This window comes from Sphingopyxis sp. PET50 (assembly GCF_025244705.1).
Taxonomy (GTDB): Bacteria; Pseudomonadota; Alphaproteobacteria; order Sphingomonadales; family Sphingomonadaceae; genus Sphingopyxis.
The window spans coordinates 620,814-677,083 of the sequence record NZ_CP104207.1 but is presented as its reverse complement, the minus strand read 5'-3'; the positions used below and the strand labels follow the sequence as shown (position 1 = coordinate 677,083).

47 protein-coding genes, 1 tRNA gene, 12 pseudogenes and 2 riboswitches (2 of these 62 cut by a window edge) are annotated in these 56,270 nt (G+C 66.6%); of the genes and pseudogenes, 18 read left to right on the top strand and 42 right to left on the bottom strand.

The features are described from left to right. Together rpoB and N0A20_RS03525 are read right to left on the bottom strand one after the other, a co-directional pair. Positions 1 to 4,068, bottom strand: a pseudogene (rpoB, locus tag N0A20_RS03530) (DNA-directed RNA polymerase subunit beta); it reaches 113 nt to the left of the window's first position. A gap of 226 nt (positions 4,069 to 4,294) precedes the next feature. Then, entirely contained in the window at positions 4,295 to 4,903 is a 609-nt protein-coding gene (locus N0A20_RS03525) for a TetR/AcrR family transcriptional regulator (protein ID WP_260582637.1), read from the bottom strand. A gap of 218 nt (positions 4,904 to 5,121) precedes the next feature. Between N0A20_RS03525 and N0A20_RS03520 the strand changes: the two genes are divergently transcribed. Continuing rightward, positions 5,122 to 6,123: a TonB-dependent receptor plug domain-containing protein gene (locus tag N0A20_RS03520; RefSeq protein ID WP_260582636.1), complete on the top strand. Its 1,002-nt coding sequence runs from the start codon at positions 5,122 to 5,124 to the stop codon at positions 6,121 to 6,123. After that, positions 6,101 to 7,474: a TonB-dependent receptor gene (locus N0A20_RS03515; RefSeq protein ID WP_260582635.1), complete on the top strand. Its 1,374-nt coding sequence runs from the start codon at positions 6,101 to 6,103 to the stop codon at positions 7,472 to 7,474. The genes N0A20_RS03520 and N0A20_RS03515 overlap by 23 nt, the downstream gene beginning before the upstream one ends. 222 nt (positions 7,475 to 7,696) lie before the next feature. On the opposite strand, the gene N0A20_RS03510 is transcribed toward N0A20_RS03515, so the two are convergent. From N0A20_RS03510 to N0A20_RS03490, 5 genes are all read right to left on the bottom strand, one after another. Next, on the bottom strand, positions 7,697 to 8,341 hold the full coding sequence (locus N0A20_RS03510) for a hypothetical protein (RefSeq protein ID WP_260582634.1): 645 nt from the start codon (positions 8,339 to 8,341) through the stop codon (positions 7,697 to 7,699). Beyond that, positions 8,338 to 8,784 (bottom strand): hypothetical protein, encoded by a 447-nt coding sequence (locus N0A20_RS03505; protein ID WP_260582633.1) that lies wholly within the window; start codon positions 8,782 to 8,784, stop codon positions 8,338 to 8,340. Before N0A20_RS03505 ends, N0A20_RS03510 begins: the two co-directional genes overlap by 4 nt. Positions 8,785 to 8,920: 136 nt before the next feature. After that, positions 8,921 to 10,702, bottom strand: a complete 1,782-nt coding sequence (locus N0A20_RS03500; protein ID WP_260582632.1) for a sensor domain-containing diguanylate cyclase — start codon at positions 10,700 to 10,702, stop codon at positions 8,921 to 8,923. A gap of 90 nt (positions 10,703 to 10,792) precedes the next feature. After that, positions 10,793 to 11,041 (bottom strand): hypothetical protein, encoded by a 249-nt coding sequence (locus N0A20_RS03495; RefSeq protein WP_260582631.1) that lies wholly within the window; start codon positions 11,039 to 11,041, stop codon positions 10,793 to 10,795. After that, positions 10,971 to 11,405 carry a TetR/AcrR family transcriptional regulator gene (locus tag N0A20_RS03490; RefSeq protein ID WP_260582630.1) on the bottom strand — a complete coding sequence of 145 codons (435 nt, stop codon included), beginning with the start codon at positions 11,403 to 11,405 and terminating at the stop codon, positions 10,971 to 10,973. The genes N0A20_RS03495 and N0A20_RS03490 overlap by 71 nt, the downstream gene beginning before the upstream one ends. Positions 11,406 to 11,490: 85 nt before the next feature. Here N0A20_RS03490 and N0A20_RS03485 point away from each other — a divergent pair, with 85 nt between their 5' ends. Both N0A20_RS03485 and N0A20_RS03480 read left to right on the top strand, forming a co-directional pair. Next, positions 11,491 to 12,933 carry a carotenoid oxygenase family protein gene (locus tag N0A20_RS03485; protein ID WP_260582629.1) on the top strand — a complete coding sequence of 481 codons (1,443 nt, stop codon included), beginning with the start codon at positions 11,491 to 11,493 and terminating at the stop codon, positions 12,931 to 12,933. 100 nt (positions 12,934 to 13,033) lie between these two features. Next, on the top strand, positions 13,034 to 13,366 hold the full coding sequence (locus tag N0A20_RS03480) for a beta/gamma crystallin family protein (RefSeq protein ID WP_260582628.1): 333 nt from the start codon (positions 13,034 to 13,036) through the stop codon (positions 13,364 to 13,366). Here the strand turns inward: N0A20_RS03480 and N0A20_RS03475 are convergent. Further along, a complete protein-coding gene (locus N0A20_RS03475; protein WP_260582627.1) occupies positions 13,298 to 14,185 on the bottom strand; it encodes an NTP transferase domain-containing protein in 888 nt (295 codons plus the stop codon). The genes N0A20_RS03480 and N0A20_RS03475 overlap by 69 nt on opposite strands. Beyond that, positions 14,182 to 15,210: a phosphoribosylglycinamide synthetase gene (locus tag N0A20_RS03470; protein ID WP_260582626.1), complete on the bottom strand. Its 1,029-nt coding sequence runs from the start codon at positions 15,208 to 15,210 to the stop codon at positions 14,182 to 14,184. Before N0A20_RS03470 ends, N0A20_RS03475 begins: the two co-directional genes overlap by 4 nt. 135 nt (positions 15,211 to 15,345) lie before the next feature. Between N0A20_RS03470 and N0A20_RS03465 the strand changes: the two genes are divergently transcribed. Beyond that, on the top strand, positions 15,346 to 16,581 hold the full coding sequence (locus N0A20_RS03465; RefSeq protein ID WP_260582625.1) for a hypothetical protein: 1,236 nt from the start codon (positions 15,346 to 15,348) through the stop codon (positions 16,579 to 16,581). A 79-nt stretch (positions 16,582 to 16,660) separates the two neighbouring features. Next, positions 16,661 to 16,864: a hypothetical protein gene (locus N0A20_RS03460; RefSeq protein WP_260582624.1), complete on the top strand. Its 204-nt coding sequence runs from the start codon at positions 16,661 to 16,663 to the stop codon at positions 16,862 to 16,864. Positions 16,865 to 17,358: 494 nt separating this feature from the next. Here the strand turns inward: N0A20_RS03460 and N0A20_RS03455 are convergent, their stop codons facing one another. From N0A20_RS03455 to rplJ, 3 genes and pseudogenes are all read right to left on the bottom strand, one after another. Continuing rightward, positions 17,359 to 18,045, bottom strand: coding sequence for a hypothetical protein (locus tag N0A20_RS03455; RefSeq protein WP_260582623.1), 687 nt, complete (start codon positions 18,043 to 18,045; stop codon positions 17,359 to 17,361). Positions 18,046 to 18,072: 27 nt separating this feature from the next. Next, a pseudogene (gene rplL / locus N0A20_RS03450) lies at positions 18,073 to 18,451 on the bottom strand (50S ribosomal protein L7/L12). Between the two features lie 59 nt (positions 18,452 to 18,510). Then, a complete protein-coding gene (gene rplJ / locus N0A20_RS03445; protein ID WP_260582622.1) occupies positions 18,511 to 19,026 on the bottom strand; it encodes a 50S ribosomal protein L10 in 516 nt (171 codons plus the stop codon). Positions 19,027 to 19,531: 505 nt separating this feature from the next. On the opposite strand from rplJ, the gene N0A20_RS03440 reads away from it, so the two are divergent. Beyond that, entirely contained in the window at positions 19,532 to 19,690 is a 159-nt protein-coding gene (locus N0A20_RS03440; protein ID WP_260582621.1) for a hypothetical protein, read from the top strand. A gap of 191 nt (positions 19,691 to 19,881) precedes the next feature. Then, positions 19,882 to 20,427 carry a PadR family transcriptional regulator gene (locus N0A20_RS03435; protein ID WP_260582620.1) on the top strand — a complete coding sequence of 182 codons (546 nt, stop codon included), beginning with the start codon at positions 19,882 to 19,884 and terminating at the stop codon, positions 20,425 to 20,427. A 55-nt stretch (positions 20,428 to 20,482) separates the two neighbouring features. Here N0A20_RS03435 and N0A20_RS03430 read toward each other — a convergent pair. Both N0A20_RS03430 and N0A20_RS03425 read right to left on the bottom strand, forming a co-directional pair. Next, positions 20,483 to 21,883: pseudogene (locus N0A20_RS03430) on the bottom strand (amino acid permease). A gap of 268 nt (positions 21,884 to 22,151) precedes the next feature. Beyond that, positions 22,152 to 22,440: pseudogene (locus N0A20_RS03425) on the bottom strand (4a-hydroxytetrahydrobiopterin dehydratase). Positions 22,441 to 22,492: 52 nt separating this feature from the next. On the opposite strand from N0A20_RS03425, the gene N0A20_RS03420 reads away from it, so the two are divergent. From N0A20_RS03420 to N0A20_RS03405, 4 genes and pseudogenes are all read left to right on the top strand, one after another. Next, positions 22,493 to 22,924, top strand: coding sequence for a metallopeptidase family protein (locus N0A20_RS03420; RefSeq protein ID WP_260582619.1), 432 nt, complete (start codon positions 22,493 to 22,495; stop codon positions 22,922 to 22,924). Beyond that, positions 22,921 to 23,509: pseudogene (ccmA, locus tag N0A20_RS03415) on the top strand (heme ABC exporter ATP-binding protein CcmA). The gene N0A20_RS03420 and the pseudogene ccmA overlap by 4 nt, the downstream one beginning before the upstream one ends. A gap of 114 nt (positions 23,510 to 23,623) precedes the next feature. Next, a complete protein-coding gene (locus N0A20_RS03410) occupies positions 23,624 to 24,271 on the top strand; it encodes a heme exporter protein CcmB (protein WP_260582618.1) in 648 nt (215 codons plus the stop codon). Further along, on the top strand, positions 24,268 to 24,678 hold the full coding sequence (locus tag N0A20_RS03405) for a VOC family protein (protein WP_260582617.1): 411 nt from the start codon (positions 24,268 to 24,270) through the stop codon (positions 24,676 to 24,678). Before N0A20_RS03410 ends, N0A20_RS03405 begins: the two co-directional genes overlap by 4 nt. A gap of 455 nt (positions 24,679 to 25,133) precedes the next feature. On the opposite strand, the pseudogene rplA reads toward N0A20_RS03405, so the two are convergent. The 9 genes and pseudogenes from rplA to N0A20_RS03360 all read right to left on the bottom strand — a co-directional run bounded on the left by rplA (position 25,134) and on the right by N0A20_RS03360 (position 30,263). Then, positions 25,134 to 25,834, bottom strand: a pseudogene (gene rplA, locus N0A20_RS03400) (50S ribosomal protein L1). Positions 25,835 to 25,838: 4 nt separating this feature from the next. Continuing rightward, positions 25,839 to 26,270, bottom strand: coding sequence for a 50S ribosomal protein L11 (gene rplK / locus N0A20_RS03395; protein WP_260582616.1), 432 nt, complete (start codon positions 26,268 to 26,270; stop codon positions 25,839 to 25,841). 318 nt (positions 26,271 to 26,588) lie between these two features. Then, the gene (locus N0A20_RS03390) at positions 26,589 to 27,080 is read right to left on the bottom strand and encodes an acyl-CoA thioesterase (protein WP_409574722.1); all 492 of its coding nucleotides are present in this window, start codon (positions 27,078 to 27,080) and stop codon (positions 26,589 to 26,591) included. 95 nt (positions 27,081 to 27,175) lie between these two features. Continuing rightward, positions 27,176 to 27,313: pseudogene (locus N0A20_RS20495) on the bottom strand (acyl-CoA thioesterase domain-containing protein); the annotation flags it as partial. Between the two features lie 373 nt (positions 27,314 to 27,686). Then, the gene (nusG, locus tag N0A20_RS03380) at positions 27,687 to 28,223 is read right to left on the bottom strand and encodes a transcription termination/antitermination protein NusG (RefSeq protein ID WP_077028837.1); all 537 of its coding nucleotides are present in this window, start codon (positions 28,221 to 28,223) and stop codon (positions 27,687 to 27,689) included. Between the two features lie 31 nt (positions 28,224 to 28,254). Then, positions 28,255 to 28,452, bottom strand: coding sequence for a preprotein translocase subunit SecE (secE, locus tag N0A20_RS03375; RefSeq protein ID WP_260583809.1), 198 nt, complete (start codon positions 28,450 to 28,452; stop codon positions 28,255 to 28,257). Between the two features lie 186 nt (positions 28,453 to 28,638). Beyond that, the gene (locus N0A20_RS03370; RefSeq protein ID WP_260582615.1) at positions 28,639 to 29,424 is read right to left on the bottom strand and encodes an MFS transporter; all 786 of its coding nucleotides are present in this window, start codon (positions 29,422 to 29,424) and stop codon (positions 28,639 to 28,641) included. Between the two features lie 79 nt (positions 29,425 to 29,503). Further along, positions 29,504 to 30,025: pseudogene (locus N0A20_RS20490) on the bottom strand (MFS transporter); the annotation flags it as partial. 162 nt (positions 30,026 to 30,187) lie between these two features. Then, positions 30,188 to 30,263 (bottom strand) — tRNA-Trp (locus N0A20_RS03360). A 96-nt stretch (positions 30,264 to 30,359) separates the two neighbouring features. Between N0A20_RS03360 and N0A20_RS03355 the strand changes: the two genes are divergently transcribed. The 4 genes from N0A20_RS03355 (at position 30,360) to N0A20_RS03340 (ending at position 33,988) form a co-directional block, all read left to right on the top strand. Further along, the gene (locus N0A20_RS03355) at positions 30,360 to 31,292 is read left to right on the top strand and encodes a DMT family transporter (RefSeq protein WP_260582613.1); all 933 of its coding nucleotides are present in this window, start codon (positions 30,360 to 30,362) and stop codon (positions 31,290 to 31,292) included. Next, a complete protein-coding gene (locus N0A20_RS03350; RefSeq protein WP_260582612.1) occupies positions 31,289 to 31,909 on the top strand; it encodes a glutathione S-transferase family protein in 621 nt (206 codons plus the stop codon). The genes N0A20_RS03355 and N0A20_RS03350 overlap by 4 nt, the downstream gene beginning before the upstream one ends. A 14-nt stretch (positions 31,910 to 31,923) precedes the next feature. Further along, entirely contained in the window at positions 31,924 to 32,622 is a 699-nt protein-coding gene (locus N0A20_RS03345; protein ID WP_260582611.1) for an SDR family NAD(P)-dependent oxidoreductase, read from the top strand. A 535-nt stretch (positions 32,623 to 33,157) separates the two neighbouring features. Further along, positions 33,158 to 33,988 (top strand): heme-binding protein, encoded by an 831-nt coding sequence (locus N0A20_RS03340; RefSeq protein WP_409574721.1) that lies wholly within the window; start codon positions 33,158 to 33,160, stop codon positions 33,986 to 33,988. Positions 33,989 to 34,097: 109 nt separating this feature from the next. Here N0A20_RS03340 and N0A20_RS03335 read toward each other — a convergent pair whose 3' ends face one another. Further along, a complete protein-coding gene (locus tag N0A20_RS03335) occupies positions 34,098 to 34,664 on the bottom strand; it encodes an AMP-binding enzyme (RefSeq protein WP_260582609.1) in 567 nt (188 codons plus the stop codon). Between the two features lie 10 nt (positions 34,665 to 34,674). Then, positions 34,675 to 35,658 (bottom strand): AMP-binding protein, encoded by a 984-nt coding sequence (locus N0A20_RS03330; RefSeq protein WP_260582608.1) that lies wholly within the window; start codon positions 35,656 to 35,658, stop codon positions 34,675 to 34,677. Positions 35,659 to 35,910: 252 nt separating this feature from the next. Between N0A20_RS03330 and N0A20_RS03325 the strand changes: the two genes are divergently transcribed. Then, positions 35,911 to 37,134, top strand: coding sequence for a hypothetical protein (locus N0A20_RS03325; RefSeq protein WP_260582607.1), 1,224 nt, complete (start codon positions 35,911 to 35,913; stop codon positions 37,132 to 37,134). Positions 37,135 to 37,204: 70 nt separating this feature from the next. Continuing rightward, complete coding sequence (locus N0A20_RS03320) at positions 37,205 to 38,461, top strand: hypothetical protein (protein ID WP_260582606.1); 1,257 nt, start codon at positions 37,205 to 37,207, stop codon at positions 38,459 to 38,461. Here N0A20_RS03320 and N0A20_RS03315 read toward each other — a convergent pair. From N0A20_RS03315 to murC, 17 genes and pseudogenes are all read right to left on the bottom strand, one after another. Continuing rightward, entirely contained in the window at positions 38,458 to 39,096 is a 639-nt protein-coding gene (locus N0A20_RS03315) for a class I SAM-dependent methyltransferase (protein ID WP_260582605.1), read from the bottom strand. The two genes, N0A20_RS03320 and N0A20_RS03315, sit on opposite strands and share 4 nt — an antisense overlap. Then, the gene (locus N0A20_RS03310; protein WP_260582604.1) at positions 39,093 to 39,542 is read right to left on the bottom strand and encodes an ABA4-like family protein; all 450 of its coding nucleotides are present in this window, start codon (positions 39,540 to 39,542) and stop codon (positions 39,093 to 39,095) included. The genes N0A20_RS03315 and N0A20_RS03310 overlap by 4 nt, the downstream gene beginning before the upstream one ends. Positions 39,543 to 39,576: 34 nt before the next feature. Further along, positions 39,577 to 39,915, bottom strand: coding sequence for a hypothetical protein (locus N0A20_RS03305; RefSeq protein WP_260582603.1), 339 nt, complete (start codon positions 39,913 to 39,915; stop codon positions 39,577 to 39,579). Then, a complete protein-coding gene (gene gcvPB, locus N0A20_RS03300) occupies positions 39,912 to 41,504 on the bottom strand; it encodes an aminomethyl-transferring glycine dehydrogenase subunit GcvPB (protein WP_260582602.1) in 1,593 nt (530 codons plus the stop codon). The genes N0A20_RS03305 and gcvPB overlap by 4 nt, the downstream gene beginning before the upstream one ends. Positions 41,505 to 41,615: 111 nt before the next feature. Further along, positions 41,616 to 42,976, bottom strand: a pseudogene (gene gcvPA / locus N0A20_RS03295) (aminomethyl-transferring glycine dehydrogenase subunit GcvPA). Positions 42,977 to 43,093: 117 nt separating this feature from the next. Next, on the bottom strand, positions 43,094 to 43,465 hold the full coding sequence (gcvH, locus tag N0A20_RS03290; protein WP_260582601.1) for a glycine cleavage system protein GcvH: 372 nt from the start codon (positions 43,463 to 43,465) through the stop codon (positions 43,094 to 43,096). 3 nt (positions 43,466 to 43,468) lie between these two features. Then, entirely contained in the window at positions 43,469 to 44,605 is a 1,137-nt protein-coding gene (gene gcvT / locus N0A20_RS03285; protein WP_260582600.1) for a glycine cleavage system aminomethyltransferase GcvT, read from the bottom strand. A 56-nt stretch (positions 44,606 to 44,661) separates the two neighbouring features. Next, positions 44,662 to 44,767: riboswitch (glycine riboswitch) on the bottom strand. Then, a riboswitch (glycine riboswitch) is annotated at positions 44,768 to 44,867 on the bottom strand. Between the two features lie 83 nt (positions 44,868 to 44,950). Next, positions 44,951 to 45,580, bottom strand: a complete 630-nt coding sequence (locus tag N0A20_RS03280; RefSeq protein ID WP_260582599.1) for an NAD-dependent dehydratase — start codon at positions 45,578 to 45,580, stop codon at positions 44,951 to 44,953. Between the two features lie 329 nt (positions 45,581 to 45,909). Next, complete coding sequence (locus tag N0A20_RS03275) at positions 45,910 to 47,082, bottom strand: deoxyguanosinetriphosphate triphosphohydrolase (protein ID WP_260582597.1); 1,173 nt, start codon at positions 47,080 to 47,082, stop codon at positions 45,910 to 45,912. Then, entirely contained in the window at positions 47,079 to 48,815 is a 1,737-nt protein-coding gene (locus N0A20_RS03270) for a tetratricopeptide repeat protein (protein WP_260582596.1), read from the bottom strand. Before N0A20_RS03270 ends, N0A20_RS03275 begins: the two co-directional genes overlap by 4 nt. Continuing rightward, positions 48,790 to 49,023, bottom strand: a complete 234-nt coding sequence (locus N0A20_RS03265) for a hypothetical protein (RefSeq protein ID WP_260582594.1) — start codon at positions 49,021 to 49,023, stop codon at positions 48,790 to 48,792. Before N0A20_RS03265 ends, N0A20_RS03270 begins: the two co-directional genes overlap by 26 nt. A gap of 60 nt (positions 49,024 to 49,083) precedes the next feature. Next, complete coding sequence (ftsZ, locus tag N0A20_RS03260; protein WP_260582592.1) at positions 49,084 to 50,532, bottom strand: cell division protein FtsZ; 1,449 nt, start codon at positions 50,530 to 50,532, stop codon at positions 49,084 to 49,086. 153 nt (positions 50,533 to 50,685) lie between these two features. Further along, positions 50,686 to 51,944 (bottom strand): annotated as a pseudogene (gene ftsA / locus N0A20_RS03255) (cell division protein FtsA). Between the two features lie 5 nt (positions 51,945 to 51,949). Next, positions 51,950 to 52,888: a cell division protein FtsQ/DivIB gene (locus tag N0A20_RS03250; RefSeq protein ID WP_260582590.1), complete on the bottom strand. Its 939-nt coding sequence runs from the start codon at positions 52,886 to 52,888 to the stop codon at positions 51,950 to 51,952. Further along, positions 52,885 to 53,808, bottom strand: coding sequence for a D-alanine--D-alanine ligase (locus N0A20_RS03245; protein WP_260582588.1), 924 nt, complete (start codon positions 53,806 to 53,808; stop codon positions 52,885 to 52,887). The genes N0A20_RS03250 and N0A20_RS03245 overlap by 4 nt, the downstream gene beginning before the upstream one ends. A gap of 106 nt (positions 53,809 to 53,914) precedes the next feature. Next, positions 53,915 to 54,787, bottom strand: a pseudogene (murB, locus tag N0A20_RS03240) (UDP-N-acetylmuramate dehydrogenase); the annotation flags it as partial. A 120-nt stretch (positions 54,788 to 54,907) separates the two neighbouring features. Next, positions 54,908 to 56,270, bottom strand: a pseudogene (gene murC / locus N0A20_RS03235) (UDP-N-acetylmuramate--L-alanine ligase) (its annotated part continues 58 nt past the right edge of the window); the annotation flags it as partial.

Here is a 56,270-nt window from a genome sequence, read left to right as displayed (position 1 = left end):
AGCTTTCGGGAATGCTCGGCCTCGAAAGTGTCGTCGCCCTTGACGATCGCCTCGTAGACCTTGGTGCGGCCGATCACGTCGTCCGACTTCACCGTCAGCATTTCCTGCAGCGTGTAGGCGGCGCCATAGGCCTGGAGCGCCCACACTTCCATTTCACCGAAGCGCTGACCGCCGAACTGCGCCTTGCCGCCCAGCGGCTGCTGGGTGACGAGGCTGTACGGCCCGATCGAGCGCGCGTGGATCTTGTCGTCGACCAGGTGATGAAGCTTCAGGATATACATATATCCCACCGTCACCTTGCGGTCGAAGCGATCGCCGGTGCGGCCGTCGTACAGATCGACCTGGCCCGACCGGTCGAGACCGGCGCGTTCCAGCATCGCCGACACGTCGCCTTCGCGCGCGCCGTCGAACACCGGCGTCGCGAAGGGCACGCCCACCGACAGATTTGCGGCAAGGTCGATGACCTCATCCGTAGTACGCGCCTTGATTTCGTCCGCATATTCATCGCCATAGGCGTGAAGCAGCGCTTCGCGCACCGACTCGGGCGGGGTTCCCGCCACGGGGTCGGGGTTCGCCATGCGCCAGTCCTCGAGCGCCGCCGTGATCTGGCGACCGAAGCCGCGCGATGCCCAGCCGAGGTGCGTTTCGAGAATCTGCCCGACGTTCATGCGCGACGGCACGCCCAGCGGGTTGAGCACGAAATCGACATGCGTGCCATCTTCCAGGAACGGCATGTCCTCGATCGGCAGGATGCGGCTGATGATGCCCTTGTTGCCGTGACGACCGGCCATCTTGTCGCCCGACTGCAGCTTGCGCTTCACCGCGACGAAAACCTTGACCATCTTGAGCACGCCCGGGGCGAGTTCGTCGCCGCGCTGCAGCTTTTCGACGCGGTCTTCGTACTTCGCGCTGATCCGCTTGATCGCGTCGTCATACTGCGCCTTGATCGCTTCGAGCGCGGCCTGGGCCTTGTCCTCGACAACGGCCAGCTTCCACCAGTCGCCGCGGTCGAGGTCGACCAGCATCTCCTCGGTGACGACATCGCCTTTCTTCAGGCCCTTGGGCACCGCGCTGGTCGTCTGGCCGATCAGCAGGTCCTTGAGGCTGGAGAAGGTCGCGCGGTTGAGGATCGCGCGCTCGTCGTCGGCGTCCTGCTTCAGGCGCTCGATTTCCTCGCGTTCGATCGCGATCGCGCGCTCGTCCTTGTCGATGCCGTGACGGTTGAAGACGCGGACTTCGACGACGGTGCCCGACACGCCGGGCGGCAGGCGAAGCGACGTGTCGCGCACGTCGCTGGCCTTTTCACCAAAGATCGCACGGAGCAGCTTTTCTTCCGGCGTCATCGGCGATTCCCCCTTGGGGGTGATCTTGCCGACCAGAATGTCGCCCGGGCCGACCTCGGCGCCGATGTAGACGATGCCCGCCTCGTCGAGGTTGCGGAGGGCCTCTTCGCCGACGTTCGGGATGTCGCGGGTGATGTCTTCCGGCCCGAGGCGCGTGTCGCGGGCGGTGACTTCGAATTCCTCGATGTGGATCGAGGTGAAGACGTCGTCCTTCACGATGCGTTCGCTGATGAGGATCGAGTCCTCATAATTGTAGCCGTTCCACGGCATGAACGCGACGAGCACATTCTTGCCGAGCGCCAGTTCGCCCAGTTCGGTCGACGGACCGTCGGCGATGATGTCGCCCGAACGAACGACGTCGCCCACCTTCACCAGCGGACGCTGGTTGATGCAGGTATTCTGGTTCGACCGCTGGAACTTCTGGAGGCGATAGATGTCGACGCCCGACTTGCCGGGTTCGACCATATCGGTCGCGCGGATGACGATACGCGTCGCATCGACCTGGTCGATGATGCCGCCACGGCGCGCCGCGATGGCCGCGCCCGAATCGCGCGCGACGGTGCCTTCCATGCCGGTGCCGACAACCGGGGCTTCGGCCCGGATCAGCGGCACGGCCTGACGCTGCATGTTCGAACCCATCAGCGCGCGGTTGGCGTCGTCGTTCTCGAGGAACGGGATCAGCGAGGCCGCGACCGAAACGAGCTGCTTCGGCGACACGTCCATCAGGGTGATCTGGTCGCGCGGCGCCATCAGGAACTCGCCCGCCTCACGCGCCGAGATCAGCTCGTCGACGAAGCTGCCGTCGGGGTTCAGGTCGGCGTTTGCCTGCGCGACCGTGTGCTTCGACTCTTCCATTGCCGAGAGATAGACGACCTCGTTCGTGACCTTGCCGTCGACGATGCGGCGGTACGGGGTCTCGATGAAGCCATATTTGTTGACGCGCGCGAAGGTCGCGAGGCTATTGATCAGGCCGATGTTCGGGCCTTCCGGCGTTTCGATCGGGCAGATGCGGCCATAGTGGGTCGGGTGAACGTCGCGGACCTCGAAGCCCGCGCGCTCGCGGGTCAGGCCGCCCGGCCCGAGCGCCGAGACGCGGCGCTTGTGGGTGACTTCGGACAGCGGGTTGGTCTGGTCCATGAACTGCGAAAGCTGCGACGAGCCGAAGAATTCGCGCACCGCGGCGACCGCGGGCTTCGCGTTGATCAGGTCGTTCGGCATCACCGTCGACACATCGACCGACGACATGCGCTCCTTCACCGCGCGCTCCATGCGCAGCAGGCCGACGCGATACTGGTTTTCCAGCAGTTCGCCGACCGAACGCACGCGGCGGTTGCCGAGATTGTCGATATCGTCGATCTCGCCCTTGCCGTCCTTCAGATTCACCAGTTCCTTGACCACGGCGAGGATGTCCTCGCTGCGCAGCGTGGTGACCGTGTCCTCGGCATCGAGGCCGAGGCGCATGTTGAGCTTGACGCGGCCCACGGCCGACAGGTCGTAGCGCTCGGCGTCGAAGAACAGGCCGCCGAACAGCGCTTCGGCGGTTTCGCGCGTCGGCGGTTCGCCGGGGCGCATGACGCGGTAGATGTCCGACAGCGCCTGATCGCGGTCCTCGGCCTTGTCGGCCTTCAGCGTGTTGCGGATCCACGGACCGGTGTTGTTGTGGTCGATGTCGAGCAGCACGAGCTTGTCGATGCCCGCCGCGTCGAGCTTTTCGAGATTGTCGGCGGTCACTTCGTCGCCGGCCTCGATATAAATCTCCCCGGTGGCTTCGTTGATCAGGTCATAGGCGCTGTAGCGGCCGAAGATTTCCTCGGTCGGGATCAGCAGCGTGTCGAGACCATCTTTGGCGGCCTTGTTGGCGAGGCGCGGGCTGATCTTGTGGTCGGCGGCGAAGACGACTTCGCCGGTCTTGGCGTCGACGACGTCGAACGCCGGCTTCGCACCGCGCCAGTTTTCGAGGATGAAGGGCACCTTCCAGCCATTCTCGGCGCGCTCGAAGACCATGCGGTCGTAGAAATGGTTGAGGATTTCCTCGCCCGTCATGCCCAGCGCATAGAGCAGGGTCGTGACCGGCAGCTTGCGCTTGCGGTCGATGCGGACGTTGACGATGTCCTTGGCGTCGAATTCGAAATCGAGCCACGAACCGCGGTACGGGATCACGCGCGCGGCGAACAGGAACTTGCCCGACGAGTGGGTCTTGCCGCGGTCATGGTCGAACAGCACACCCGGCGAACGGTGCATCTGCGACACGATGACGCGCTCGGTGCCGTTGACGAAGAAGGTGCCGTTCTCGGTCATGAGCGGCATGTCGCCCATATAGACGTCCTGCTCCTTGATATCGAGCACCGAACGGGTGTCGGTTTCGCTGTCGACCTCGAACACGATCAGGCGCAGCGTGACCTTCATCGGCGCCGCATAGGTGATGCCGCGCTGGCGGCATTCCTCGACGTCGTACTTGGGCTCTTCGAGTTCGTAATGGACGAAGTCGAGCTCGGCGGTGCCGGCGAAATCGCGGATCGGGAAGACGCTGCGCAGCGTCTTTTCGAGGCCCGAGACATAACCGATCGAGGGGTCCGAGCGCAGGAACTGCTCATAGGATTCGCGCTGCACCTCGATGAGGTTGGGCATTTCCACCGCTTCGTGGATGTTGCCGAACAGCTTGCGGATCTCGCTTGGTCGCGGTTGCTTCGAGGGCCTTGCCCACCGACTTCGCCTTGGTCGCCATAAGTGATTGTCTCGCCTGTCAAAAATCAAAATCGCGAGCGCATCGACGCGAAAAAAGCCGCAGGCAACCGTTGCCGGTTTACCGCAGCTTCCTAACGCCTGTCGAAATCCCCGCCGACCTATCCGTACAGCCCGATGCGCAAAGTCAGGCCCTATCTCGAACGGCGGGGTATGCCGGGGATATAGGATTGGCGTCCCATCTTGTCAACGCGGCGGCGCGAGGAATCTCAGCCGCCCAGCCCGTCGATCTTGCGCTCGATCCGCTCCAGCCGCGCGGCGATGTCGCCCGCATCGCTTCGCGCGCCGGGCAGGCCCAGCACCGGCATCACATAAATGGCGACGCGCCGCCGGATTTCCGCCGCATCGTCATAATCCTCGCCGCCGAGCACCAGCATCTGGTGCAGCAGCCATTCGGTCAGCCGATCGAGATCGTCGGGCGGCGTCCATGCGCCCGACGCCATCGCGCCTTCGAGCATCCGCCCCACCACGGCGCCGGTGATCGTCTTGTGCGCGGTCAGGAAGATCGAGAAATCGTCGTGAAGCAACCCGTCCTTCGCGACCTTGTGGATCCACGGCGTGTTGCAGATGCTCTCGATTCCGCCCGCGATCACCTGTTCGAGCCGGTCCTCGATCGGCCCCAGCCCGACCGCGATCTGGCCGCTGCGCTCGAGATAAGGCCCCGCGAGATGCTGGAGCAGCGCGAGCAGCAGCCCCTCGCGGTTGCCGAACCAGCGATAGAGCGTCGCGCGCGACACGCCCGATTCGCGCACGACATGGTCAATGGTCGTGTCGTGAAAGCCGACGCGCATGACCACTTCGGCGGTCGCGTCGAGCACCGCGGAGCGGGCCGCGTCGCCCGCTCCCCCGGTGTTGGCGCGCGGATTTGGGGCGATTGTCGCGATCTCTGCCTCCCTGATGAGACGGTCCGGCTATCATATCGCAGGACGTGAGGCAAATGCTTGCGCTTGTCTCACTTAGTGTGATAAGTCGCCCTCAATGTCTCGCGAACGAAAGCCCGGCCCGAGCCGGCGGCGCGCGGCGGAGGGAGAGAGAAATGAAGACGACCCACGGACTGTATCTGCTGCTGACCAGCGCCGGCCTGGCCCTCGCCCCGAGCGCGGCGGCGCAGGACGCCCCCGCCCCGGCCGAGGCCGAAACCGCGCAGGGCGGTATCGAGGACATCGTCGTCACCGCGCGCCGCACCAGCGAGGCCGCGCAGACCATTCCCATCGCGATCACCGCCTTCGGCGCACAGCAGCTCGCCGACGCCAATGTCGAGGGGATCGCCGACGTCGCCAAGCAGACCCCGAACTTCTTCGTCCAGACCTCCAGCGCCGATCCGACCGGCGTACTGCTGACCATCCGCGGCCAGTCGCAACAGGACTCGATTCTGACCATCGAATCGCCGATCGGCGTCTATGTTGACGGCGTGAACTATATCCGTTCGTCGAACCTCGAAACCGCCTTGTTCGACACCGAGCGCGTCGAGGTGCTGCGCGGGCCGCAGGGCACCTTGTTCGGCAAGAATACCACCGGCGGCGCGATCAACATCACGACCCGCCAGCCCGACCTCGGCGCGATCGGCGGCTATGTCCAGGCGAGCGGCGCGACCCACGACCGCTACGAACTCGGCGCAGTGCTCAACCTGCCTGTCGTCACCGACACGCTCGGCGTCCGCCTCGTCGGCCGCTGGACCGATTATGGTTCGCTCGGGGTCAACGGGCTCGGCGACGGCATCGGCGGGCGCGAGCAGGTCGCCTTTCGCGCGGGCACGCTGCTCGAGACCGACAGCGTCAGCTGGGCAATCTCGGCGGACTACACGCGCACCAAGGGCGACGGCCCGGTGAGCAAGCTCGCCTTCGTCAGCCCCTTCCCCAGTCTGCTTCCGGGCACTCCCAATCCCGCCCCGGCGCTGATCGACATCGCGATCAGCCAGGGCATCCTCAACCCGGCATTGCTCGCCGATCCGGTCGCCAACGGCCCCGCGATCGGCGCCGCGCTGACGCAGGCGCAGGCGCTGTTCGCGGGCCTCGTTGGCTCGGCGCGGCTATTATGACAATGATGCAACGGGCCTCCAGGGCGTTTACGCCCGAACCTATGGCGTCAGCTCGAACCTGGCGGTCGAGCTGACGCCAGATTTGTCCTTCCGCTCGATCTCGGGCGCGCGCTGGCTCAAACGCTGGCTCGACGTCGACCTCGACAGTTCGCCCTTCCCGCTGCTCGAGGCGAGCCTCGCCAGCCGCGCGAAGAATCTCAGCCAGGAATTCCAGTTCGCGGGCAATTTCGGCCCGCGGCTCGACTGGATCGTCGGCGCCTATTTCAACGAGGAGACCGGCCGCGACACCTCGCGCGCCACCGCGCTCGGCACGATCAACCCCGACAATCCCAATTTTACCGACGGCTTCGTCAAGAACAGCAGCTGGGCGGTGTTCGGCCAGTTCAACTACGACCTGACCGATACGCTGCGCTTTACCGGCGGGCTGCGCTGGACCGAGGAGAGCAAGGAGCTGCGATCGTTCAACCGCTCGACGCCGGGCGGCGCGGTCTGCAACATCCCGGTCGAGCTCCAGCTCGGCGGCACCTGCCAGGCACGCTTCAACGACAGTTTCTCGGACTATTCCTATCTCGCCAGCATCGACTGGACGCCGCGCAGCGGCCTGCTCTTCTATGCCCGCACCGCGCGCAGCTTCAAGGGCGGCGGCCAGAATCTGCGCGGCACCGGCACCGCCGACAGCTTCGCCGCCTTCGCCCCCGAAACCGTGACCGACTATGAAATCGGCACCAAGGCCGACCTGCTCGACCGGCGCCTGCGCATCAACGCCGCGATTTTCCAAGCCAATTACAAGGATATCCAGCGGACCATCGTCCAGGCCGCGCCCGGCGGCGCGATCGTCAGCCTCGTCACCAACGCCGCCCGCGCGCGCATCCGCGGCGGCGAGTTGGAGGTCACCGCGATCCCGGTCGAAGGCCTGACCCTGTCGGGCAGCGTCGGGGTCAACGACGCCAAATATCTCGACTTCACCGACGTCACCGGCGACCGCTCGGGCGAGCCTTTCCAATTCCCCAAATACAGCTATCGCCTCGGCGCCACCTATGCCGCGCCGCTCGATTTCGGCGAGCTACGCCTCGCGGTGGACTGGACCTGGCGCAGCAAGACCCAGCTCGTCGGCTCGGCGATCTACCGCGACAGCCTGAATCAGCCCGCCTATGGCCTGCTCGGCGCCCGCGCCTCGCTCGATATCGAGAGCATTAACAGCCAGATCGCGATCTTCGCGACCAACCTGACCAACAAGCGCTATGCGGTGTCGGCGGTGCAGTTCGACAACAGCCTGGGCTTCAACAGCCTCTACGCCGGCGAACCGCGGGTGATCGGGGTGCAGCTCACGACGAAGTTCGGCGGCGAGTGAAGTCAAAAAACGGGAGGGAGCGGTTATCATGATCCTCCCCATCGACTTGCGATGGGAAGTCTGCCTTCAGCCGCACCCACCGCCTTGCCGCCATGCGCGGCCGGCCCCGTCCCTCATGCTTCGCTGTATGACGTACCTCGTCGGCGCGCCGCCATCCGGCCTCGAATCAGAAGGCCCGCGTGGAGCAAGCCCGCATCGACCAACGCATTGCGGGCCCGAATATCAGCAAGCTATGCAGAAACTGCGATCAATGAAGTTTCGCTGAGCGTCATTCCAGCCCTGGGAGATGACGTCGGCCCTGCGATATTTGTTGGGGTGGCTCGAGCTGTCGCGTTCGGAACCAATCGCGAGAATCGCCGCCCGCGCGGAATCCCGAGACGAGCCCAGGCGCTGGAGCGCTTGTCCGCTCCAATAGTCGGCGTTCAGCTCGCCCCGATGAGAGTCGTCGTCGAACCCGGCTATATGATGGCCCACTTCGTGGGCGATCACCTGAATGGCGCTCCACTCGGTACCGACATCTCTATTCAGCCTTTTCAGAAAGTCGACATCGATTCCCAGGATCTTCTGTCCACCGGCAACCGTTGCATAAGCATTGTCTTCGTTTTCGGTGATCAATATTCTGAATTCATATTCAAAGCCCAGCTCGCGATTGATCCGCCGCACGATCTGCGGCACGCCGGACCGATCGTTGCTCCCCGCCTCGCGGGTGACATATTCACGACCTCGCCCGGTCCACCCTTCCTCGAGCGAGAAGCCACAAAAGGGAATTCTCTTCTGCGCATGCGCGGCGCTATGCATGCCACCCAGGCAAAGTCCGGCTCCGCATGCCAATCCGGAAGAAACGAAAGTGCGCCTTTTCATCGTCATTGCGGTCTGAATCCCTTTGGATTGTCGGGAATTCTCAAAACAACCGTCTTGTCCTCGTCGTCTACTTCGAGTTCTTCCAACGACTGCTCGTCAATTCCCTGCTCCAGATCGTCGCTCCCGGGTTTTCGCCGGCGTTGTCCGACAGGCGCTTGCGACGCACATTGCGATACCAGCTGCTGGTACCATCCATTAACCTGAGAGGCCTGGAAACCGTACCATTGCTGAAGTTGATAAAGCTGGGCGTTTCCACAATAGGCATTGTACCCACAACGGTAGGGAATGCCCTGATAATATTCGAATTGCGCGACCTGATTTACTTGCGCGGCATAGGCTTGCAACTGATAGAGGGCGGTTCCGCAAGTGGCCTGCTGCGCGGCTGCGGCATTTGAAATCGCCAAAAGCGCGGGAATCCCTATCGCCGCAACGAAATTCCGAATCTTCATCGCCAGTCCCCCACCTGGCGTCAAAAGTTAAAATGCGAATTCCACGATGTCGAGTCCGGAAAATCTCAAAAGGCTGAAAGAATGACCCAATAATCTTCCATTCGGCTCCGGGACCGCCGCTCGATGCCGGACGCCCTCACGCCGCCATGCGCAGCCGGTTCCGCCCTTCGCGTTTCGCCCTGTAGAGCGCCTCGTCGGCGCGCTGGAGCAGCGCCTCGACACTGGTGTCGCCCGCATAGGCCGCCAGCCCGACGCTCACGGTCGCGGGCGGGATGTCCTCGCCCGACCGGCCACCGCCCTCGATCGCCTTCCGCAACCGTTCGGCAGCCAGTTCGGCCGCCTGCGCGCTCGATCGCTGGAAGACGCAGACGAATTCCTCGCCGCCAAAGCGTCCGACCATATCCTCTTCGCGCAGCGACGCCTTGGCACGCTGCGCGACGCGGCGGATCACCGCATCGCCGACACCGTGGCCGTGGGTGTCGTTGATCCGCTTGAAATGGTCGATGTCGAAGATCGCCACGGCCAGCGGCGCCCCCTTGTCGCGCGCATCGTCCAGCGCGCGTTCCAGAAAGGCGAGCGTGTGGCGGCGGTTCGGCAGGCCGGTCAGCATGTCGGTGTTCGCCACCCGCTCAGCCGCACTGCGCGCCGCTTCCAGAATGCGGGCATTTTCGACCGTTTCGGTGACGTCCTGCACCGTCCCGAAGATACCGGTCGCCTTGCCATTGCGGTTCATTTCGATCGACCCGTGCGACCTCACATGCCGGATCGCGCCGTCGGCGCGCACGATGCGACCCTGATATTCAAAGGCGTTCCCGGTTCGCACGGCTTCCTCCAATATCGCCCGCACCTCGGCTCGGTCGTCGGGCAGATATTGTTCGACGCTATATTCGACGTCGACGGGCGTTCCGGGTTCCAGCCCGTGAACGCGATAGGCCTGGTCCGACCACTGAATCGTCCAGCGGACCAGGTCGACGCGCCAATGCCCCACTAGCGCCGCCGCCTCGGCCTGCAGCAGCCAGCGGTTGCTCTGTTCGAGCCGTTTCGCCAGCCGCTGGCGCCCGACGAGCAGGGACGCGAGCGACAGCGCCGTGCCGAGCAGCACCAGCAGATAGAATTGCAGGAACAGGACGATCGTTTCGGGCGGCTCATCCATGGCCGCGATCGGCCCGATGCCCTGCCCGGTCGTCGCCGCGGTGATGACGGTGACGATCAGCACGCCCGCCGCCGCACCGAAGGGACCGAGGCGATAGGAGGCGGCAACCACGGCGAGGCAGGGCAGGAAGGTCACGGGATAGGCCGATTGCGAGAAGCAGAGCAGCGTGACCGCCGCGGCGAGCGTCAGCACCACGACCGCCTCGATGATCGTCGCGCGATTGGTGTGGCGCAGCAGGCCCGAGGCCGCCAGCCGCGCCAGCATGACGATCGGCGGCGCGATGATCAGCATGCCCAGCGCCACCGTGGTCAGCCACGAGCGGAAGAAATCGAAACCGCCGCCGCCGAGCAGCGTCGCGACGACGGCGCTGACGATGCTGGCGGCGATGGCGGCGACGCTGAAAAGCGCGACCGAACGCGGCTCCATGAACGACAGCGGACCGCGCGCGCGGTCGATCAGCCATAGCGCGAGCGCGCCCTCGGCCATGTTGGCCGCCGTGAAGGCCGCGGACTGCAAGGCGAGCGCGCCGCCGAGGATGTTCGCGGCGCTGCTCGCGACCATCATGCCGCCAAACGCGGCGAGGCGCGCGCGGCGCGGCATCAGCAGCAGCATGGCGAGGAAATAACCGCTCGGCGGCCATACCGCCGCGATATTGTCGGCGCCCTTCGTCGCGTACAGCGACAGATTGGCGAGCAGGAAATAGCCCAGCGCCGTCAAAAGGGCCCAGAAGAGCGTTTCGGCCTTGGGGGATGGTGGCCGCCTCATGGGGCCAGATAGGCGGAATTTGGGAAAGAAACCACTAACATGGACCGCGATTGCCACGATTTGCGACGAAACGGATCGCCGCGCCGCGTCTCAGTCCACCCCGCCGAAGGTCAGGCCGACGACCTGCTCGACCATCGCCTCGTCCCAATCGATGCGCCGGTCGAGGATCAGCATCGCCAGGCCGTGGACGAGCGCCCAGGCGTGCAAGGCAGCGATATCGGGGTCCTTCACGCCCGGCAGCGCCTCGCCGACACCGGCGCGCAGGAGGTTATAGGCAACTTCGCCGCCGTCGCTGCCCTGTTCGCGGTAGCGTTCGGGCATCTGGCGCGTGAAGCTCAACCGGAACAGCGCGGGCTCGTCGTGCGCGAAGCGGACATAGGCGATGCCCGTCGCCTTGAACCCCGCCGACCCGCCGCCCGCCTTCAGCCACGCCTGCGCCTGCAGCGCGCCGAGCTGCGCGCAGCCCTTCGTCCGCCAGCGCGTCGAGCAGGGCCTCCTTGTCGGGAAAATGGCGGTAAAGCGCGGTCGCGCTGACCCCGACGTCGCGCGCGAGCGCGCGCAGGCCCAGCTCGCCGCCGTCGCCGCTTTCCAGCCGTTTCAGCCCCGCCGCGATCACCGCCGCGCGCAGGTCGCCATGATGATAGGCTCCCGCCGCTTTCGCGCCGTCGCTTTTTATGTTGACACTGTTATCTTTGTTCGCCATCATGTTGTCACTGTAAACATATCGAGTCGGTCGCGCAACCCCATGCTGCGCGACACTTTCGCCAACTTCCGTAAGGAGCAATATCATGGCCAGCAATGTCGAAACCCTCATCCGCGGCGCCGTCGTCAAAGGCATCGGCAAGGTCGCCGATTTCAACCGCAAGCGCCTCCCCCGCCCCACCGATGCCCACCCGTTCCTGACCGGCATCCACAAGCCGATGACCGAGGAGGTCACGCTGGAGCAATTGCGCGTCGATGGCGAAATTCCCGCCGCGCTGACCGGCCGTTACCTGCGCAACGGCCCGAATCCCGCGGCCGCGCCCGATCCCGCCAGCTATCACTGGTTCACCGGCGCCGGCATGGTCCACGGCATCCGCATCGAAGGCAGCAAGGCCGACTGGTACCGCAATCGCTGGGTCCGCGGCAGCGAGGCGTGCGAGGCGCTCGGCGAAGACCTGCCCCCGGGTCCGCGCCACGAAAGCAGCGACGCGCCGAACACCAATGTCGTCGGCCTCGCGGGCCGCACCTTCGCGATCGTCGAGGCGGGCGGCAAGCCGGTCGAGCTGGGCTATGAGCTGAACACCATCGCGCACAACCCGTTCGACGGCACGCTCGTCGGCGGATACACCGCGCACCCGCATCACGATCCACGCACCGACGAAATGCACGCGATCACCTATCGCGGCGACGAGCTGAACAAGGTCTGGCACGTCGTGCTCGACAAACAGGCGCAGGTGACCCGCGAGCTTGCGATCCCGGTCAGCGACGGGCCGTCGATCCACGACTGCGCGATCACCGAAAATTATGTGCTGGTGCTCGACCTACCGGTCACCTTCTCGATGAAGATGCTGCTGTCGGGCTATCGCTTCCCTTATGCGTGGAACGACGCGCATCCGGCGCGCGTCGGCCTCCTCCCCAAGACAGGCGGCGCGGACGACATCATCTGGGTGCCGGTGGAACCCTGCTATGTCTTCCACCCCGCCAACGCCTTCGAGACCGAAGACGGCAAGGTGATCGTCGACGTCGTCGCGCACGAAACGATGTTCGCAAGCTCGAAGCGCGGCCCCGACACCGAGAAGTCGCGCATGGAGCGGTGGACGATCGATCCAGCTGCACGCACCACGGTCCGCACCGTCATCCACGACCATGCGCAGGAATTCCCGCGCTATGACGAGCGCCGGACGACCAGGCCCTACCGCTATGTTTACAGTGTTGCCTTGCCCGACGGTGCGTCGGCCGAATGGGCGATGGCCGAAACGAAATTGTTCCGCCACGACCTCGACGCCGGCACGACCATCGCGCACGACTTCGGTCCCGGCCGCCACCCCGGCGAGTTCGTTTTCGTGCCGCGGAGCGAGACGGGAGCCGAGGATGACGGCTGGCTGATCGGCCTGGTCGTCGACATGAACGACGAAACGACCGACCTCGTCATCCTGAACGCCGACGATTTCACCGGCAAGCCGCAAGCAGTCGTCCACCTGCCGCACCGCGTGCCGCCGGGCTTCCACGGCAACTGGGTCGCCGACTGAAGCCCAAGACATTGAAAGCGGTTATGCTTTCAGGACCGGCGTCCCCCGTTGACGCCGGTCCTTCTTTTCCGGCATGAAAGGCGGAAGAAGGAGATTCCGCATGATCCGTTTCGCCAGCCTTGCCGCCGCAGCTGCGGGCCTGACCCTTGTCGCCACTCCGCTCGCGGCGCAGGGCGAGGCCAAGACCATCGAAGGCACGCTGACCGTTTTCGAAGGGCAGAAGTTCGACAAGCGATCCTATCGCGTCACGAAGGACGACCCCGACCTGTCGCACGACTTCCTGATCGGCAGCATCGCGGTATTCCCCGGCGAAGTCTGGGAATTGTGCGACAAGCCCAAGTACAAGGGCAACTGCCTGACCGTGTCAGCCGACGAGGCCGGCATCGGCAAGGCCGTGATCAAGTCGGTCCGCGCGATCAAGGCCAAGCAATAGGCCGGCCTCCGGCCGCTCCGGCGGCCGGCGCCTTGCCATGATCGCCTCGGTCGCGCGCAGCGACCTTTCGTTGTCGACATCGACCGCGGTCGCGCCGTCGCGCACCAGCAACGCCGCCACCTCGACCTTCAGATGCCGCGAGATACGGCGGAAAATATGGTGAATCGGGCCGAGGCCGAAGCGGAAGCGCAAGAGGTTGACCAGCCCGAACGTCTGCATCACGCGCACCGGCTTCTTGACGAACTGCCCGCCGCCGCGAAAGGCCTCGGCCGCTTTCAACGCGTCGCGATGACCGATCCAATAGGCGTTGCAGTTCGAAACCGCGACGTCGGAAAATTCATAGAAACGCCGCTGGCCCTCGGGGTGCGCCGCCAGCACATCCTCGCGCCGCGCGAGCGCCACCCCGGCTTCCGCACCCAGCCGCGCCGCCTCTTCCCCGATCTCGGCGATCGTCGCGGGCGACAGCAGGCAATTGTCCGCCGTCGTGATCAGCATCGGAAAGCGGGCGAGGTCGGCGACCGCAAACACCGAATCGGCCAGATTGTCGGCGGCGGGAACGAAGACCAGCCGGTCGCCGAGCCGGTCGACGACCACATCGCCGAGATCGTCGGCGAGGCCGTCATGATGGCTCGACACGAAAATCCGCGCCGCGCCGGTTTCAGCCGCGCTGGCCAGCACATGCGCGATCATCGGACGGCCGGCGACCGGCACCAGGCATTTGTCGGCAACGCCGTGCGCCTCGGCAAGGGCATCGACCGCACCGGGGCGGCGGCCCGCCAGGATCAGGATCGACCCCAATTCGGCCGTCGGGCTGGTCATGCCGCGTCCCTCCGCGCCACCGCCGGCGCCAGCTGGCGCACCATGCTTTCGGCGACGATCGTTTCGATCAGGTCGGCCTGGGTGAAGCCCGCAGCAACGGCGGCGCGGCCGAACACCTTTTCGGACCACAGGTTGCAGTTGAGATTGACCTCGAGCAGCCGCACCTCGCCGGTGTCGAAATCGACGCGAAATTCGAAGCGCCCATAATCGAAGGGACGGAAAATTTCGGTCATCTGCGCGGTCATCGCGGCGATGCGTTCGGCGATTTCGGGCGCATCGAGCAGCCTGAGGCTGTATTTGCTGCTGCGATCGACCAGGTCGCGCTTTTCCTGGTAGGTGCGCAGGTGCGTCGGGTCGGCCTGTTCGAAGATCATCATCGGCAGCATCGCGGGTTTGCCGTCGAGGGTGATCACCGGCACTTCGACATCGCTGCCGGAGAGGAAGGGTTCGACGATCGCGTCATGATCGAGCGCGTGGACTTCGGCGATGGCCTGCGCCAGTTCGGTGCGATCGTGCGCGTCGCGGATGCCCCACGACGCCGAGCTGTTGTTCGGCTTGATCACCCAGCGCGCCGACGGCGGACAGCGTGACGCGTCGATCGGCGCGCCGCGGCGGAACAGCGCCCACGGCGCGGTCGGGATGCCGCGCGCGGCGGCTTCGAGCTTGGTCAGATGCTTGTCGTCGGACAGCCCGCGCACGATCGGCGAAGCACCGACATAGGGCAGGCTCATCCGGTTGCACAGCAGGGGCAGCAGCATTTCGGAATTGAAGAAGCCGCCCCGGTTGAGCAGCGGAAAGACAAAATCGGCCTCGGGCCGGTCGAAAAGGACGTCATAATTGTTGGCGATCAGGAGCGGTATGCCGAGCCCCTCCAATATCTCGCGAATTTCGCGGTGATAGAGGGCGTGATTGCCGTCTTCGGGGTGCAGCGCCCCGGTCCAGAGCGCGTGTTTGGCGATGAACAAGAGGCGCTGGCCGCGCATAGCGTCGGTTAGCCGCGTGGGTTCGAGAGAGGTGGTTCGCATGCGACGGTTTGACCACAGCGAGGTTGCAGTGGCGTGACCTTTCGATGACGCGGCTGAAACCAAAGCGCAAAATCTCTGTCATTTTCGCGCTGTAAACGCAGGGCCTTAGCCTCCCCTCCAAGGATTGCGCCCCTGATGCTGCTCGACGCGCTTCCCGCCGACGAACCCCGCTTTCCGCCGCTTAGGCGCCATGCGGCGCGGCTTGCGACCGTGCTGACCAGCGGCGGCGACGCCCGGATTCGGCCGGACGCCGACGGCCGCAACCAATATTATGCCAGCGTCCTGCCGTCGGCGGCGCTCGCTTATGGATCGTCGACGATCAGCAGCATCTCGCAGCATAGCTTCGACACGCTGCTCGACCGCTGGCACCACCGGCTCGACCGGCCGCTTGCGGTCGAGGAATATGGCGAGGCGCTGAACCTGTTGCGCGCGCAGTTGGTCGAGGCCTTCGGCAACCCCGATACGCGGGTCATCTTTGCGGCGTCGGGGACGGACCTCGAATATGTCGGACTCGCCGCGGCCCATGACGGACGTCCGATCACCGCGATCCTGCTGGGTCGCGACGAGGTCGGCAGCGGTTGCATTCATAGCGCCGCCGGACGTTTTTTCGCCGACGAGACCGCGACCGGTGCGCGCGTGGTCGCGCAAAGCGCGATCGACCCCGCGTTCGCCGGCACCGAGCTGGTCGATGTCGCCGTGCGCGACGCGGCGGGACGGCCGCGCGCGTCGGCGACGGTTGCCCAGGACCTGGCCGCTGCATCGCAGGAAGCGATCGCACGCGGCCGCCGACCGGTCGTCCATGTCGTTCATGGGTCGAAATCGGGGCTGACGCTTCCGGTCATCGCCGATGTCGAACGGCTTGTCGCCGCGTTCGGCGATACCGTGAGCATCGTCGTCGACGCGTGCCAGTTGCGCATCGCGCCCGCTGCAACCCGGCGCTATCTGGCGCTTGGCTGTACCTTGTTGATGACGGGGTCGAAATTCGTCGGCGGCCCTCCATTCAGCGGATTCGCGCTGGTCCCCGACGCGGTGCGCGTCCGCGCCTCGGCCCTGCCCGGCGGATACCGGCGCATCGCGACACGCGCCGAATGGCCCGCAGACTGGCCGGGCGCCGACTGCCTGCCGGCATCGGGCAACTATGGTCTCTTGCTGCGGCTGCAGGCGGCGATGATCGAGATCGATCGTTTCGCCGCACTGCCCGCGCCGCAGGTGGACCACATCGCCGCCCGTTTTTGCCATCATGTCGACCGGATGGTCGCGCGGCTGGAACTGCGCGACGTGCCGGGCGAGGGCAGCGCCATCCCTTGCCTCGCGGCCGCCACCTTGCGCACGCTCGACCTGTCGGGACGCTGGCCGAGCGTGCGATTTTGACCAGGCACGGGCGATTCATCGGCATATCGCGCGCCAGTCGCGCCAATGGCTGGGACGGGAAATCCGCATCGGCCAGCCGGTGCGTACGCATTGCCTGCCCGATGGCCGCTCGGCGGGAACGCTTCGCCTGTCGCTGTCGATGCCGATGATGGTCGAATTGGCGGACCTCGACGATGCTGCGCTCGACGCACGGCTCGATCGCGACATGGGGCTGATCGGCGCCGCGATTTCGGCCGCCGCCGCCGCCGCGATGGATCCGTCGCGCCCGACCCAAATCGCCTGAGCCCTCTTCCGACGCCTCAGGCGGCTGGGCCGAGCCAAAATCTTCGCTGCGCCGTCCGGAGGTAACGCTTCGCCGTGAAAAATGGCGCGCTGGCGCAGCGTTTGTCGCGGCACGCCTGTTGTTCCTTCGTTATGACCCGGAAGATTTCCCTCCCCCGCCCCGCCATGAGCGCGATTGCCGCGTTCCTGGCCCTGTCCACGCCCGTCGCTCTGGCGCAGACCGCTCCAGTCGCCGAACAGGCGCCGCCAACCGTGATGGTGCCGCCGGTCGCTCCCACGACCGCCCCCGCGCCGGCGGCGGCGCCAGTACCGACGATCCGTGTGCCGCTGGACATCGCCCCCGAATCGGCGCCGGAGGCCGCGCCGCGTCCGACCGCCAAAACCGCGCAGCGTCCAGCGGCCAAGACTACCGATCGGCCTGTTGCGTCGGAGCGCAGCGGGACCCCGGTTGCCGCCGCCGCGCCGGTCGCAGCGCCGCCGCTTCCCGGCGATGCCTCACGCCGCACGCTCGACGAACCGGCTGCCACGCCGGTCGCCAATCCGGCCCGGGAGTCGGTGGCCGCCGAAAAACCTCCTGGCGATGGCGGTTTTGCCTGGGAGATCGCCGGCAGTGCTGCGGTGCTGCTGATCACGGTCGGGGTCGCATTTGTTCTTGCCTTCCGCCGCCGTAGCGCCCTGCGCAAAGCCGATGCCTGGGAATTCGACGAAGAGCGAGAGGATGCGGAACGGGAGTCCGTCGCATCCGCTGCCGCGAGCCAAGCCGAACCCGGCAGAGCCCCCGCCTTTGCCGCCGCGCCGAGCGGCAGTATGGGCCGCCACGAAGCCATGGCGCTCGTCGGTCCCACTGCCGACAATCCGTTCGAGACGCTTGCCAAGCGCCTGAAGCGCGCCCGCTTCCTCGATCGCAAGGAACGCCGAGTCTATGAAGAGACGCTGGCGGCACCGCAGCAGCCCGAGCCAGCGGCGCGCAAGCTCGACCAGCGCATGGGAAATCGCCCAGCGTCCCCTGCCGGTTGCCGCCGAACAGGAGGTGCGCCGCCCGGAACCCGCCGCCCGCGGGCTGTCGCATCGTTTCCGCCGTCCGGATCTGGCCCACGACTGACCGGTCGGCGCCGAGCAACGAAAAAGGGCGGCGCCGCGAGGCACCGCCCTTCTCCGGTAGCAGTCTTTGCGGATCGCCACCCGACGGGGGCCGATCCGCCGAAAGCCTTACTTGAGTTCGACGGTCGCGCCGAGCGGCTTCGAGCTTCTTCTTCAGCTCTTCGGCCTCCGCCTTGCTCACGCCTTCCTTGATCGCCTTGGGAGCGCTTTCGACGAGCGCCTTGGCTTCGCCCAGGCCCAGGCCGGTGATCGCGCGGACTTCCTTGATCGCGTTGATCTTGTTGCCGCCGTCACCGGTCAGGATGACGTCGAATTCGGTCTGCTCTTCGGCAGCCGGGGCAGCGGCGCCACCAGCGGTCGGGCCGGCAACGGCGACGGCAGCGGCGGCCGAAACGCCCCACTTTTCTTCGAGCAGCTTCGACAGGTCAGCCGCTTCGAGGACGGTCAGGGTCGACAGTTCTTCAACGATCTTTGCAAGATCAGCCATGTTCATTCTCCATCAGAACCGGGAAAGCCCGGTGGTAGGTTCAAAGGTTCAGTTCAAAATCACGCTGCATCTTTGGCGGCATATGCGCCAAAGACCCGCGCCAACTGGCCCGCCGGGGCTGCGGCAATCTGCGCAACCTTGGTGGCCGGAGCCTGCACCAGACCGATGATCTTGGCGCGCAGCTCGTCGAGCGAGGGCAGCGAAGCAAGCGCCTTGACGCCATCGACGTCGAGGACGACATCCCCCATGCCGCCGCCAACGATCTCGAGCTTGTCGTTGGTCTTGGCAAATTCCACCGCGACCTTGGCCGCCGCGACCGCATCGGTCGAGGTTGCCAGCGCCGTGGGGCCGGTCAGCAGGTCGCCGATGCCGGTGTAGGACGTGCCGTCGAGCGCGATTTTGGCAAGACGGTTCTTCGTGACGCGAAAGTCGGCTCCTGCATCGCGCATCTGCTGGCGCAGCACCGTCGACTGGGCGACGGTCATGCCGAGGTTGCGGACGACCACAACCGAGGCAGCTGACGACAGGGTAGCGTTCAGCGAGGATACGGCTTCGGCCTTTTCCGTACGATCCATGCCTATACTCCACTCTGTGCCCGGAACCCGTGCGCATCCGCGCACGCCGCCGGGCGGCTAAAACACGCAAAAGCCGGACGCGAGCCATGGCTCGCCTGTCTTTCGCGCAACGATGTCCGATGGGGTCGGTCAAGCCGCTTGCGCCTGACGTGCAGGCGGGCGACCGAAAAAGACTGTTCCCCGTCTCGGCTGGAAATTAAGAAGGGCAAACTCCCTTCACCAACTGTCTCGGACGGAATTGCCGCAGCCCCAAATCGCTTCAGACCCTTGGCAATGCGGGGCCGCCAATAGCGGCATGGGCGGCGAAGTCAAGCTGCGATGGCCGGGAAATGGCAGAAACCATACTGTAACGGCCGGAATTTACGCATGACGGCTCATGACAGGTTGCGGCGAATCGGATAGATTATCGGCGCTTGATGCATTCCCCCCTTGCATCTCCCGGTACGGACAGGAGGGGTCATTGGGTTTTTCGGATTTGTTCGGTGGCCGAAAGGCTGCACGGAGGTTGGCGAACGATCTCGATGCCTTGCAGCAGATGCGGTTGAAGCATGGCGACAACACGCGCCCCGAACTCGAGCGGCGCGCCACGGACCGCAGGCTGAGCGGACGCGACCGCCGCCATTGGCAGCGATTGCTCATGCTCGCCGAACAAGAGGGTATGTAGGCTCCGCCCCCAGGCCAGTCAGCCAACGGCAATTTCGAGCCCGAAACCGCGGCATCGAAATTTCCACGCAACATCCCTTGCATTCGCATCCATAAGATATATCTTAGAGCTATCTAGAATCACTCTAAGGACAGATGAAAATGAGATTTTACGGGAAAATTGACGGGCGCGGCTGTAGTCACCGCCACGCCATGCACCGCGGCGGACGCAGTTTCGGCCATGGCCGTGGCTTCGGCGGACGGCATGGGCGCGGCGATGGCGGCGGGCGCGGCTCGCGCCGCCGCATGTTCGACAGCGGCGAACTGCGGCTCGTGCTGCTGAAGCTGATCGCCGACGAGCCGCGGCACGGTTACGACCTGATCCGCCGGATCGAGGAACTGACGGGCGGCGCCTATGCGCCGAGCCCGGGGGTGATTTATCCCACCCTCACCCTGCTCGACGACATGGGACAGATTTCGGCGCGGCAGAGCGAAGGCGCGAAGAAATTGTTCGCGATCACCCCCGAGGGCCAGGCCGAACTCGACGCCAACCGCGATCTGGTCGACGCGCTGATCGCGCGGCTGACCGAAGTCGGCGAGGAGCGGCAGCGCACCGATGGCGGATCGGTCCGCCGGGCGATGGGCAATCTGCGCCAGGTGCTGCTCAACCGGCTCGGCGACCGCGACATCGACGAGGCGGTGCTGCACCAGGTCGTCGCGCTGATCGACGAGGCGGCGCAGAAGATCGAGCGACTGTAGCGCGCGGACACCGCCGCCGGGCCGGGACGGGATTTCCCGGTCCTCCGCGCGGCGGTCAGGCGATGATCGCACGCTTGCGCGCATAGCGGAAATAGATTTCCAGGCCCGCCAGGTTCCAGATCAAGAACCAGAACTGCGTCTTAGCCGGAAGGCTGAAGAACAGATAGGCGCAGCCGAGCACCGCGACGATGCCGACTTCCCAGGCGAAGGGGACGCGGAATATGCGCGGTGCATCGGGCGCGCGCACCCGCATGATCAGCATGCACAGCGACACCGCGGCAAAGGCGGCGAGCGTCCCCGCGTTCGCCAGCGCGGCAAGCTCGTCGAGCGGGATGAAGCCCGCGAGGATCGCGACAACCACCGCGGTGAAGATGGTGATGCGCACCGGCGTGCCGCGCGGCGACAGCTTGGCGAGAGCGGTCGGCAGCAGCCCGTCGCGCGCCATGGTGAAGAAGATGCGGCTCTGTCCGAAGAAGAAGGCGAGGATCACCGTCGGCAGCGCGATCACCGCCGAAATGGCGAGATATTGCGCGGCGAGCGGCTGCCCGAGCTCGCGCAGGATCAGCGCGAGCGGCTCGGGGCTGTTGGCGAAACGGCCGTAGGCGATGGCGCCGACGGCCGCGACCGCGACGAGGATATAGATGGCGACGCAGACCAGCATCGACCCGACGATGCCGATCTTGAGGTCGCGATCGGGGTTCTTGGCCTCTTCGGCGGCCGTGGCGATCGCATCGAAGCCGTAGAAAGCGAAAAAGATGATCGCAGCGGCGGCCATCACGCCGCGCTCGACGCCGTCGGGCGTCATATGCTTGGCAAAGCCATAAGGGCTGAAAGGTTCGAGATTGGCGGCGTCGAAGGCGGGCAGCGCGACCGCGACGAACACCGCGAGCGCGACGACCTTGACGATGACGAGGATCGCATTGACCGTCGCGCTTTCGCGGGTGCCGAACAGCAGCATCCCCGCGACGAGGGCGATGATCGCGATCAGCCGGCAGGTTGACGATGCCGCCGAGTTCGGGTCCCTGCATCAGCGCCATCGGCACGCCCGCCCACGCCTGGAGCAGGGGCGCGGCATAGCCCGACCAGCCGACCGCGACCGCGCTGACGACCAGCGAATATTCGAGGATCAGGCTCCAGCCGACGATCCACGCGATCAGCTCGCCGATCACCACATAGGTATAGGTATAGGCGCTGCCCGATGCCGGGATCATCGTCGCCATTTCGGCATAGGCGAGCGCGGCGCAGGCGCAGATCAGTCCCGCGATGGCGAAGGACAGGATCACCGCTGCGGCCCCGCCTTGTCGGCACCGACGCCGATCAGCGTGAGGATGCCCGTCCCGACGATCGCCCCGACACCGAGCGCGACGAGATGCGGCCAGCCGAGCGTCCGCGCCAGCCCGTGCCCTTCGTGCGTTTCCGGGACGATGGCTTTGCGGCGCAGCAGGCTGTCGGACATATGGCGGTTCCCCTGTTTTGATCGCTTGTGAAACGGGAAGGCGGAGAAGGCAAGCGGAGCAACGGAACGTGGGACGTGGGGTGGGGAGCGGGCATAAAGCCCCTCCCCTTCAGGGGAGGGGTTGGGGTGGGGGCCATCGGCCTTGCGCAAGGCCGATGGACCCCACCCGCTGCGACTAACGAACAAGTTCGTAAGTCTCGCTGCCCTCCCCTGAAGGGGAGGGCCTGATCTATTCCAACATCCCCTCCCGCCCGAAACCGGTCGCTCGCTAAAGCAATGCCTCGATCGCCTCGGCCAGCTTCGCATCGCGTTCCGACAATCCAGCCGGCATCGTGCGTGGTCAGCAATATATCGACGCGATTGTAGACGTTCGACCATTCGGGGTGATGGTCCATCTTTTCGGCGAGGATGGCAACGCTGGTCATGAAGCCGAAGGCCTGCGCGAAGTCGGCGAATTGGAACTGGCGGGTGATCGCGTCGCGGACCGGCTCGTGCGTCCATTCGGGGAAGCGGGCGAGGAGCGCGGCGCGTTCGCCGTCGTCGAGTTTCCGGACCATCTTCGCTTCTCCCGCTGGTCAATGTGACACGCCCGCCATAAGGAAGGGCGCGATGAGCTACAAGAGCAGCCTTCCCCCCGATCTGCCCGGCGCACGGACCGGCCTCGCGCCCGATGCCGACGCGCTGTTCGCGATGGCCGAGGCGGCGTTCGAGACCATGCCCGATGTGTTCAAGCCGCATCTGAAAGGCGTGGTGATCGCGGTCGAGGAGTTCGCCGACGACGAGACGCTGGCCTCGCTCGACATCGAGCATCCCTATGACCTGACCGGGCTTTACGAGGGCCGTCCGCTGACCGAGCGCAGCATCACCGCGAGCGGCGGCATGCCCGACCGGGTGACGCTCTATCGCATCCCCATATTGGTCGAATGGATCGAGGGAGGCGAAAGGCTCGACTGGCTGGTGCGCCATGTGCTGATCCACGAGATCGGACATCATTTCGGCTTTTCCGACGACGACATGCACGCGCTGGAAGACATGGCGTGACGGCGAAACTGCTGGAGTTCGACAAGGTCGCGTGCATCCGCGGCGACCGGCTGTTGTTCGAAAATCTGTCGCTGGCGCTGGCGCCGGGCGAGGCGCTGTGGCTGCGCGGGCCGAACGGCACGGGCAAGTCGAGCCTGATCCGCATCGCCGCCGGGCTGCTGCGCCCCGCGGCGGGAACGGTCGAGCGGCGGGGCCGGATCGCCCTGATCGACGAGGCGGCGGCGCTCGACGCCGAGCTGCCGCTGCGCCGGGCGCTCGATTTCTGGGCGCGGGTCGATACGGTAGACGGCCATATGGTCGATCGGGCGATGGCGGCGATGGCGCTGGAGCCGCTCGCCGAGGTGCCGGTGGCGATGCTGTCGACCGGGCAGCGCAAGCGCGCCGCAATGGTGCGCGTGATCGCGAGCGGCGCGCCGGTCTGGCTGCTCGACGAAGCCGGCCAACGGCATGGATGATGCAGCGCGGGCGCGATTGGTCGCCGCGGTCGGGGTGCACAGGGCGAACGGCGGCGCGGTAGTGCTGGCGTCGCATTTCGCGCTGGGCATAAAGGATATGGCGGAGCTGGACTTGGGGGCGCTGGCCTGATGTCGCCAAACATCGTCATTGCGAGCGGAGCGAAGCAATCCAGGGCGTCTTACGCGACTCTGGATTGCCGCGTCGCCTTCGGCTCCTCGCAATGACGAGCTTGGGGTTTTCCGCATGACGATGCTCATCGCCCTTTTCTGGCGCGACCTCAGGCGGGCATGGGGCAGCGGGGCGCTGTGGCTGCCGGTGCTCTTCTTCCTGCTCGTCGCGACCGCCTTTCCCTTTGCGGTCGGCCCCGATGCGCCGTTGCTGGCGCGGACGGGGGGCGGGATGGTCTGGGTCGCCGCGCTGCTCGCGGCACTGCTGCCGATCGACCGGCTGGTGCGGCCCGACCGCGACGCCGGCGTGCTCGACCAGCTTGCGGTGCGCGGCGTGGCGGACGAGGTGGTCGCGGCGGTGAAGATCGGCGCGCATGCGATCGGCTTCGGGCTGCCGCTGCTGATCGCGCTGCTGCCGGCGGCGGCGCTGCTGGCGCAGGACGGCGCGCGCGTCCAGACGCTTGCCACCGGACTCGCCATCGCCATCCCCGCCCTCGCCTCGCTCGCGGTGCTGAGCGCGGCGCTGACCGCAGGCCTCAAGGGCGGGAGCGCGATCGGCGGGCTGCTCGTCCTGCCGCTCGCGGTGCCGCTGCTGATTTTCGGCGCGGGGATGCTCGATCCGTCGGGGCGCGGGGCGGTGAAGCTGCTCGGCGCGGTGAGCCTGCTGCTGACGGTGATCGGGCCGTTCGCGGCGGGCGCGGCGCTCAGGGGGCTGCGCGAATGACGCGCCAGTCGCTCGCGCATATCGCGCTCGTCGTGCGCGACTATGACGAGACGATCGACTTCTACGTCGGCACATTGGGGTTCACACTGGTCGCCGACGACTATCAGCCGGCGCAGGACAAGCGGTGGGTGCTTGTCGCGCCGCCGGGCAATCCGCCGGGCGGCGCCACGATCCTGCTCGCACGCGCCGCGAACGACGAACAGGCAAGCTTTATCGGCAACCAGTCGGGCGGACGTGTCTTCCTGTTCCTGCAGACCGACGATTTCCGCCGCGATTACCAGCGCCTGCTCGACAAGGGCGTGCGGATCGCGCGCGCGCCGGTCGAGGCCGATTATGGCACGGTCGCGGTCTTCCTCGACCTTTACGGCAACAAATGGGATTTGATCGAGTTCCGCCGGGCGGAATGACGGCAGGTGCGTGGCGATTTTCGGCCTTAAGGAGACAAAAGATACGGACGGACGCGTCCGGAATGTCTCCTTTGTCGCTTTAAGCCGGGGATGCGCGCGGGATGCCGGAGAGGTGATCTGAGCAAGCGAGGCGGACATCCGCAAGGGTAGATCATGGCGGGGTTTATTAGGAAAGAGTTTTCTGGCGCGGGCGGTTCAATGGCAGTGGCGGGCGGGAGCGGACATTTTATCTCCCCTCCCGCAGGCGGGAGGGGGCGGGGGTGGGCAGCACCCTCACAATGGCCCACCCCGCTGCGACTAACGAACAAGTTCGTAAGTCTCGCTGCCCCTCCCGCTTGCGGGAGGGGAAAGTGGTTCATTCCTCAAATGTCCGTTCTCCACCCCAAAACAGCCGCGGCCCATAAGAAAAGGGCCGAGGTTTCCCTCGGCCCTTCCCTGAATCATGATGCCTGAAATCAGGCGCCCGCGACGTCGGCGGTGTCGACCTTCACGCCCGGGCCCATCGACGACGACAGCGCGATCTTGCGGACATATTTGCCCTTCGCACCCGCTGCGGCTTGGCCTTGACGATCGCGTCGACGAAGGCGTCGAAGTTCTGGCGGAGCTTTTCCTCGCCGAACGACAGCTTGCCGAGACCGGCGTGGATGATGCCCACCTTTTCGACGCGGAATTCGATCTGACCGCCCTTGGCGGCCTTCACGGCTTCGGCGACGTTCGGGGTGACGGTGCCCAGCTTCGGGTTCGGCATCAGGCCTTTCGGACCCAGCGTCTTGCCGAGGCGGCCGACGATGCCCATCATGTCCGGCGTCGCGATGACGCGGCCATAGTCGAGGTTGCCCGCGAGCATGTCTTCCATCAGATCTTCGGCCCCGACCTTGTCGGCGCCGGCGGCCAGCGCCTTTTCGGCATTGTCGCCGCGCGCGAAGACCGCGACCTTGACGTCCTTGCCGGTGCCGGCGGGCAGCGTGACGACGCCGCGGACCATCTGGTCGGCGTGACGCGGATCGACGCCGAGGTTCATCGCGATTTCGAGCGTTTCGTCGAACTTCGCCGAGGCGAGTTCACGCACGGTCTTCAGCGCCTCGTCGACGGTGTGCAGCTTCAGGCTGTCAACCTTGCCTTCGAGCGCCTTCTGCTTCTTGGTCAGCTTTGCCATCGGTTCAGCCCTCCGTCACTTCGAGGCCCATCGAGCGCGCGCTGCCCTCGATGATCTTGGTGGCCTGTTCGATATCGTTCGCGTTGAGATCCTTCATCTTGATCTCGGCGATTTCGGCGAGCTTCGAGCGGGCGATCTTGCCGCCGCTGATCTTGCCGGGTTCCTTCGAGCCCGACTTGAGGTTCGCGGCCTTCTTGATGAGGTAGGTCGCGGGCGGGGTCTTGGTGACAAACGCAAAGCTCTTGTCGGCGAAGACGGTGATGATGGTCGGGGTCGGGGTGCCCTTTTCCATGGAATCGGTCGCGGCGTTGAACGCCTTGCAGAATTCCATGATGTTGACGCCGCGCTGGCCGAGCGCCGGCCCGAGCGGCGGCGACGGGTTGGCGGTGCCGGCGGGCACCTGCAGCTTGATATAGCCGCTGATCTTCTTGGCCATGACGGCCTCCTTTCTTTCTGTCGCCCCGGATTTGATCCGGGACTCAAAATAAGCGGTCAAGCAGAGGGTTATCAGCCCTCCTCCCGCGCGGAATCACGCCCGTATCTGACGCGAAGCGGCGCCGTTAGACGGAAATACGCGGCAAAGCAAGGGTTTTGGTAGCTATTCCTCTCCCCACGGGAGAGGATAGGCAGACTTGCCAGCTTGCTGGCCAGGAGGCCTTGGTGAGGGTGTCGGACGCCCGATCCCCTCACCCAGCTTCGGCTAGGCAGCAAGCTGCCAAGCCTTCGCAACCCTCTCCCGATGGGAGAGGGACTTCTACCCTTGCGGCACCAGCCGCAGCAGCCCCTCCTGCACCGCCGAGGCGATCAGCGTGCCGTCGCGGCGATAGATCGAGCCGCGGTTGATGCCGCGGCTGGCGCCCGACCAGTCGCTGTCCATGACATAGACGAACCATTCGTCGACCCGCACATCGTCGTGGAACCACATCGCATGATCGAGGCTGGTCGAGAACAGCCCCGGGGTCGACCAGCTGAGCCCGTGCGGCAACATCGCCGACGACAGCAGCCCCATGTCCGACGCGAAGGCCAGGAAACCGCGGTGGACGAGCGGGTCGTCGCCGATCGGCGCCGCGACGCGGAACCATTGATAATGCTGCGTCGCCTTCGCCGAGGCGGGCGGGCGATGGTTGCGCAGTTCGAACGGGCGCCGCCGCGCCATGTGGTTGAAGCTATCGTCCGACACATTGGGATCGGCGGCGATCGTTTCGAGGAAATCGCGGCATTCCTCGGGCGGCAGGATGTCGGGCATCGGCACCTGATGCGCGAGGCCGGGCGCCGCAGCAACTGGAACGAGGCGGTGAGGTTGAAGATCACCTTGCCGTCCTGGCGCACCACGACGCGGCGGTTGGCGAAGCTGCGCCCGTCGAAGTCGCGGTGGACGCGGAAATGCAGCGGCCTGGTCTCGTCGCCGCCGCGCAGGAAATAGGCGTGGAGCGAATGGACCTGCTTGCCGGGATCGACGGTGCGCGCCGCCGCGACCATCGCCTGCGCGATCACCTGGCCGCCGAAAATGCGGTCGCGCGCGGTCGCCGCGAGCGCCGGAAAGGTGAATTCGTCGGGTTCACCCGCAGGCTCAAGATCGAACAGGCGCGCTACGGCGGCAACCACCGGTCCGGCATCGACGCTGGCGTTGATGGCACGGGCGCGTTCCATGCGGGCGGCGACCTGATCGGGGGAAAGCTTGTTCGTCACGATCATCCCTGCCCCTCAGCCGTTCGCCCTGAGCTTGTCGAAGGGCCGTTCTTTCTTTTGAGGTCGAAAGAAATAAGGACGGTGCTTCGACAAGCTCAGCACGAACGGAATATAGCAGGGTCGGATTGATATCCAGCGGCCCCCGCCTGCGCGGGGGCGACGATTATTTCATCCGTTCGACCTGCTCGAAGTCGAGCTCGACCGGGGTCGCGCGGCCGAAGATCGACACGCTGACCTTGACGCGCGCCTTTTCGAAGTCGAGTTCCTCGACCAGCCCGTTGAAGCTGGCGAAGGGACCGTCGAGCACCTTGACCTGGTCGCCGATTTCATAATCGACGCGGATTTCCTGCTTCGGACGCGCCGCGGCCTCTTCCTTGCTGTTCAGGATGCGCGCGGCCTCGGCCTCGCTGATCGCCTGCGGCTTGCCCATCGAGCCCAAAAAGCCCGTGACCTTCGGGGTGTTCTTGACGAGGTGATAGACGTCGTCGGTCATCGTCAGTTTGGCGAGGACATAGCCGGGGAAGAATTTCCGTTCGGCCTGCACCTTCTTGCCGCGCTTGACCTCGGTCACCGTTTCGACCGGAACCTCGACCGATTCGACGAGCTGCGACAGGCCCATGCGTTCGGCCTCGGCGATCACCGAATCGCGGACCTTGTTCTCGAAACCCGAATAGGCGTGAATGATGTACCAGCGCGCCATGTATGTCTTGTCCCTGTAAAACCTGCGCGGATCAGCGCGCGAGCGACGTCAGCCAGGTGACGATCGCGTTGAAAACCGTGTCGACGCCGAGGAAGAAGAAGGCGAGGATCGTGGTCATGATGAGCACCAGGATCGTCGTCTGCACCGTCTCGCGGCTCGTCGGCCAGACGATCTTGCCGGCTTCGGCGCGCACCTGACGAATGAATTCACCGGGGCTGGTCTTGGCCATGTCGATTGTCCTGTCCTCGTAAGCGTCAATGTCATCGGCCAGATGGGTTGCCATGCCCCAAGCGTCAACCATGCTTTGGGCAATAGTCCGCCCACCCTCCCCGAGCATGTCGGCGAAAGGCGGAAGGGAAACGGCGCATCTGTCCGAATGGAGCGGCCTTTACCGGCGCGCGGGAGCGATTGCAAGTCAAAGGCTGGGCGCGCCGTGCGGCATATGGCGGCGCAGGAAAAGCAGCAAACCGACCATGATCGCCCAGGCCGTCACCGGCTGCAGCACGAACAGCAGGTGCAGTTCGCGCGCCGCGGCCTGGCCGTCCTGCGGATCGAAGCCGACGAGGCCGAGCAACGCATAGCTGACCGCGATCGCCGCCGCGACGCCGCCCTTCTGCATCAGGTTGAGCAGCGCGAACAGAAAGGCCGAACGGCTGCGCCCGCACCGCTCCGCATCGCGCGGGACGAGGTCGGCGAGCATCGAGTAGATGAAGATGAGGCCGACGAAGCCCGTGCCGAGGAACAGCGAAAAGCCCGCCGCCTGCGCGAGGCCGTCCGGTTCCTGCGCCAGCGTGCCCAGCAACAGGGCGCTGACGAGCAGCGCCATCGCGACCATCGCCTGCGGCTTGCCGAAGCGCCGCGCGGCGAGCGTCCACAGCGGCGACGCGATGGCGCCCCCGACGAAACTGGCGAAGAGCAGCACCGCGCTCTGCGCGTCGAGATCGAGCACCGCGGCGGCGAAGAAGACGAAGAGCGACGTCAGCGACCCGAAAGCAAAGGCGTTGAGGAACTGCACCCCGAACAGCAGCATCAGCGGCGGAAAAGCGAGCGAGGCGCGGATCTCGCCGCGCCAGCCGATGCCCGGTTCGGCGACGACGGCGCGCAGCGGCACCAGCCGGATCGCGAACAGCGCCACCGGCACCATGACCAGAAACAGGCTGGCATAGGCGAGGATGCGGCCCTGCAGGCTGATGCCGGGCATCAGCAACTGCGCCGCCAGCCGGCGCGGCGAAGGCGGCGATCAGCGCGATCTTCGCGAACCAGTCGCGCATGCCGTAGAGCATGGCGCTGTCGGCCGGGGTGCGGACCAGCGCCGCGCCCCACGACAATTGCGCGACCTCGTAGAGGCTGTAGCTCGAATAGAAGAGGATCATGACGAGGAACAGCGCCGCGAACGGCAGGCTGTCGCCGATCGTCACGATGACGAGGAGGAGCAGCGACAACGGAACCAGCGCGAGCAGCATCCAGCGCCGGTGCGCGCCGAGTCCGCTGCGCACCCGGTCGATCATCGTTCCGATCAGCGGATCGACGACGCCGTCCCAGACGGTGGTCAGCGAAAAGAGCAGCCCGACGAGCGCCACCGCGATCACGCCGCCTTCGGCGATATAGGGCGGCAGATAGACGCTGAACGGCAGGCTGAGAATCGCCGTCGGCCCCGCGGTTGCCGCAAAGGCGGCGACGGTGCGCGGCCGAAGCGGCGCATCCGGCGTCACGGCGCTGTCGGAGGGTGGCTTCGAAGCCGGGATATCTGCCAAGTCGCCGCTCTCCAATCCCGCCGGAAGCTTCCAGCAATTGACATTCATGTCAACAGAACTGCCGCGCGGCGGGCAACATACCAACAATCGAGCGGCGGAGATCGGCAATCTGCCAATAATCGGTCTGGGCTGCCAGAGGCGCGAGCGGGACGCCAGTGGCCCTCTTTTAATCCGGCCCGGGTCCTTATGGGACGCCTTGGACCGCCGGCCTGGCAGGGGCAGCAGGACTCGAACCCGCGACCCTCGGTTTTGGAGACCGATGCTCTACCAACTGAGCTATACCCCTAGGCCGGAGTGCGCCCTTAGCCGGAGTGACGAGGGCGGGCAAGCCTTATGGCGATGCATAGCTTGCAAAGCATCGCCGCCCTGATATGCGCCCCGCATGACCGCCGCCCGCGCCACCAATCCGCCGCAACATTATCTCGGCGGGATCGCGCTCCGGCTGCTCGCGATGCTGAGCCTGTCGGTGATGTTCGTGCTGGTCAAATATATCGCCGAGGCGGGAATCCATATCGTCGAGAGCCTGTTCTGGCGGCAGGCGCTGGTGCTGCCGCTGCTCGCGGGCTGGGCGCTGACGCATGGCGGGCTGTCGATGTTCGCGACGCGGCGGATCGGCATCCACGCGCGCCGCGCGATGATGGGGCTGACCGGCATGGCGCTCAATTTCGGCGGGATGATCTTTCTCCCGATGGCCGAAGCGACGACGATCAACCTGTCGGTGCCGATCATCTGCGTCTTCCTTGCCGCCGCGCTGCTCGGCGAGCGCGTCGGGTGGCAGCGCTGGGCCGCCGTGTTCGTCGGTTTCGCCGGCGTGCTGGTCGTGCTCAACCCGACGACCCTGCTGTTGCAGGGGTTCGAGGGCGACCATGGGCTCGGCACGCTGATCGCGCTCGGCGGCGCGGTGATGACCGCGCTGATCACCATCCAGGTCCGCGACCTCGGCCGCACCGAAAGCGCGATGACGATCGTCTTTTGGTTCAGCCTGATCTCGATGGTGCCGCTGGGCATCGCCCTGCCCTTTGTGATGACGCCGCACGGCGCGGGCGAATGGGGGCTGCTGGTCGGGCTGGGCCTGCTCGGCGCGGTGGTGCAATTGTCGCTGACCGGGGCGCTGCGCCTCGCGCCGGTGTCGGTGGTGACGCCGATGGACTATTCGAGCCTGCTGTGGTCGATCGCCTGCGGCTGGTGGTTCTTTGGCACCCTGCCCGCCGACACGACCTGGATCGGCGCGCCGCTGATCGTCGCGAGCGGCCTGTTCATCGCGTGGCGCGAGCATCGGCTGCACATCGAACGCCAGAAGGATATTGCCGCATGACGCTTCCGATCCTGTACCATTGCGCCGACGCGCGCTCGCTGCGCTGTCTGTGGGCGGTCGAGGAAGCGGGGATCGAGGTCGATCTGCGCCTGCTGAAATTCCCGCCGCGCGCCTTCGAGCCGGATTATCGCGCGGTCAACCCGCTGATGACCGTGCCGGGCTGGGTCGAGGACGGGCGGCTGATGACCGAATCCGTCGCGATCTGCGAACGCATCGCCGAGGGGACGCCGCTGGAAGTGCGGCGGAGCGAGGCGGATTATTGGGACTGGCGCAACTGGCTGCATCGCAGCGACGCCACCCTCACCTTCCCGCTCGCGATCATGATCCGCTACACGCGCGTCGAGGTGCCCGAACGGCGGCTGGCACAGGCGGTCGACGACTATAAGGCGTTTTTCGCCGGCCGCGCGAAGAGCATCGAGGCGGCGCTGGCCGACGGGCGCGAATGGCTGGTCGCGGGCCGCTTCACCATCGCCGATATCGTGATCGGCTATGCGGCCTTTCTGGCGACGACGCTGGGCGCCGAGGATGTGCTGGGCGAGAAGACGACGGACTGGCTGGCGCGCTGCATGGCGCGCGACGGGTTCGTGCGGGCGCGCGGGCGGCAAACGGCCACATAGAGGGAGAGTCGCCGATGGATCTAGGACTGGCGGGCGAGCCGATCGTCATCGTCGGCGGCACGCAGGGCATGGGTTATGCGACCGCGCAGCAGCTCGCCGCCGAAGGCGCGCGCCTCGCGCTGGTCGCGCGCGACGTCGAGCGCGGCGAGGCGAAGGCAGCGCCGCTACGCGACCTTGGCGCCGAGGTGATCGTCCGGCCCGCCGATGCGACGCGGCCGGGCGAGGTCGAGGCGGCGATCGCGTCGGCCGCCGACCATTTCGGGCGGCTCCATGGCCTCGCGGTGACCGCCGAGCCGGCGCTGAGCCATGGAAGTTTCGAGGAGGATGGCGACGCGCAATGGGAGGCAAGCTTTCAGGCGGTGCTGATGACCAGCGTGCGCGCCTGCCAGGCGGCCCTGCCGATCATCACCGCGTCGGGCGGCGGCGCGGTGGTGCTGACCGCGTCCTATTCGACGCGCGCCGCCGCCGCCCATCTTTACCCGTATGTCGCGATGAAGTCGGGGATCGCCGCACTGTCCAAGAATCTCGCCATGGCCTATGGTCCCAAGGGCGTACGCGTGAACTGCGTCGCCCCCGGCGCGGTCGCGACCGAGGCGCTGGCAACGGCCACCGAACAGGCGGTCGCGGCCTATGGCGGCGACCCCGAGGCGGCGCTCGATCGCTGGATGGCCGAGCAATGGGGAATGAAGGTGGCGCTGGGCCGGATCGGCTAGGCCGCACGAACTGGCCGACCTCTTCACCTTCCTGCTGTCGAAGCGCGCGGCCTATATGACGGGCGCGATCATCAATCAGGACGGCGGCACGCAATTCTTTTGAGGCCGGGGCCCGCAAGCCACTGATCCATCCTTTTGAATATGCGCCATTCTCGAAAAATATCGTTCAATATCGATGGGGTCACGGAGATACACAAAGACCGATACTTAATCATAAAGTAAAACTAAGTGATATTTCAATTGATCTTGAATGTTATTCCCTTACTCTAAGAATCGGAGTGGTAGCCGAGTCGCGTGTTGACGCTAGGCGTGCTAAACCTGCGTCCTCCCTGTCTGCGGCGCCCAGGCTTTTGCTGCTGAGCGGGAGGGTACAATGCCGATCGTTACAGGATTCCGATTCCATCAGGAACATCTGGGGCCCGCCGATAATTTGGCCGCCCCCGCCCCCGAGGATTATCTGGGCTTGTTGCGGGGATTGGCCGGGCACGACCCCGCGGGAAATCCGCAGCGCACCTGGAAGGGAACCGGATTCAACATGATCTGGCGACCCAATTTCAACAACACATCGGGCAGTTCGCGGCATTTTCTTCAGCTCAACATGACCGCCGAAACATTGTCCTTCACGGACATCAGCGGGGACACGGGAATTGCAAACCGCGGTCTGTTGCAGGACGATATTTTCCTGGGCGGCCTTGCCTATCTTCAGACGATCAACGACAGTTTCGACAATAGCGGGCAGCATTTCGAGCCGGGTGTGTTCAACAACGTCCCCGCGACGTCCAACCCGCTCGAGCCCGTGACGGTCGTCCGCATGGGTTCCATCCCGCATGGCACGACGATCAACATGCAGGGAGAGGCCTTTACCGTGCCGACCCCGATCATCGGGCCGTCCTCGATCACGCCGTTCCGGATCGGCAGCGTCGACGACGGCGCGACCGATCTGGTTCCCTTTCCCGAGGAGGATTTGTCGGTCGCCCTCGATTCGCGTACCGATCTGGCGCGTGTCGCGGGACTGACGCAGACCCATCTCGCGAACCCCAATCTGTTCCTCACCGATGCCCTGGCGGGTCAGACGATCACCAACACGGTGGTCATCACGCTGACGTCGGACAGCCTGGCGCCGGGCGCGGTGCCCGACGCTGGTGGCGGTATCGACAATATCGCCTTTCTCGTCGGCAAGGGCACACCGCCCACCGGGGGGCCCAATGCGGTTGCGCCGAAAGTGACATGCGTCTTCTGGATCGAGGAAGGCTTCGACAGCAGCGGCCAGCCGCTGTTGCAGCTGCAATATACCCAGCGTGTCATCCTGGATTTCGGCGGCCTCAGCTGGCCGCATGTCACGGTCGCGACACTGCGCCCCATATGATGCGGTGGTGGGTGGCGCGCGGACGCGCGCCGCCCGTCGATCGGAATCCAGATTCTAACTTTGCCGTGATTTCCGAGCCGTGAAATGATCCGTTTCACTCGAAATCACTCTAATTCACCATCCGCTCGCGCCCTTCCCAATAGGGCGCTCGCAGGTCCTTGCGCAAAATCTTGCCGCTCGCATTGCGCGGCAGCGCTTCGATCACGTCGACCGACTTCGGCACCTTGTAGGGGGCGATACGTTCGCGCGCCCAGGCGATGACGCTCGCGGGATCGACAGCTTCGCCTGGCCTGGGGACGACGACCGCCTTCACCGTCTCCCCCCATTTTTCGTCGGGAACGCCGATCACCGCGACTTCCAGCACCTGCGGATGGCCGAAGATCGCACTCTCGACCTCGGCCGGATAGACATTCTCGCCGCCCGAGATGATCATGTCCTTCATCCGGTCGTGGATGAAGATATAGCCGTCGGCATCCATGTAGCCGGCGTCGCCGGTATGGATCCAGCCGTCCTTGTCGAGCGTCGCGGCGGTCGCCTCGGGCAGGTTCCAGTATCCGAGCATATTGTTCGACGAGCGCGTGATGATCTCGCCCACCTCGCCCGGCGGCACGTCGGCGCCGTCGGCATCGACGATGCGCACCTCGACCCCCTTCATCGGCCGTCCGGCCGACCGCATCCGCGGATTGCTAGGCCGGATCATGGTCCTCGGGCGGCAGCATGATGACGGTGCCCGTGGTCTCGGTCATGCCATAGGCCTGGATGAAATCGGCGCCGAACATCTTGATGCAGGCGCGCAGCAGTTCGAGCGGGATCGGCGCGGCGCCATAGAGGATATATTTGAGCTGGCTGAAATCGGTTTCGGCGCAGCGCGGATTCTGGAGCAGCAGATGGAGCGCCGCCGGAACCATGAAGAAGCGCGTGATCCGTCCCTGCTGGACAAGGTCGAGCACGCGGCCGGTATCGAATTCGGCGAGCACATGACTGCCCACGCCCGCCGCCAGCGCCATGACGTTGAGCCCGGTACCGCCGATATGCGCGCAAGGCATGGCGACGAGCACGCCCTCGTCGTCGTCCCATTTTGTCCAGGGTTCGCCGCCCTCCAGATTGGGCAGGCGGAGGCCGAACAGGTTGCGGTTCGACAGCACCGCCCCCTTTGGCTTGCCGGTGGTGCCGCTGGTGTAGAGCTGCAGCACCGCCTCATCGGGCGCCGAAGGGTCGAAATCGACGGGGTCGGCGGCCTCGATCTTCGCGCGGGCGGCCTCGCTGCCGATGATCCGCTCGACATGCGTCAGCGACCCGCGGATCGCCGCGACGGGCTCGTCGAAGCCGGGGCCGGTGAAGAGCAGTTTCGCCCGCGTGTCGTTGACGATCCAGGCCCATTCCTCGCCCGCGAGGCGCCAGCCGATCGGCACCATGACGACGCCCATGCGCGCCGCGCCGAAGAAGAGCAGGACGTAGAGATCGCTGTTCTTGCCGATCCACGCGATGCGGTCGCCCTTCCTGAGGCCGAGATCGATCAGCATCGCCGCGACCTTGGCGGTCAGCCCGTCCATCGCCGCGAAATCATATTCGCGGTCTTCCTCGGTCAGCGCGGTGCGGTCGGGCGTCACCGCGGCCCAATGGCGCAGGAACTCGTCGAAACTCAGATGCGGCGGCGGCGTGTCGTTCATCCATTCTCTCCCGGAGGATGCCTTGGCGGCATCGCATTCCCTTCATCTTGCGGACAAGGCGGGCGCGATGCAATGCCGCTGTTGCGCAACTGCCAGACCTGTCAGGTGGGCGTTCGTCGAACGCTGCCGCGGCTTGGACGGGCCCGGCTTGTCCTTTGCCTGCGGTCGTTTATTGCGCGCGCCGACAATCTGCTGGACGGTGGATTAATCTGATAATACAGTGCTGCCCCACAGCCCGACGGAGACAATCAGGTGACGAAAGCCCCCCTTCTGCTGCTGCTCGCTTCGGCAGCTCTTGCCTTTCCCGCCGCGGCGCAGACCGACGGCGACTCCGAAATCGTCGTTACCGGACGTTCGCTGAAGGACACCGCCGACGCGCTCGCCGCTTGCCTCGCGCGCAATTGCCCGCCCGACGAGGATGTGGCGGCGACCCTTGCCCATGCCGAAAACCAGCTGTTGCAGGGCGACTACAAGGATTCGCGCACGACGCTGCTCAAGTCGATCGGGCGCAACCGCAAGCATGGCGAGAAATATCCGGTCGAGGTCTCCGACCTGTTCCGCGCCAACAGCCGCGTCGCCGAGCATGTCGGCGAGGCCAAGAATTTCCAGCTGTCGGTGCTCGACATGCGCAACACGCTGAAGGCCGGGCTCGGCGAAAAGGATCCGCGCGTGATGGTCGCGCAGGTCGAAGTGGGTGACAGCCGCGCCAAGCTGGGTTTCCCCGACGAAGCCGAGCGCATCTACAAGGATGTCGAGAAGCAGGCGCTGGCGAACGGGCAGAACCGCGTCGCGATGTTCGCGCGCGTCCGCCAGGCACTGCTCGTCCAGACCCGCGCCGAAGCGTCGAACCTCGACAGCGACTACAAGGAAGCGCGCGAGATGCTCGACGATATCATCGCGCACCCGCTGCCCGGCGCGGAGGAGTTTGCGATGGCGGCGCAGGTGATGCGCGCACGCACCGACCGCAAGAAGGGCGACGCGAGTTCGACCGATGCGATCCTGCGCGAATTCGCGGCGCGCGGCGGCGCGAGCCGACCGGTGCTGCTGTTCAGCGAGCCGATCAAGCGCATCGACCTGTCGCAGGATTTCGGCAACGAACAGCCGCCGGCGAACACGCTGCAGCGCCTGACCGCGCTGAACAGCGTCGGCAAATGGGCCGATGTCGGTTTCTGGATCGGCGCCGACGGCCGGGTGAGCGATATCGAGGTGCTGCGCGCCGAAGGCACCAAGCAATGGCTGAAGCCCGTGTTTGAGCAGATCAAGACCCGCGTCTATGCGCCGCTGCGCCGCACCGACAACGACGCGACGCCGGGTTTCTACATGATCGAGCGCTATACGCTGACCGCGCGCTGGACCGACGACGCCACCGGCACCAACATGCGGCGGCGCGAGGCCACCCCGCGCATCGAGCGGCTGGACATCACGCCCGACAATTACCAGCGGCCGTTGGTCGACGAGGACAGGAAAAGCGGCTGATCGCCCTCGATTGACCGCAGGCGCCAAAAGTGAGACCCTTTGCGCATCATAGCGTGAAGGGAGCCTGCCGATGCATCGCCTCGTTTTTCTCGCCCCCCTGGCCGCCGCGTTCGTCGCCGCACCGGCCCTTGCCGACGAAACCGACGGCCCGATCGTCGTCACCGCGCAGCCCCTGTCCGAAACGGCCGATGCGCTCGCCGCCTGCCTCGCGCGCGGTTGCCCGCCCGATCAGGATATCGCCGCGACGCTCGCCCATGCCGAGAACCAGTTCCTCGCCGGCAGCTACAAGCAGGCGCGCACCACGCTGCTCAAATCGATCGACCGCAACAAGGCGCAGGGCCGCGCCTTTCCGCTGCCGGTGTCGAACCTGTACCGCGCCAACGCCCGCGTCGCCGAGCATGTCGGCGAAGCCCGCAGCTATCAGTCGTCAGTGCTCGCGCTGCGCGACACGCTGCGCGACGGGCTCGGGGCCGACAGCCCGCGCGCGCTGGCCGCGCAGATCGAGGTCGGCGACAGCCGCGCCAAGCTGGGTTTCCCCGACGAGGCCGATCGCATCTATGCCGCCGTCGAAGAGGAGGCCTCCGCCAAGGGGCTGAACCGGATCGCGATGTATGCGCGGCTGCGCCAGGCGATACTCGCGCAGATCAGCGCCGAGGACAGCAATCTGCCGAGCGAGCACAAACGCGCGCGCGCGGCGCTCGAAGAGATCGTCGCCACGGCGCCGCCGGGCACCGAGGATCTGCGCCTCACCGCGCAGGTGACACTGGCCCGGCTCGACCGCAAGGCCGGCATCGCCGCCACGACCGAAGCCTTGCTGCGCCAGTTTGCGGCGAGCGGCGGCGCCAGCCGACCGATCCTGCTCGCGTTCGACCCCATCGAGCGGGAGGAGTCCGACGGGCTGGCCAACCGGGCGTCGGGTGATATCTACCGGGCCGGGCTCAGCGGCAACGCCGCCTCGCTCGACACGCTGAAACGCCTGACCGCCTTCAATTCGATCGGCAAATGGGTCGATATCGGTTTCTGGGTCACGCCATCGGGCCAAGTCTCGGATATCGAGATACTGCGCTCCCACGGGGGTACGGGGTGGTTGAAACCGGTGGTCGAACATCTGCAGAGCCGCGTCTATGCTCCACTCAAAGCCGACGAGGATGGCGTCAATCCGGGCCTCTATATGGTCGAGCGCTATTCGCTGACCGCGCGCTGGACCGACGATGCCACCGGCACCAGCATGCGCCGCCGCGAATTCACGCCGCGTATCGAACGGCTGGATATTACGCCGGAAAATTATGCGCAGCCTTCGATCGGCCCGGCGGCCGACAGGGGCTAAGCGCGGCGGCGAAAGAGCAGCATCAGATTGTTGGCGGGCATCGCGCGCCGGTCCGCAAAGTCCAGACCGGCGTCGGTCGCCGCAACCTTGATCCTGTCCAGATCGCGCAGGCCCCACGCCGGATCGCGGGCGCGAAGGCTGGCGTCGAACGCCAGATTGCTTTCGGCGGTGGGCACATCCGGGTCGATATAGGGGCCATAGAGGATCAGCGGCGCGCCGGGTCCAAGCAGCCGGGCGGCTCCGGCGAACAGCCCGAGCGTCGCGTCCCACGGGCTGATATGCACCATGTTGATGCACAGGATGGCATCGGCGCGGCTGACCGGCCAGTCGGGCGCCGTCGCGTCGAGCGCGAGCGGCGCGGCGATGTTGGGCAGGCCCGCCTCGGCGCTCCACGCGGCGATCGATACACGGCCAGCCGCGTCGGGATCGCTCGGTTGCCAGTCGAGGCGCGGGAACGCCGCGGCGAAATGGACCACATGCTCGCCCGATCCGCTCGCCACCTCCAGCACCGTGCCGTGCGGCGGCAGCCAGTCGGCGAGCACCGCCGCGATCGCGTCGCGGTTGCGCTCCGTGGCGGGAGCGTGGCGCTTGGCGTCGCGACCGCCGTCGCCGGGCACCCACGGGCCCGGCGTCATTTCGCCCTTGCCTGGGCCCGCGCGCGGCGTTCGCGGACGACCAGCCAGGCGAGCAGCCCGACCGGCCCCACCATCAGGGTCAGGAAGAGGAAGGGCAATTGCACGACGCGGCCGAAGCCCTTGTTGTCGGCGTCGCGCGCGATCCACAGGCCGGTGAACAGGTCGAAGGCGAGATAGTGGATCCAGCCCAATGTCGCTCCGCCGGGTGCCGCGAACAATCTCATCACCCCGGCGAGCGTCGTGAAGCTGCCGCCCCCCGGGCCGCCGGGATCGATCGTCCCGGTCAGGAAGCCGCCGAGCATGATCGCATAGGCGAGGCAGAGCAGGGACACGCCGGCATAGAGGATCAGCGACAGGATCCGCGGTCCGCGCGGCAGGAAGGCCAGCGCGATCCAGCCGCCGATGGCCCAGTAATTGGCCAGCAGAAACAGCGTGTCCCAGGTCATGTCCCGTCCTCCCTCTGCGCCGTCGCGCGGCGATCTAGATCAATCCGCCCAGGCCGAAGAGCAATAGGCCGCCAAACAAGGCGATCAGGCCGACGGCGACGATCAGCAGCGTCAGCCGCGCGGCGGAAAAGCGTCGCGTCGCGAGAAAGGCAGCGGCGAAGCCGAGTCCAAGCGCGATCAGCGGCGCATAGAGGAACACCCAGTCATAGCTGAATTCGCGGCGGACGCGGACAAGTGCCCACTGCTCGACGACCAGCCCGTAGAGGGTGATCGCGGCGAGCCAGACGGCGGCGAAGACCACCGCGAACAGCGCGCCGCCGATCAGGCATCCCGCCGGTCCGGCTGCCGGCGCGCTGTCGGGTGTCCCGCTCAACTGCCGCCGATCTCGCTGAGCGACGGGGTGCCGGGGGCAACGGCCGGTTCGCTCCACGTCAGCACCGGCTTGCGCGCCGCCAGCGTCTCGTCGAGCCGCGCGCGCGGGGCGAAGTGCGGCGCCGACTTGAGCGCTGGATCGCCGTTCTTCGCCCGCAAAGCGACGCTGCGCAGCGCGCCGATGAACTGGTCGAGCACCGCCTTGCTCTCGGTCTCGGTCGGCTCGATCAGCATCGCGCCATGGACGACCAGCGGGAAATAGACGGTCATCGGATGATAACCCTCGTCGATGATCCCCTTGGCGATGTCGAGCGTCGAGAAACCTTCGGCGAGGCCGTCGTCGGTAAACAGCGCCTCGTGCATGCACGGCCCCGAGCCGCCGAACGGTGCGTCGAGCACGTCCTCCAGCGACCGGAGGATATAATTGGCGTTGAGCACCGCATCCTCGGCGACCTGCTTCAGCCCGTCGGCGCCGTGGCTGAGGATATAGGCGAGCGCGCGGGTGAACATGCCCATCTGGCCGTGAAAGGCGGTCATGCGGCCGAAGGTGTCGGGATGCTCTTCGCCCGCGCTTTCCTCTTCGACGAGCTTGAACGAGCCGTCGGCGTAGCGCGCCGAATAGGGGATCGGGCCATAGGGGGCGAGCGCCTCCGACAGCACGACCGGGCCCGAACCGGGGCCGCCACCGCCGTGCGGGGTCGAGAAGGTCTTGTGCAGGTTGATGTGCATCGCATCGACGCCGAGGTCGCCGGGGCGCACCTTGCCCACGATCGCGTTGAAATTGGCGCCGTCGCAATAGACATAGCCGCCCGCCGCATGGACCGCGTCGGAGATCGCCTTCATGTCGCGCTCGAACAGGCCGCAGGTGTTGGGGTTGGTGATCATCACGCCCGCGACGTCCGGGCCGAGCCGCCCCCGCAGCGCCGCCAGATCGACGCGGCCTTCGGGCGTCGCGGGAATATTCTCGACCGTGAAGCCGGCAAAGGCCGCGGTCGCCGGATTGGTGCCATGCGCGCTTTCGGGGACGAGCAGCACGCGCCGGTCCTCGCCGCGCGCCTTGAGCGCCGCCTTGATGCACAGGACGCCGCACAGTTCGCCGTGCGCGCCGGCCTTGGGCGTCATCGCGACACCGTGCATGCCGGTGAGCTTGATCAGCCACACCGCGAGTTCGTTGATCACGGCGAGCGCGCCCTGCACCGTTTCCTGCGGCTGGAGCGGGTGGATGTCGGCGAAACCCGGCATCCGCGCGACCTTTTCGTTGAGGCGCGGATTGTGCTTCATTGTGCAGCTGCCGAGCGGGAAAAGGCCGAGGTCGATCGCGTAATTCTGCCGCGACAGGCGCGTGTAGTGGCGGATGGCCTCGCCCTCGCTGAGGCCGGGAAGGCCGATGGGGGCGTCCCGGTACAGGTTCCCGACCTGGGGACGACCAATCACGACAGAATCGAAATCGACGCCGGTGGTATCCGCAGAACCGATCTCGAAGATCAACGGTTCCTCGAGCATCAACGCGCGGTTGCCGGTGAAGGTAGCCGTATCATCCGCACCGCCTGCGTTCATTTCGGGGCGCCAGCCGCTCTGGTTCAAAGCCATGATCTTAAATCCCGTTCGGGCTGAGCTTGTCGAAGCCCTGCCCTTCCTTTGCGACGGTGAAAGAGTAGAACGGCCCTTCGACAAGCTCAGGGCGAACGGAGGGTGGGAGGCTCATGCCAGAACCTCCTTCAGCGCTGCGGCAAAGGCCGCAACGTCCGCCTCCGTTGTTGTTTCAGTTACAGCTACCACAAGACCGTTCGCCAAAGCTGGGTTGTCCGGATAGAGACGCCCCAAAGAGACACCGCCCAAAATGTCACGTTCGGCAAGCTGGTGGACCACCGGTCGCGCTTCACGCGGAAGCAGCAAGGTGAATTCGTTGAAATAGCTCTGATTGAGAACCGAAACGCCCGGCACATCGGCCAGACGGCTAGCCGCGACATGCGCACCGGCATGGTTGGTAGATGCAAGACGTCGCAGCCCCGCCTCGCCAAGCAGCGTCATGTGAATGCTGAAGGCCAGTGCGCAGAGCCCCGAGTTGGTGCAGATATTGCTCGTCGCCTTCTCGCGGCGGATATGCTGTTCGCGCGTCGAGAGCGTCAGTACGAAACCGCGCTTTCCGTTGGCATCGACCGTCTCCCCGCACAGGCGCCCCGGCATCTGGCGGACATATTTGGCCTTGCACGCGAAGAGACCCACGTAAGGCCCGCCGAACTGGAGCCCGACGCCGATCGACTGCCCTTCGCCCACCACGATGTCGGCGCCCATCTCGCCGGGCGATTTGATCAGGCCGAGCGCCACCGGCTCGGTGACGACCGCGATCAGCAGCGCGCCCGCCGCCTGACATGCGACAGCCAGCGCGCTCATATCGTCGATGCGGCCGAGAATGTCGGGATATTGGACGACGACGCAGCTCGTCTCCTTGTCGACCGCCGCCGCGAGGTCCGCCCAGTCGGTGCCGGGCACCAGTCCGGGATCGGCCTCGACCAGCACATCGCCGGTATATTTCGCCATCGTCCGCGCGACGCTGCGGTAATGCGGATGCACGCCGGTCGAGAAGAGCGCCTTCGCGCGCCTGGTGATGCGGCGCGCCATCACGACCGCTTCCCAGCAGGCGGTCGAGCCGTCGTACATCGACGCGTTCGCCACATCGGTGCCGAGCAGCCGCGCAACCTGCGTCTGGAATTCGAACAGCATCTGCAGCGTGCCCTGCGCGATTTCGGGCTGATAGGGCGTGTAGGCGGTCAGAAATTCGCCGCGCTGGATCAGGTGGTCGACGCTCGTGCGGCACATGATGGCGATAGGCACCGGCGCCGAGGAAGAAGGGCCCGTCGCCGCGCGGCGCGGTTCCGCCGTGCGAGCGCGCCCATATGACGCTCGACCGCGAGTTCGCTGGCATGATCGGGCAAATCGGCGATCGGACCGTCGAGCCGGGCCTCGGCGGGAACATCGACGAACAGATCGTCGATCGTCGCGGCACCGATGGTGGCGAGCATGGCCGAACGGTCGTCGGCGGTGAGCGGGAGGTAACGCATGGCTAGTCAAACTCCGGAGGAGCAAAATAATCCGTTCGCATCGAGCGAAGTCGAGATGCGCTTGGGCAACCTATGCCTTCGGGGTGTCTCGACTTCGCTCGACACGAACGGGTTCGATCAAAGAGCGTCGCAGAAGACCTTGTACGCGGTCGCGTTCATCAGCCCGTCGAGCTGGCTCTTGTCGCTGAGGGTCATGCGGAAGAACCAGCCTTCGCCTTCGGGGTCGCTGTTCACCAGCGCCGGGTCTTCCTCGAGCTGGCCATTGCCCTCGGTCACCGTGCCGTCGACCGGCGCATAGACGTCGCTTGCCGCCTTCACCGATTCGACCACCGCGGCGTCGCCGCCCTGGCTCAGTTCGGCGCCGGTATCGGGAACCTCGACGAAGACGATGTCGCCAAGCTGTTCCTGCGCGAAGTCGGTGATGCCGACGGTGGCGACGTCGCCGTCGACCTCGATCCATTCATGCTCTTCGGTATAATAACGCGGCATCGGTCAGCCTCCCTGTTTGCGGACATAGCGGTGTGGAACGAAGGGCATGGCGGCGACGGTGCAATGCACGCGCTTGCCGCGGACCTCGGCGGCGACCGGCTTGCCGGGGACGGCATGGTCGCGCGGGACATAGCCCATGGCGATGGGGGCGCCGACGCTGGGGGCGAAACCGCCCGACGTGACGATGCCGATTTCGTCCTCGCCATCGAACAGCCGCGCGCCTTCGCGCACCGGCAGCTTGCCGTCGACGAGCAGGCCGACGCGCTTGCGCGGCGCGCCGTCGGCGAGATGGCCGAGGATGCGCGCGGCGCCCGGAAAACCGCCCTCTTCGCGGCGGCGCTTGCCGATCGCAAAGCCGAGATCGCCTTCGATGGGGTCGATGGCCGGGTCGAGGTCGTGGCCGTAGAGCGGCAAGCCGGCCTCGAGCCGCAGGCTGTCGCGCGCGCCGAGACCGATCGGCTTCACTTCCTCCATCGCGCAGAGCGCGTCGGCAAAGGCTTCCAGCGCGTCATTGGGGAGCGAGATTTCGAAACCGTCTTCGCCGGTATAGCCCGAGCGGCTGATCCCGATTGCATGGCCCTGCCATTCGGCGGGCATGGCTTGCATGAAGACGAGGTTGGCCGCGTCAGGCACGAGCCGCGCCAGCGCATCGACCGCTTTCGGTCCCTGCAGCGCGAGCAGGCCATAATCCTCATTGTGATTGAGCGTGATATCGTCGGGCAGGCTCTCGCGCAGATGCCCGATATCCTCCCACTTCACCGCGCCGTTGACGACGATACCGAACTGGTCACCCTCGTTGGTGATCATCAGGTCGTCGAGGATGCCGCCATCGTCGGCGAGCAACAGCGAGTAACGCATGCGGCCGGGCTTGAGCGCCGAAATATCGCCAGGAACGAGCCTTTCGAGCGCTTCCGCCACGCCATCGCCCGACAGCAGCAGCTGTCCCATATGGCTGACGTCGAACAGTCCCGCATTTTCGCGGGTCCAGAGGTGCTCGGCCATGATGCCTTCGTACTGGATCGGCATCCAGTAGTCGGCGAACTCGACCATGCGGCCGCCCTTCGCACGGTGCCAGGCGTCGAGCGGGAGGGTCGCGGTGGCGACCTCCGCTGCTTCGCCATTATCTCTATCATCGCTCATATCGCGAACTCCCGTCCAAGGCACGGCAAGGTGCGGCGCGGGTGCCGCCTTGTCGCCATGCCCCCTCTGTCACGGGAACCTGAGAGTTTTCCCTCATGATATCATGAGGTTACCCCTTCGGTGGCCATGGCAGCGGCCATGACGCTTTCCAGAGTGTCCAGTCCGGTCCGCGCGGTCCGGCGACCTGAGAGTTTCCGGGGCGGTTGCTCCTTCGGTGGCGGTCGCCGGTTTCCCGGTTCCCGCGCTCTCCCGCGCGGCCGGTCGAATCCCCGTGAGGAATCCGACAGACACCCGAGCCTTGGCTGCGCCCTATCGCAGAGTCAATCGGCGAGCCGCCGCATTGCGTCATTTTCGTGAATCCGCACGCCCGGCTGCACGATTCCGATCAGCGCGAGGATCGCCCGCGCGACGGTTTCGCCCCGAGATCGAGCGATAGCGGCGCAGCGACCCGTGGAGCAGCGCGTCGGTAAAGGGCGCCGCCGCCATCGCGATCCCCTCGCCCCGCCGCGGCGGTCCGCCGCGCTCGCCCATCAGCAGGCCGGGCCGCAATATGTCGAGCCGCTCGAAGCCGAGCGCGCGCAGCCCGTCCTCGGTCTCGCCCTTGGTCTTGAGATAGAAATTGCGGCTCTTCGCCGAGGCGCCGACCGAGCTGACGACGATCATCTGCCGCGCCCCGGCCAGCCGCGCGCCCTTCGCCACCGACAGAATCAAGTCGTGATCGACCGCGCGAAACGCCGCCTCGGACCCCGCCTGGCGGATCGTCGTGCCGAGGCAGGAGACGAGCACCGCGGGCCGCTCGACCGCGACAATGTCGGCCCAGCGTTCGGGCGGCGCGACGAGCAGCGCGTGCGCTTCGGGCAGGCCATCCATTTCGCGGCGTGCGAGGATGGTCAGCGGGCGATCGTCGGCGTGCGCGATGACGGCTTGTCCGATCATGCCGGTGGCGCCGACGAGGAGGGTGGTGGGGGCGGTCATGGGAGTGAGCTTACTGGTATCGGCGGGCGATGGCGAGCCGCGCGCAGCAAGAGGCCGCAAAGGCTGCGCATCGACGCGAGTCCGTTCGGTCATGCGAATGTTCGTCAGATATATCTCGCGCGAAGACGCGAAGATGTCGTGCTTGCCGCGAAGCGGCTTTTCCCTTTCACGCTGCGGCGAACCGCAACGAAGATGGGAAAGCGGCCTGACGGTCGCGAACCGGTCTCTTCGTGTCTTCGCGTCTTCGCGCGAACCAAAAATGTACAGCCGCGCCGGACAAGACGCCCTGGGAACGAAACTCCGCGCCTCTGGCCGATCAATCGCCGCCTTCACACATGCCCCAAGGCCTCCGGCACCTCGGTCCGGCCGAAGATTTCGGCATAGCGGTCGATGGCGAAGCGATCGGTCATGCCCGCGATATAGTCGCCGACGTGGCGGATCGTCGCGCTTTCCTCGCCGGGAATGCGCGACGACCAGTCCGCCCCCATCAGGCGCGGGTCGGCGCGATAGGCGTCGAAGAGGCGGGCGATGACGCGGTTCGCGGCCTCGGCGGCGGCGACCTGTTCGGGATGGTGGTAGAGATTGTCGTACATGAAGCGCTTGAGATCGCGCTCCTGCGCGGCAAGTTCGGGCGAGAAAAAGCCGAGCGTGCGGCCCGCCGCGCGCACGTCGTCGGCGCTCGCGACGCCTGCTTCGGCCACATTCTCCGTCGTCGCGGCGATCACGTCGTTGACCATCACCCCGATCTGGTCGCGCACCAGTTCGCGCAGCAGCCGATCGCGCGGGGCGCCAGGGAAGCGATCCTCGACCGCCGCGAAATTGGCCGCAACGAAGGGTTGCTCCATCAGCTGGTCGAGACCGAGCAGCCCGGCGCGCAGCCCGTCGTCGATATCGTGATTGTCATAGGCGATGTCGTCGGCGACCGCCGCGATCTGCGCCTCGAGGCTGGCATGGCTGGCAAGGTCGAGCGGGAAATCGGCGTCGATCGCGGCGAGCGCCCAGCCCGGATGTTTCACCGGGCCGTTATGCTTGGCGAGCCCTTCGAGCGTTTCCCAGGTCAGGTTGAGGCCGTCGAACAGCGGATAGGGGCATTCGAGACAGGCGAGCGTGCGCAGCGTGTGGCCATTATGGTCGAAGCCGCCGTGCGCGGCCATTGCCGCCTTCAGCGCATCCTCGCCCGCGTGGCCGAAGGGCGGATGGCCGATGTCGTGCGCGAGGCACAGCGCCTCGGTCAGATCCTCGTTGAGGCCGAGCGCGCGCGCAATGCCGCGGCCGATCTGCGCCACTTCGATACTGTGGGTCAGGCGGACGCGATAATGGTCGCCGTCGGGCGCGACGAACACCTGCGTCTTGTGGCGCAGGCGGCGGAAGGCGATCGAATGGATGATGCGGTCGCGGTCGCGCTGAAAGGCATCGCGCGGGCCGCGCACGACGCGCCCGACCTCCTCATGGCGCCGCCCGCGACTCCGCGCCGGATCGCTGGCGCACGCCTCGACGCTCATTTGACCGGATCGACTTCCTGTCCGGCGTCGCTGTTGAACAGGAAGCCGTCGCCGCCCGCCTTCTTGTAATCGGCAAGCCAGGCGTCGGCGCTCTTCTTGTCCTTGAACGGCCCGACGAGCAGGCGGCGGGTCTTGCCCCATTCGGTGCTGCCGCCCGACTTGCCCTTGAACAGCGCCGGGCTTTTCTTCGCGAACCTGCCATAGTCGGCGGCGAGCGCCTTCGCGTTCGCGCCGGTCGCGATCTGGACCCAGAGCCGCGCCGGGTTCGCTTTCTTTTCAGCGGCTTCGGCCTTGGCCTTCGCATCGGCTTCCACCTTCGCCTTGGTGGCGGCATCGTCCTTGATCCGCTTCGCTTCGGCGGCGGCCTCGGCCTTGCGCTTGTCCTCGCGCAGCCTGGCGAGCGTCGCGGCGTCGACGGCGTCGCTCGGCGCGGCCATTTCCTCGACGGGAATTTCGAGCGAGCTGACGATATCGGCGAGCGAAGCAAGCGGCGCGGCGGGCGTCGGCGCAAAGGTCGGCGACGCCGAGACGGCGGATGTGGGCGGCGGCGCGGCATCGGCGCTCGCGGTCTCGACGGGTGCCGCGAGCACCGGCGCGGACGTCATTGGTGCCGCGGCGGCCTGCGCCGGCGGAACCGATGGGGCAGCGGCAGGCTGGCCGATGTCGGAGATGGAGAAGCCGGGGCCGACCGGCCCGCCGTCGCGGATCGCGACGCCGATCGGGGCCGCAGGCTTCACCGGGGCGGGCGACGGTGTCGGGAGCCGGGCCGCGACCGGTGCGGGTTCGACCGCGGCGGGCACGCTTGCGGGGGCGGCCGATGCGATGGCGGCAGCAGGCGGCGGGGTCGAGGTCGGTGGCGTCGGGACGGGCGCCGGGGTCGGCGCGGGCGTCGGACGGGCCGGGGTCGCGCTGGCGACCGCCACGACCGGCGCCTGCCGCGGCGGCGTCGCCGCGGGCGCGGGGTCGGGGGTGCGGCGCACGGTGACCGGCGGTGGCGTCGCGCTAGCCGCCGGGGTCAGCGTGCCGCGCGCGCGGTCGCGTTCGGCGGTCCGCTTGCGATCGGATTTTTTCGCGGCGGGTGCCGGGGTCGGCGGCGGCGCGGCGGCGGCGACCTGCACGGGCTTGCGCGGCGGGCCGAGATTGCCCGACGGAAAGCGTCCGAAATGCGCCGCGGCGGCCTGCTGCGCCGGATTGAGCCGATCCATCTGGGTGAGGTAGGGCAGGATATTCTGCGCGAGCTGGGTCGGCATGGTGGCGTTGACGATATCGGTCGCCTCGGCATTGCGGCCGTTGATCGCCAGGATCATCGCGCGCATCCGCCAGGCGGCGCGATCCTGCGCGCGAAGCTGGCCCGACAGCAATTGCACGCCGCGATCGGCCTCGCCCGCGATGCCGAGCGACAGGGCGTAGCGGCGCAGCGTCTCGTCATTGGGCGCCAGCGACAGGGCAAGCTGATAATCGCGCTGCGCCGCGTCCTGCTGCCCCAGCAGGTCGCGCGCCAGGCCGCGATCGGCGAGGAACAGCCGTTCGGGCGCGCCGAGCAGTTGCGCCTCACCGAAATAGTCGAGCGCGCGCGTCGGATTTTCCATATGGACCATCGCCGAGCCGAGCGCCGCCTTGACCGCGCCGTCGCGCGGCGTCGCCTGTTCGGCGCGGGTCAGGAAGCCCAGCGCCGCGCGATAATCCTCGAGGTCGATCGAGGCGCGGCTAGGCGTCGAGCAGCGCCGGGGCATCGGTGCCGTTCGCGGCAATGCGCGCGAGCGCCGACGACAGCAGGGTCCGCGCCGCGGTGCGTTTTTCCATCGCCGCGCGCGTGGCGGCGTCGGGCGGCGTGACTTGTGCCCCGGCGACCAGCGGCAGCGCCGCCAGCAACAGCGCGGAGAGCGCGGCGACACCGCGCCGCGCATGCGCCGCCCCTGCCGTCCTTGTCGATCGCCGCATGGGCAAACTCATCCCGTCTGGGCCGCCGCGCCCTTTGCAGCGGCCGTCAGTTCAGCCCCGTTACTGGTTGTTCTGGCGGCCCAGGAAGCGCGGGATATCGACCCCGTCCTCCTTGCCGTCGTCATCCTCGGCCGGAGGCGCGCCGCGCGACAGGCGCGACATGCGCTCGAACAAGGTTCCGCCGCCGATCGGGGCGGCCGCCGCAGCCGGCGCGGGGGCCGGCGGCGGCTGATGGGCCGGCGTCGCCGCTTCGGGTTCGCCGAGCACCAGCTCGTCCGCCGTGTCGTCATAGGTGGCGGCGACCTCCGACAATATCATCGGTTCCTCTTCAACGGCGGCTTCGGGCGCCGCGGGTTCGGCGGAGGCGCCGTCGCCGAGCGAGAAGCCCGGGGCCGGATCGGGCGCGGCCGGAGCGGCGACGGCCGCCTCGACGGGCGCTTCCTCCACCGGCTCCTCGACGACCGGAGCCGGGGCGGGCGCAGCGCTGCGCGCCGGCGCGAAGGAGAAGCTGCGCGTCGCCGCGGGCGCCGGGGCGGCCTCGCCGGTGCCGTCGATGCCGGTGGCGACGACCGACACGCGGATCTTGCCCTCCAGCCCTTCGTTGAAGGCGCTGCCCCAGATGATGTTGGCATCGGGATCGACCAGCTCGCGGATGTGGTTGGCCGCTTCATCCACTTCCATCAGGCGCATGTCCTCGCCGCCGGTGATCGAGATGATGACGCCCTTCGCGCCCGCCATCGACACGCCATCGAGCAGCGGGTTGGCGATCGCCTTCTGCGCCGCCTCGAGCGCGCGGCCGTCGCCCTCGGCCTCGCCGGTGCCCATCATCGCCTTGCCCATTTCGCGCATCACGCTGCGCACGTCGGCGAAGTCGAGGTTGATCAGGCCTGGCATGACCATCAGGTCGGTGATGCCGCGCACGCCCTGCTGCAGCACCTCGTCGGCCATGGTGAACGCTTCCTTGAAGGTCGTGTTCGGGTTGGCGACGAGGAAGAGATTCTGGTTCGGGATGACGATCAGCGTGTCGACATGATCCTGCAGCTCGGCGATGCCGGATTCGGCCGAGCGCATGCGCCGCGCGCCTTCGAACATGAAGGGTTTGGTGACGACGCCGACGGTCAGGATGCCGCGGTCGCGCGCCGCCTTGGCGATGACGGGGGCGGCGCCGGTGCCCGTGCCGCCGCCCATGCCCGCGGCGATGAAGCACATATGCGCGCCCTGCAGCGCGTCCTCGACCTGGGCGATGGTTTCCTCGGCGGCGGCGCGCCCGACCTCGGGCCGCGAGCCCGCGCCGAGCCCCTGCGTGATCTGCGCGCCGAGCTGGATGCGGCGTTCGGCGGGCGAGGCGTTGAGCGCCTGGGCGTCGGTGTTGGCGACGATGAAATCGACGCCCTCGACGCGCGCCGCGATCATGTTGGCGATGGCATTGCCCCCCGCGCCACCGACGCCGATCACCGCGATCCGCGGCTTCAGCTCGTCGACCTGCGGCGGGCCAATATTGATGCTCATCTATCAGTCTCCCTGCAGCGGCGAACCCTTGCCGCTTCCACACCATGCGACCCTGACGGACGGTGGTCCTTTCCGCCCGGATATCTGCTACCGCATTGCACTATTGTGACGCCGATATCACCCAAAAAATTAACCCTTTCGCGCATCTCGTCGCTAGAAACTGTTTTTCAATGCGGCCATCAGGCGATTGATGATTCCGGTGCTGCGCGGGCGATACACGTCCTGCGCCATCATCGGCAGGTCGCGCAGGTCCACCGGATCCGACGCGGCATAGAGGACCAGCCCCGCGAGCGTCGCGAACGCCGGTCCCGAATGCGCCTCGGGCAGCCCGAGCAGCCCCTTGGGACGGCCGACACGCGCCGCACGGCCGAGCGCGCTCTGCGTATAATCGGCAAGCCCCTTCAGATCGGCGCCGCCGCCGACGAGCACCACCTGGCGCCCGATCGGGCCAACGAAATGCAAGTCTTTCAGTGTCCTGCCGATCTCTCCCATCATCGCGTCGAGGCGCTGGCGGATGACCGTGACGAGCTGGGCGCGGGTGATGCGGGGCGATTCCGCGCCGCTCGGCGCGCCGGGCTCGAGTTCGATGATCTCGTTGTTGTCGCGCGGGGACGCCGACGCCGAACCATAGAAGCTTTGCAGCCGCTGCGCCTGGCTGCGGCGGATGCCGAAGGCCGAGGCGATGTCGTCGGTGATGTCGCTGGCGCCAAAGGGCAAGGACGCCATCTCGACGAGCATGCCGCATCGGCGTAGAGCGACACGGTGGTGACCGCCGCGCCGAGTTCGACGAGCGCGACACCGAGGTCGCGCTCCTCGTCGGACAGGCACGACAGGCCGGCGGCGACCGGCGAGGCGACGACCGCATTGACGTCGAGATGCGCCTGGCGGACGGCCGCCTCCAGGTTCCGCACCGGCGCGCCGTCGGCCATGATGATATGGATATCGACGCCGAGCCGGTCGGCGTGGAGCCCGATCGGGTTCTTGACCCCGGTCAGGCCGTCGAGCGTGTAGAGCGCGGGTTGGGCATGGAGGATCATCCGCCCTTCGGGGTCGATGCCGGCGCGGCCCGCGGCGAGGAGGTCGTCGACATCCTCCTGCTCGATGCGGTGGCCGCCGAGCTCGCTCTCGATCGGGGCAACGTCGCTGAGCAGGCAGCCCGCCGAGAAGGACACCCAGACATCGTCGATGTTGAGCCCCGCGATGCGCTCGGCCTGTTCGATCGCCTCGCGCACCACATGCTCGGTCTGTTCCATGTCGGCGACATAGCCGCGCTGGACGCCGCGGCTCTCGCGCTGTCCGGTGCCGAGCACGTGCAGCGCGCCGTCGGCGGTCTGGCCCGCGATCAGCGCGCACACCTTCCACGAGCCGACATCGAGCGCGGTGATGATCTTCTCGATCCGCGGCGGCGCCATGGCTCCTATCCTTCCTCGGCCGCGGTCGCGGCGGCCAGCGCGTCGGCGGCGGCGCGCGCACCCTCCAGCTTGGCGGGCGACACCTGGCCTTCGTGCGGCAAGCGTAGCACGAAACGGTCGGGATCGCGCATGTCGAAACGCAGTATGCCGCGCCCGAGCAACCGGTTGGCGCCGTCCATATGCGCGAATTTGGCGAGCGCCTTCTTCGCCGCTTCCTCGCCCTCGGGCAGCGACAGCGTCTCGCCGCTGCGGAAGCGCAGGTCCCAGCGGCGGTTGCCGACCCAGGTCGCGCCCGCGAGCAATTCCTTGAGGCTGCTCGCCTCGGCGAGCAGGCGGTCGAGATCCTGCGCGCGCCGGTTCGCCTTGGGCCCAATGACCAGCGGCAGGTCGGGCATCGTCGCGATCGTCACCGGTTCGAGCACGACGCCCTTTTCGTCGATCAGCGACAGGCGGTTGTTGTGCTGCCAGATCGCCGCCGGTGTCCGCTCGACGATGTCGACGACGAGCGTGTCGGGCAGGCGGCGCGACACGCGCGCATCCTTGATCCAGCCATATTTCATCAGGTCGGCGCGCACCCCTTCGAGATCGAGCGCCGCCATCGAACGGTCCTTCTGCGCCAGCGCGATGTCATAGACCTTCAGCCGGTCGATGCGGTCGGCGCCGACCACCTCGACCTTCTTGACCTGAAAACCCGCGCGGCCGACCGCCTGGGCATATTCCTCCTGCACCTTCGCGGTCACGCCCGTGGCATGGGCGGCGAGGCCGACCACGGCGAAGAGCCCGATGCCGATCGTCCAGTTGGCGACCTGCTGCAGCCGCTGCGGGCTGACCGGCAGCGCGTTGATGAAGGCGTCGACGCGCGACGTCCGGATCGTCTTGCGCTTCTTCGGCGCCCGCGCCGGACGGCGCGGGGCCGATTTCGGGCGCTTGATCTTCTGACTCATAAAGCTTCCCCCACGATGCGTTCGACCAGTTCCGCATAATCCATGCCGATCGCGCGCGCCTGTTCGGGCACGAGGCTGAGCGGCGTCATGCCGGGCTGCGTATTGACCTCGAGCAGGAAGATGCCCGCGAGGCCATGTTCGTCGTCCCAGCGAAAATCGGAACGCGAGGCGCCCCTGCAGCCGAGCAGGCGATGCGCCTGCACCGCAAGGTCCTTCATCCGCTGCGCGACGTCGTCGGGCACCTCGGCGGGGCAGACATGCTCGGTCAGCCCGTCGGTATATTTGGCGTCATAGTCGTAGAAGCCCGACTTGACGCGCAACTCGGTGACCCCGAGCGCCTGGTCGCCCAGCACCGCGACGGTCAGTTCGCGGCCCTTGATGAAGGGTTCGGCGAGCAGCCGGTCGAACTCCTGCCACGGTCCCACCGCCTCGCGCGCGATGGGATTGCCGTAATTGCTGTCGTCCTTGACGATCGCCACGCCGACCGACGAGCCCTCGTTGACAGGCTTCAGAACATAGGGTCGCGGCAGCGGATCGACGGCGAACAGGCTTTCGCTATCGACCATCGTCCCCGTCGGCATGGGGATGCCGTGCGGGACGAGCGCCTGCTTGGTCAGTTCCTTGTCGATCGCGATCACCGAGGTGACGAGGCCGCTGTGGGTATATTTGAGCCCCATCAGGTCGAGCATGCCCTGCACCGTCCCGTCCTCGCCGGGAACGCCGTGGAGCGCGTTGAACACGACGTCGGGCTTCGCCTCGGCGAGCCGCAGCGCGACGTCGCGGTCCATGTCGATACGCGTGACTTTATGGCCGCGCGATTCGAGCGCGTCGGCGACGCCGGTGCCGCTCATCAGCGAGACTTCGCGCTCGGCGGACCAGCCGCCCATCAGGACGGCGACATGCCAGGGACCGCGGGTCATGACTCCCCTCCCGCTTGCGGGAGGGGTTGGGGAGGGCCTGTTGGAGGGCGTCATCATTGGACATCCCCTCCCCTAGCCCCTCCCGCAAGCGGGAGGGGGACTGGATACCCACCCGCTGAATCTCCCACTGCAATTCGATGCCGCTCTTGTCCTTCACCCGGCGGCGGACTTCCTCGCCCAGTGCTTCGATGTCCGCGCTCGTCGCCTCGCCGGTGTTGATGAGGAAATTGGTGTGCTTCTCGCTCACCTGCGCGCCGCCGACGGCGAGCCCGCGGCAGCCGGCTTCGTCGACGAGTTGCCACGCCTTGTGGCCCTCGGGGTTCTTGAAGGTCGAGCCGCCGGTTTTCGAGCGCAACGGCTGCGACGCCTCGCGGCTCGCCGAGATGCGGTCCATTTCGGCCTGGATGGCAGCGGGCTCGCCGGGGCGGCCGCGGAAGGTGGCGCCGACGACGACGGCGCCTTCGGGCAGTTCGCTGTGGCGATAGGTGTAGCCGAGATCGGCGAGCGCGAGCGTTTTTCGCTCGCCCGAACACAGCACGATATCGGCGTCGATGAGGATATCCTTGACCTCGCCGCCATAGGCGCCGCCGTTCATGCGCACGAAGCCGCCGACGGTGCCGGGGATCGAGCGGAGGAATTCGAGCCCCGCGATGCCCGCGTCGCGCGCGGTCGAGGAGACGAGGATGCCCGACGCGCCGCCGCCGCAGCGCAGCGTGGTGGCGTCGAGCGGTTCGACCCTGGCGAAGGCCTTGCCGAGGCGGACGACGACGCCGGGAAAGCCGCCATCGCGGACGATGAGGTTCGAGCCAAGACCGAGCGCCATCACGGGGATCGCCGGGTCGAGGTCGCGGAGGAAGGCGGCGAGGTCGTCGGCGTCCCTGGGTTCGAACAGCCAGTCGGCGGGACCGCCCGACTTGAACCAGACGAGCGGGGCCAGCGGGGCGCGCGGGGTGAGCTTGCCGCGCACATTTTCAAATGCCGTTTGCCCTGAGCTTGTCGAAGGGCCGCTCTTCCTTTCTTCCGTCGCAGAAGAAAAGGACTGTCCTTCGACAAGCTCAGGACGAACGGCTTTGGGATTGGAGGTCATCCTTGCCCCCCCCACCCCATTCGCCAATCCTGCCGCGATCTTGGTGATGTCGCCGAGCGCCGAGGCAGATGATCTTGTCGCCCGCGCCCAGCGTCCCCGTTTTCACCGCGTCGGCGATCGTCGCAGCGAGCGTGCTCGCATCATCGACGGTCGAGGCGTGGCGGTGACCACGGTCGCGCAGGCCCGCGACCAGCGCGTCGGAGGTCACGCCGTCGATGGGCGCTTCGCCCGCAGTATAGACCGGCAGCGCCAGCACCATGTCGGCGTCGTTAAACGCCTGCTGGAAATCGTCCATATGGTCGCGAAGCCGCGTATATCGGTGCGGCTGAACCACCGCGACGACGCGCCCGGCGCCAACGCCTTCGCGCGCCGCCGACAGCACCGCGCGGATTTCGACCGGGTGGTGGGCATAGTCGTCGATCACGGTCACGACGCCCTCCCCCGCCGCGATCTCGCCGACCTTGGTGAAGCGGCGCTTGACCCCGGCGAAACCGTTGAAACCCGTCGCGATCTTCTCGTCCGAGACGCCCATGTGCAGCGCGACCGCGATTGCTGCGAGCGCATTCTGGACATTGTGGCGCCCGGACATCGGCAGGTGGATGCCCTCGATCGTCCGGCTGTTGCCGTCGCGGTCGCGCACGACGACGTCGAAGCGGTTGCTGTCGGGGCCCGGCGTCACATTGGTGCCGCGCACGTCGGCCTGCGCCGAAAAGCCATAGGTGACGATGCGACGGTCGCGGATGCGCGGGATGATCGCCTGTACCTCGGGATGATCGAGGCAGAGCATCGCGGCGCCGTAGAAGGGGACGTTCTCGATGAATTCGACGAAGGCGTCTTTGATCGCGTCGAAGCTGCCATAATGGTCGAGATGTTCGGGATCGATGTTGGTGACGACCGCGATCGTCCCGTCGAGACGCAGGAAACTGCCGTCGCTCTCATCGGCTTCCACGACCATCCAGTCGCTGGCGCCGAGACGCGCGTTCGATCCGTAATTGTTGATGATGCCGCCGTTGATGACGGTCGGGTCGATGCCGCCCGCGTCGAGCAGCGCCGCGACGAGGCTGGTCGTCGTCGTCTTGCCGTGCGTCGCCGGCGATGGCGACGGTCGATTTGAGCCGCATCAGCTCGGCGAGCATTTCGGCGCGGCGGACGATGGGGATGCGGCCAGCCAAGGCAGCCTCCACCTCCGGGTTGCCGCGCTTGACCGCGGTCGAGGTGACGACCACCGCGACGCCGTCGACGTTCGATGCCTCATGCCCGATCGCGACCTTGATCCCGCGACCCCGCAGCCCCTCGACGACGTAGCTGTCGGCGATATCGCTGCCCTGCACCTGATAGCCGAGATTGTGCATCACCTCGGCGATCCCCGACATGC

What these genes read in the sequence shown, in the direction of transcription:
- N0A20_RS03520 (WP_260582636.1), top strand. Translation starts at nt 5,122, where the DNA reads ATGAAGACGACCCACGGACTGTATCTGCTGCTGACCAGCGCCGGCCTG.
- N0A20_RS03510 (WP_260582634.1), bottom strand. Translation starts at nt 8,341, where the DNA reads ATGACGATGAAAAGGCGCACTTTCGTTTCTTCCGGATTGGCATGCGGA.
- N0A20_RS03505 (WP_260582633.1), bottom strand. Translation starts at nt 8,784, where the DNA reads ATGAAGATTCGGAATTTCGTTGCGGCGATAGGGATTCCCGCGCTTTTG.
- N0A20_RS03500 (WP_260582632.1), bottom strand. Translation starts at nt 10,702, where the DNA reads ATGAGGCGGCCACCATCCCCCAAGGCCGAAACGCTCTTCTGGGCCCTT.
- N0A20_RS03490 (WP_260582630.1), bottom strand. Translation starts at nt 11,405, where the DNA reads ATGGCGAACAAAGATAACAGTGTCAACATAAAAAGCGACGGCGCGAAA.
- N0A20_RS03485 (WP_260582629.1), top strand. Translation starts at nt 11,491, where the DNA reads ATGGCCAGCAATGTCGAAACCCTCATCCGCGGCGCCGTCGTCAAAGGC.
- N0A20_RS03480 (WP_260582628.1), top strand. Translation starts at nt 13,034, where the DNA reads ATGATCCGTTTCGCCAGCCTTGCCGCCGCAGCTGCGGGCCTGACCCTT.
- N0A20_RS03475 (WP_260582627.1), bottom strand. Translation starts at nt 14,185, where the DNA reads ATGACCAGCCCGACGGCCGAATTGGGGTCGATCCTGATCCTGGCGGGC.
- N0A20_RS03470 (WP_260582626.1), bottom strand. Translation starts at nt 15,210, where the DNA reads ATGCGAACCACCTCTCTCGAACCCACGCGGCTAACCGACGCTATGCGC.
- N0A20_RS03465 (WP_260582625.1), top strand. Translation starts at nt 15,346, where the DNA reads ATGCTGCTCGACGCGCTTCCCGCCGACGAACCCCGCTTTCCGCCGCTT.
- rplJ (WP_260582622.1), bottom strand. Translation starts at nt 19,026, where the DNA reads ATGGATCGTACGGAAAAGGCCGAAGCCGTATCCTCGCTGAACGCTACC.
- N0A20_RS03435 (WP_260582620.1), top strand. Translation starts at nt 19,882, where the DNA reads ATGCACCGCGGCGGACGCAGTTTCGGCCATGGCCGTGGCTTCGGCGGA.
- N0A20_RS03420 (WP_260582619.1), top strand. Translation starts at nt 22,493, where the DNA reads ATGAGCTACAAGAGCAGCCTTCCCCCCGATCTGCCCGGCGCACGGACC.
- N0A20_RS03410 (WP_260582618.1), top strand. Translation starts at nt 23,624, where the DNA reads ATGACGATGCTCATCGCCCTTTTCTGGCGCGACCTCAGGCGGGCATGG.
- N0A20_RS03405 (WP_260582617.1), top strand. Translation starts at nt 24,268, where the DNA reads ATGACGCGCCAGTCGCTCGCGCATATCGCGCTCGTCGTGCGCGACTAT.
- rplK (WP_260582616.1), bottom strand. Translation starts at nt 26,270, where the DNA reads ATGGCCAAGAAGATCAGCGGCTATATCAAGCTGCAGGTGCCCGCCGGC.
- N0A20_RS03390 (WP_409574722.1), bottom strand. Translation starts at nt 27,080, where the DNA reads ATGCCCGACATCCTGCCGCCCGAGGAATGCCGCGATTTCCTCGAAACG.
- nusG (WP_077028837.1), bottom strand. Translation starts at nt 28,223, where the DNA reads ATGGCGCGCTGGTACATCATTCACGCCTATTCGGGTTTCGAGAACAAG.
- secE (WP_260583809.1), bottom strand. Translation starts at nt 28,452, where the DNA reads ATGGCCAAGACCAGCCCCGGTGAATTCATTCGTCAGGTGCGCGCCGAA.
- N0A20_RS03370 (WP_260582615.1), bottom strand. Translation starts at nt 29,424, where the DNA reads ATGCCCGGCATCAGCCTGCAGGGCCGCATCCTCGCCTATGCCAGCCTG.
- N0A20_RS03355 (WP_260582613.1), top strand. Translation starts at nt 30,360, where the DNA reads ATGACCGCCGCCCGCGCCACCAATCCGCCGCAACATTATCTCGGCGGG.
- N0A20_RS03350 (WP_260582612.1), top strand. Translation starts at nt 31,289, where the DNA reads ATGACGCTTCCGATCCTGTACCATTGCGCCGACGCGCGCTCGCTGCGC.
- N0A20_RS03345 (WP_260582611.1), top strand. Translation starts at nt 31,924, where the DNA reads ATGGATCTAGGACTGGCGGGCGAGCCGATCGTCATCGTCGGCGGCACG.
- N0A20_RS03340 (WP_409574721.1), top strand. Translation starts at nt 33,158, where the DNA reads ATGATCTGGCGACCCAATTTCAACAACACATCGGGCAGTTCGCGGCAT.
- N0A20_RS03335 (WP_260582609.1), bottom strand. Translation starts at nt 34,664, where the DNA reads ATGCGGTCGGCCGGACGGCCGATGAAGGGGGTCGAGGTGCGCATCGTC.
- N0A20_RS03330 (WP_260582608.1), bottom strand. Translation starts at nt 35,658, where the DNA reads ATGAACGACACGCCGCCGCCGCATCTGAGTTTCGACGAGTTCCTGCGC.
- N0A20_RS03320 (WP_260582606.1), top strand. Translation starts at nt 37,205, where the DNA reads ATGCATCGCCTCGTTTTTCTCGCCCCCCTGGCCGCCGCGTTCGTCGCC.
- N0A20_RS03315 (WP_260582605.1), bottom strand. Translation starts at nt 39,096, where the DNA reads ATGACGCCGGGCCCGTGGGTGCCCGGCGACGGCGGTCGCGACGCCAAG.
- N0A20_RS03310 (WP_260582604.1), bottom strand. Translation starts at nt 39,542, where the DNA reads ATGACCTGGGACACGCTGTTTCTGCTGGCCAATTACTGGGCCATCGGC.
- gcvPB (WP_260582602.1), bottom strand. Translation starts at nt 41,504, where the DNA reads ATGGCTTTGAACCAGAGCGGCTGGCGCCCCGAAATGAACGCAGGCGGT.
- gcvH (WP_260582601.1), bottom strand. Translation starts at nt 43,465, where the DNA reads ATGCCGCGTTATTATACCGAAGAGCATGAATGGATCGAGGTCGACGGC.
- gcvT (WP_260582600.1), bottom strand. Translation starts at nt 44,605, where the DNA reads ATGAGCGATGATAGAGATAATGGCGAAGCAGCGGAGGTCGCCACCGCG.
- N0A20_RS03280 (WP_260582599.1), bottom strand. Translation starts at nt 45,580, where the DNA reads ATGACCGCCCCCACCACCCTCCTCGTCGGCGCCACCGGCATGATCGGA.
- N0A20_RS03275 (WP_260582597.1), bottom strand. Translation starts at nt 47,082, where the DNA reads ATGAGCGTCGAGGCGTGCGCCAGCGATCCGGCGCGGAGTCGCGGGCGG.
- N0A20_RS03270 (WP_260582596.1), bottom strand. Translation starts at nt 48,815, where the DNA reads ATGCCCCGGCGCTGCTCGACGCCTAGCCGCGCCTCGATCGACCTCGAG.
- N0A20_RS03265 (WP_260582594.1), bottom strand. Translation starts at nt 49,023, where the DNA reads ATGCGGCGATCGACAAGGACGGCAGGGGCGGCGCATGCGCGGCGCGGT.
- ftsZ (WP_260582592.1), bottom strand. Translation starts at nt 50,532, where the DNA reads ATGAGCATCAATATTGGCCCGCCGCAGGTCGACGAGCTGAAGCCGCGG.
- N0A20_RS03250 (WP_260582590.1), bottom strand. Translation starts at nt 52,888, where the DNA reads ATGAGTCAGAAGATCAAGCGCCCGAAATCGGCCCCGCGCCGTCCGGCG.
- N0A20_RS03245 (WP_260582588.1), bottom strand. Translation starts at nt 53,808, where the DNA reads ATGACCCGCGGTCCCTGGCATGTCGCCGTCCTGATGGGCGGCTGGTCC.